Source organism: Candidatus Goldiibacteriota bacterium HGW-Goldbacteria-1 (assembly GCA_002839855.1).
GTDB lineage: Bacteria > Oederibacteriota > PGYV01 > PGYV01 > PGYV01 > PGYV01.
In genome coordinates this window covers 302,533-343,569 of the sequence record PGYV01000002.1, presented here as the reverse complement: position 1 = coordinate 343,569, position 41,037 = coordinate 302,533, and the positions used below count along the sequence as shown (strand labels likewise).

At 42.5% G+C, this 41,037-nt stretch carries 39 protein-coding genes and 1 tRNA gene (1 of these 40 only partly in view); 1 reads left to right on the top strand and 39 read right to left on the bottom strand.

The annotated features are described in order from the left end of the window. The 12 genes from CVV21_03015 to CVV21_02960 form a co-directional block, all read right to left on the bottom strand. Positions 1 to 1,069, bottom strand: a 1,069-nt coding sequence (locus CVV21_03015) for a hypothetical protein (GenBank protein ID PKL92742.1), incomplete at its 3' end; no start/stop codon positions are given. Positions 1,070 to 1,432: 363 nt separating this feature from the next. After that, positions 1,433 to 3,661, bottom strand: coding sequence for a hypothetical protein (locus CVV21_03010; GenBank protein ID PKL92741.1), 2,229 nt, complete (start codon positions 3,659 to 3,661; stop codon positions 1,433 to 1,435). Between the two features lie 132 nt (positions 3,662 to 3,793). Next, positions 3,794 to 4,429: a methionine synthase gene (locus tag CVV21_03005; protein PKL92740.1), complete on the bottom strand. Its 636-nt coding sequence runs from the start codon at positions 4,427 to 4,429 to the stop codon at positions 3,794 to 3,796. 41 nt (positions 4,430 to 4,470) lie between these two features. After that, a complete protein-coding gene (locus tag CVV21_03000) occupies positions 4,471 to 5,358 on the bottom strand; it encodes a drug/metabolite exporter YedA (GenBank protein ID PKL92739.1) in 888 nt (295 codons plus the stop codon). A 242-nt stretch (positions 5,359 to 5,600) separates the two neighbouring features. Beyond that, positions 5,601 to 6,623, bottom strand: a complete 1,023-nt coding sequence (locus CVV21_02995) for a [FeFe] hydrogenase H-cluster radical SAM maturase HydE (protein ID PKL92738.1) — start codon at positions 6,621 to 6,623, stop codon at positions 5,601 to 5,603. A gap of 189 nt (positions 6,624 to 6,812) precedes the next feature. Next, positions 6,813 to 8,012, bottom strand: coding sequence for a [FeFe] hydrogenase H-cluster maturation GTPase HydF (hydF, locus tag CVV21_02990; protein PKL92737.1), 1,200 nt, complete (start codon positions 8,010 to 8,012; stop codon positions 6,813 to 6,815). After that, the gene (locus CVV21_02985; GenBank protein PKL92736.1) at positions 8,009 to 9,406 is read right to left on the bottom strand and encodes an aspartate ammonia-lyase; all 1,398 of its coding nucleotides are present in this window, start codon (positions 9,404 to 9,406) and stop codon (positions 8,009 to 8,011) included. The genes hydF and CVV21_02985 overlap by 4 nt, the downstream gene beginning before the upstream one ends. A 381-nt stretch (positions 9,407 to 9,787) precedes the next feature. Next, positions 9,788 to 10,264 carry a hypothetical protein gene (locus CVV21_02980; GenBank protein PKL92735.1) on the bottom strand — a complete coding sequence of 159 codons (477 nt, stop codon included), beginning with the start codon at positions 10,262 to 10,264 and terminating at the stop codon, positions 9,788 to 9,790. A gap of 140 nt (positions 10,265 to 10,404) precedes the next feature. Next, positions 10,405 to 12,177 (bottom strand): ferredoxin, encoded by a 1,773-nt coding sequence (locus tag CVV21_02975; GenBank protein ID PKL92734.1) that lies wholly within the window; start codon positions 12,175 to 12,177, stop codon positions 10,405 to 10,407. Positions 12,178 to 12,189: 12 nt separating this feature from the next. Further along, a complete protein-coding gene (locus CVV21_02970; GenBank protein ID PKL92733.1) occupies positions 12,190 to 13,953 on the bottom strand; it encodes an NADH-quinone oxidoreductase subunit NuoF in 1,764 nt (587 codons plus the stop codon). Then, entirely contained in the window at positions 13,950 to 14,345 is a 396-nt protein-coding gene (locus tag CVV21_02965) for a 2Fe-2S ferredoxin (GenBank protein ID PKL92732.1), read from the bottom strand. The genes CVV21_02970 and CVV21_02965 overlap by 4 nt, the downstream gene beginning before the upstream one ends. After that, a complete protein-coding gene (locus CVV21_02960; protein ID PKL92731.1) occupies positions 14,345 to 14,836 on the bottom strand; it encodes an NAD(P)H-dependent oxidoreductase subunit E in 492 nt (163 codons plus the stop codon). Before CVV21_02960 ends, CVV21_02965 begins: the two co-directional genes overlap by 1 nt. Positions 14,837 to 15,140: 304 nt before the next feature. Here CVV21_02960 and CVV21_02955 point away from each other — a divergent pair, with 304 nt between their 5' ends. After that, complete coding sequence (locus tag CVV21_02955; protein PKL92730.1) at positions 15,141 to 15,785, top strand: hypothetical protein; 645 nt, start codon at positions 15,141 to 15,143, stop codon at positions 15,783 to 15,785. A 96-nt stretch (positions 15,786 to 15,881) separates the two neighbouring features. On the opposite strand, the gene CVV21_02950 is transcribed toward CVV21_02955, so the two are convergent. The 27 genes from CVV21_02950 to CVV21_02820 form a co-directional block, all read right to left on the bottom strand. Further along, positions 15,882 to 16,244 (bottom strand): hypothetical protein, encoded by a 363-nt coding sequence (locus tag CVV21_02950; protein ID PKL92729.1) that lies wholly within the window; start codon positions 16,242 to 16,244, stop codon positions 15,882 to 15,884. 152 nt (positions 16,245 to 16,396) lie between these two features. Further along, positions 16,397 to 18,175, bottom strand: coding sequence for a ferredoxin (locus CVV21_02945; GenBank protein PKL92728.1), 1,779 nt, complete (start codon positions 18,173 to 18,175; stop codon positions 16,397 to 16,399). An 11-nt stretch (positions 18,176 to 18,186) separates the two neighbouring features. Next, a complete protein-coding gene (locus CVV21_02940) occupies positions 18,187 to 21,342 on the bottom strand; it encodes a proton-conducting membrane transporter (protein ID PKL92727.1) in 3,156 nt (1,051 codons plus the stop codon). After that, the gene (locus CVV21_02935) at positions 21,339 to 21,884 is read right to left on the bottom strand and encodes an NAD(P)H-dependent oxidoreductase subunit E (protein ID PKL92726.1); all 546 of its coding nucleotides are present in this window, start codon (positions 21,882 to 21,884) and stop codon (positions 21,339 to 21,341) included. Before CVV21_02935 ends, CVV21_02940 begins: the two co-directional genes overlap by 4 nt. 386 nt (positions 21,885 to 22,270) lie before the next feature. Continuing rightward, the gene (locus CVV21_02930; protein ID PKL92725.1) at positions 22,271 to 23,101 is read right to left on the bottom strand and encodes a hypothetical protein; all 831 of its coding nucleotides are present in this window, start codon (positions 23,099 to 23,101) and stop codon (positions 22,271 to 22,273) included. Between the two features lie 30 nt (positions 23,102 to 23,131). Further along, positions 23,132 to 24,571 carry a glutamate synthase (NADPH), homotetrameric gene (gltA, locus tag CVV21_02925; GenBank protein ID PKL92724.1) on the bottom strand — a complete coding sequence of 480 codons (1,440 nt, stop codon included), beginning with the start codon at positions 24,569 to 24,571 and terminating at the stop codon, positions 23,132 to 23,134. Next, entirely contained in the window at positions 24,558 to 25,418 is an 861-nt protein-coding gene (locus CVV21_02920) for a ferredoxin-NADP reductase (GenBank protein PKL92723.1), read from the bottom strand. Before CVV21_02920 ends, gltA begins: the two co-directional genes overlap by 14 nt. Before the next feature lie 94 nt (positions 25,419 to 25,512). Beyond that, positions 25,513 to 26,850, bottom strand: a complete 1,338-nt coding sequence (locus CVV21_02915) for an NADP-specific glutamate dehydrogenase (protein PKL92722.1) — start codon at positions 26,848 to 26,850, stop codon at positions 25,513 to 25,515. Between the two features lie 640 nt (positions 26,851 to 27,490). Next, positions 27,491 to 28,168, bottom strand: a complete 678-nt coding sequence (locus tag CVV21_02910) for a histidine kinase (GenBank protein ID PKL92749.1) — start codon at positions 28,166 to 28,168, stop codon at positions 27,491 to 27,493. A gap of 228 nt (positions 28,169 to 28,396) precedes the next feature. Next, positions 28,397 to 28,768: a thioredoxin gene (locus CVV21_02905; protein PKL92721.1), complete on the bottom strand. Its 372-nt coding sequence runs from the start codon at positions 28,766 to 28,768 to the stop codon at positions 28,397 to 28,399. Further along, complete coding sequence (locus CVV21_02900) at positions 28,768 to 29,955, bottom strand: hypothetical protein (protein PKL92720.1); 1,188 nt, start codon at positions 29,953 to 29,955, stop codon at positions 28,768 to 28,770. Before CVV21_02900 ends, CVV21_02905 begins: the two co-directional genes overlap by 1 nt. A 62-nt stretch (positions 29,956 to 30,017) precedes the next feature. Next, entirely contained in the window at positions 30,018 to 31,214 is a 1,197-nt protein-coding gene (locus tag CVV21_02895) for a glycosyl transferase family 1 (protein ID PKL92719.1), read from the bottom strand. Positions 31,215 to 31,248: 34 nt separating this feature from the next. Then, positions 31,249 to 31,944, bottom strand: a complete 696-nt coding sequence (locus CVV21_02890) for a hypothetical protein (GenBank protein ID PKL92718.1) — start codon at positions 31,942 to 31,944, stop codon at positions 31,249 to 31,251. Between the two features lie 2 nt (positions 31,945 to 31,946). Next, complete coding sequence (locus CVV21_02885) at positions 31,947 to 33,134, bottom strand: aspartate aminotransferase (GenBank protein PKL92717.1); 1,188 nt, start codon at positions 33,132 to 33,134, stop codon at positions 31,947 to 31,949. A gap of 38 nt (positions 33,135 to 33,172) precedes the next feature. After that, positions 33,173 to 34,075, bottom strand: a complete 903-nt coding sequence (locus CVV21_02880) for a sugar kinase (protein PKL92716.1) — start codon at positions 34,073 to 34,075, stop codon at positions 33,173 to 33,175. Positions 34,076 to 34,573: 498 nt separating this feature from the next. After that, positions 34,574 to 34,650, bottom strand: a tRNA-Val gene (locus CVV21_02875). A gap of 173 nt (positions 34,651 to 34,823) precedes the next feature. Continuing rightward, positions 34,824 to 35,123 (bottom strand): hypothetical protein, encoded by a 300-nt coding sequence (locus tag CVV21_02870; GenBank protein PKL92715.1) that lies wholly within the window; start codon positions 35,121 to 35,123, stop codon positions 34,824 to 34,826. An 11-nt stretch (positions 35,124 to 35,134) separates the two neighbouring features. Continuing rightward, positions 35,135 to 35,452, bottom strand: a complete 318-nt coding sequence (locus tag CVV21_02865) for a hypothetical protein (protein ID PKL92714.1) — start codon at positions 35,450 to 35,452, stop codon at positions 35,135 to 35,137. 282 nt (positions 35,453 to 35,734) lie between these two features. Then, positions 35,735 to 36,478 carry a hypothetical protein gene (locus CVV21_02860; GenBank protein ID PKL92713.1) on the bottom strand — a complete coding sequence of 248 codons (744 nt, stop codon included), beginning with the start codon at positions 36,476 to 36,478 and terminating at the stop codon, positions 35,735 to 35,737. A gap of 96 nt (positions 36,479 to 36,574) precedes the next feature. Further along, positions 36,575 to 37,168: an MBL fold metallo-hydrolase gene (locus CVV21_02855; protein ID PKL92712.1), complete on the bottom strand. Its 594-nt coding sequence runs from the start codon at positions 37,166 to 37,168 to the stop codon at positions 36,575 to 36,577. Between the two features lie 2 nt (positions 37,169 to 37,170). After that, entirely contained in the window at positions 37,171 to 38,406 is a 1,236-nt protein-coding gene (locus CVV21_02850) for a hypothetical protein (protein ID PKL92711.1), read from the bottom strand. 21 nt (positions 38,407 to 38,427) lie between these two features. After that, a complete protein-coding gene (locus CVV21_02845) occupies positions 38,428 to 39,003 on the bottom strand; it encodes a hypothetical protein (protein PKL92710.1) in 576 nt (191 codons plus the stop codon). Between the two features lie 11 nt (positions 39,004 to 39,014). Continuing rightward, positions 39,015 to 39,452 carry a peptidase P60 gene (locus CVV21_02840; GenBank protein ID PKL92748.1) on the bottom strand — a complete coding sequence of 146 codons (438 nt, stop codon included), beginning with the start codon at positions 39,450 to 39,452 and terminating at the stop codon, positions 39,015 to 39,017. A gap of 20 nt (positions 39,453 to 39,472) precedes the next feature. Further along, the gene (recO, locus tag CVV21_02835) at positions 39,473 to 40,114 is read right to left on the bottom strand and encodes a DNA repair protein RecO (GenBank protein ID PKL92709.1); all 642 of its coding nucleotides are present in this window, start codon (positions 40,112 to 40,114) and stop codon (positions 39,473 to 39,475) included. A gap of 3 nt (positions 40,115 to 40,117) precedes the next feature. Next, positions 40,118 to 40,519, bottom strand: a complete 402-nt coding sequence (locus CVV21_02830; GenBank protein PKL92708.1) for a hypothetical protein — start codon at positions 40,517 to 40,519, stop codon at positions 40,118 to 40,120. A gap of 2 nt (positions 40,520 to 40,521) precedes the next feature. Next, on the bottom strand, positions 40,522 to 41,013 hold the full coding sequence (locus CVV21_02825; protein ID PKL92707.1) for a 6-O-methylguanine DNA methyltransferase: 492 nt from the start codon (positions 41,011 to 41,013) through the stop codon (positions 40,522 to 40,524). Then, positions 41,013 to 41,037, bottom strand: the end of a protein-coding gene (locus CVV21_02820; protein PKL92706.1) for a LemA family protein. It continues 545 nt past the right edge of the window; only the last 25 of its 570 coding nucleotides appear in the window; its start codon lies beyond the right edge, outside the window; its stop codon occupies positions 41,013 to 41,015. Before CVV21_02820 ends, CVV21_02825 begins: the two co-directional genes overlap by 1 nt.

Here is a 41,037-nt window from a genome sequence, read left to right as displayed (position 1 = left end):
CCGTTTCAGTTATAGTCACCGTGGTCGTTGGAGTTATCGTTTCTGTTACTGTCTCAGTACCTGTCTCGGTTACTGTTTCAGTAGCTGTTTCAGTAGCCGTTTCAGTCACTGTCTCAGTACCTGTCTCAGTTACAGTTGCCGTAATCGTTAGAGTTGCTGTTTCAGTTATCGTTTCAGTCACTGTCTCGGTACATGTTTCAGTTACCGTCTCGGTAGCCGTTTCAGTTACTGTCTCAGTTATCGTTTCAGTGGCAGTTTCAGTTACTGTCGTAGTAGCTGTTCCGGTAACAGTTGCAGTTATTGTTTCTGACACAGTTATAGTAGCTGTAGGTGTCTCTGCGGCTTCACAGACAGGCACCGTAATACTATCAGTATCTAATGTAACAGTTCCGCCAAAAGCCAATGCTCTTCCTGTCCAGGTAACCAGATTCCCTGCCGTAATACCCGCATCATCAATTACCGTCCCTATAAAAGTGCTATTTGCACCAAGGGTTGTAGCCTGAACCGGAACCCAGAACACATCACACGCCTCTGCCCCGCCTGTCAGTACGATTGTTGATCCGGCCGTTGTATTAAAAGCGCCTGAAGACCTGAAAATATAATTTCCTTTTCCATCAAGAATAATAGTTGATCCGCCGCCAATAGTCATTGCTCCGGCAACACAATAGACCCCCGGTGTATAAATCCCGACAGGACCGTGTGTAATATCCGCTGATAAATCAACAGCCCCGGCTGCAAAAGAAAAGGTGCATGCTTCATTATTCAGGTCAGCAAGTGCAGCACCCTGATCTATTCCTGATTGAGGAGGAGCAGGTACATAAGTATCCCCGGTGGCCGTGTGATTTCCCGGTATGGATAAGGTTGTGTAGCCAACATCGCCCGTAATAACTGATACGCCTGCATTACAGGTAAAAGTGCTTGAAAGCACTCCAAAAGTACCGGCGGTTTTAAGGTCTATTATTGTGGCGCTATATGACGCCGCGTTTAAAAATAACGTAAATGAAATCACATATAATAATGTAAGCTGCTTTTTTAATCTGCCAAAGGGCCAATTACATTCATTTAACATGCATTCTCCCGCTATTTTTTTGTTCTATTAAATATCTGTCTTCTGCCAATAATCAGAACACACTAACCATACACAAATTTTTCAAATGTTATAACGCCCCCTTTCGGCTATATATAGACTTATTTCATAGTGGAAAAATGTACACCGGCATAGGGCCGTAAAATTGAATTACAGATGATTTTTTCTGCAGACGTACAGACAAATAACCGCACACCTGCAAATGATTTAAGGTGTCAAATTGGGATGATATGAACATAAATGTTATATTTTCTCGGATTTAATTCTCCGGGCGGCCTAAAAAAAAACAGAGACGCAATATACTGCGTCTCTGTTTTAAAGCTACGGTTTGCGCCTTTAAACGGCCTACTTTTTCGGGTAAAAATTATCCATGGGGACAAGTTCCAAACTGCCGGTATTGGGTTTTACCCACCATAAACAGAACCAAAGGCTGCCATTATTTCTGAAAGACGCGTGAATATCATGCATCCCTTTGGAAAGTACAACTTCCGCCCTTGACTGGTTGCCTGTAAGAATAAGTTTATTATCTATAAACAATTGTTTATTTTCGCCTGTTTTGACGTCAAAAAAGTATCTGCCGGCAGTGTCTATCCTTATCTTTCCATCCCAGCACGCGGTAAAAAATCTTATATTCTTGGGATAAAACGCCCAATCCTGAAATATAATAGGTTCTATTCTTTCATCAAGCAGCTCCCCTGTCCCGCAATCTGCCCCTGTATAATAAGAAACGGTAAGCCCCCTTTCAGGCTTATATGACATGCCTTTAACCGCTTCTTCATATGGAACCTTGTAAGCGATAAAAGAAGTCACATTCTCTTTATTATATTTTTCCTTAAATTCTATGCGCTCTCCCCCGGGATAATACGCCTGAAGCGCGTCAAGCATTGTAAAATAATCCCTTTCAAGAATATAAATATAATTCATACCCGGCTTGGGATTAACCGGAAAATTATGCCCTAATGTAATCTTTTCATAATTATCCTTGCCCTTATTCATAAACACTATCATTACATCCGGTGTTTCTCCCCTCTCACCGTGCATAAAAAACGGGGTCATAATCGCCTGCCAGTTGTCACCTAAATTTACAACATATTCCGCGGCTTCTCTTTTTTCAGCTTCAAAAGAACGGTATGCAAGTTTATGTTTTCCGAATCTTTCAAAGATACGTTCATAATTGTCCACGGCAATTATCAGTAAAAGTATTCCCGCGATCAGCAGAAAAATAAATTTTGATATTTTTCCCGCATTTTCATAGAACACTTTAGAAAGGGCTGCTATTGCCGCTGCCGCGAATATAAATACCATAGGCATGGCCATTACCCCCCTGGTTGCATGCGGGGCTTCTATAAAAAGAGCGGAACCCTGAATAAAGATGAAAAACATGCCCAGGAAAAAGAAAGAACGCGCGTTGCCAAGAAACAGGCCGGTAAGAAGCAGCATAAATCCTGCCGCCGCAAAGATACCCGAAAGAAAATCCACCATGGGAACGCTGTCAAAATTGCCTAATACCATTGATATGCCGCCCCTGTGATTATACATAAACACAGCTCTTTTCAGGCTTTCAAGGTAAGTCAATACCGGATTCACAGAAGTCCAATGCCTGTGATTTTGTTCGGAAAAAAGAAAAAGCCCGCCCGGCCTCATCATGTAAGAATTAAGATTTTCAAATATATAAATAATTAACGGCAAAAGAACCAGCATCAATACAGACAGCGTAATAAGCAATTGTTTGAAATTCGCCTTTATAAAACCCCTGTCTGTAAAAACGCAGACAGCAAGCATAGCCGCATAGGCGAAAGGAATTATTCGCGCCGCCTGATAAGTCTGTATAGCCAATCCCATTGAAAGTCCCAGAAGAATAAAATCCGGCAGTTTTCTTTCGTTATAAACTTTTAGCGCAAAAAACATGGTAAACATGTATGGCAGCATGGCAAAAGAAGCATGATATACAAGCCTGCTGTATATTACGGGATAACTGCCTACCGCGAACAGAAGCCCTCCTAAAACCGCGGCGCGCCATCCAAACATATAACGGATAAGAAAATAAAACGACACGGCCGCAAGAAGGCCGCCGACCGCTGTTGCAGCCCTTGCACCCACTATTCCTTCACCGACTATCGGAAAAAGCGCTCCCATAAAAAAATTATATAAAGCCGGATTGTCAGTTATTGCCCTTATATATATGGGCAGTGTAGAATCAGCCCCGTGCGGTATTACATTTCTTATTATGTCCATTGCATCTTTAGCGGCCTTCCCCTCATCGCGGAAGGATCCCAAAGGCACAGTGTCCAGATTATGGAACCTGAAATAAGCCGCGGCTATAAAAAATATAACAAACCCAATTATTTCATTTCTGACGGGTTTTTCAGAAATATCTTTTAAAAAAGGAAGAGCGCCAATAAGCTCCGCCCCCTTATCAGCTTTTAATACCACAAAAAAAGGTATAAAAGAAAGCAGAAAGAATAAAGCGCCGGGCCAGACGTGTGCTTTTCCGTACATCATTGACTGCCCGATAAAAATTAAAGTAAAACCTGTTATCATAGAAATAATTTTAATAATCCTGTTTTTTTCCAAAATACCCTCCGCCGCTTGTCAAATTATTATAAAACCTAAAATCAATTTTTATATTTTATCAAAAATTTTAAGCCGTGTAAATTTAATATTACGGAATAACCGCTACGAATAACAGCTACGGTCTGCCGGAAACTACTTTACCGGCTGGATACCGGCGATGGCAAGGACGGATTTTTCCGGAACAAGAAGAAACCTGTCCGTGATGGAAACCCCTATCTTTGCAAGCCCAAGAGAATCAAAAATTATTTTCTGCGCTGAAAGCGGTAAATCCCCGTATCCCGGGCTGAAACGCCTTGTTGTAACCCTGCCTTCGCGCTGAAGCTTCTTATTTATAAAATCCTGCATCCAGTCAAGGGCACTGTCCGCGGTTTCTGATGCCGTTGCGTCCAGAATAATGCCTTTTGCCCCGTTACCCGCCTGAATTTCATTTCTTGTAACTTCAACAACTTCCGCGCCGGCAGTTGCCGCCATTAAAACAACCTCTGTGCTGTCCCTTAAAAGTTCCGCAAGCTTGCCGCTTTCAAATAGCGCGCCTGAATCCAGCTGAACCCTTGCAAAATCATTATGGTTTATCAGGTACCTGCCATAGGCGCCTTTTAATTCACACAAACGCCTGCCATGCTCTATTGTTTCGGTTATTTTTATAAGCTCTTCCCCGCCCAATTCCGTAATACCCTTTTTGTAGCCCATGCGGAAAAGAATATGTTCGTCCACCGCGCGCGCGTTTATGTTATCCAGATATGTCACTGTAGAAAAATGTTCAGCCATTTTTATCACCCATTTTTTTATTCTAACACAAAATACGGGGATTATGCCTTTACTTTATCCCTGTCTTTGTGCCCCAAGGTTATAAAGATAACCCCTAAAGTTATAAGCGCCATTGCCGCAAAGCCATGGGCGTTTATAATTTCTTTGCCAAAAACCACCCCGATAATAACAGCCCCTACCGGGTTAACAAAAGAATAGCTTGTGGCAAGCGCGGGGCTGGTATGTTCAAATAAATACATATAAGCGGTAAATCCCACAAGAGAACCAAAAACGACAAGATAAAGAATAGCTGTTACAGACACTGCGGAAGGAACAGCCATAAGCCGTTCACCGGAAATGAATCCAAGCAGTAATGTAAGCGCTCCGCCCGCTGTCATGGCAAGCGCATTACCCATAAGCCCCTTTGGCGCTTCAAGTTTTTTACCCGCAAAAGAACCCATCGCCCATGCAGGGGCGGCAATTAATAAAAATAACGCCCCCATAAAATTCCCCTTAAAATCATTCTCGAAATTCAGCAGAACAATACCTGCCATGCCAAGCGCCACGCCTATCCATTCCACTTTTGATGCTTTCCTTCCAAAATACGGCCCAAAGATACATGCCCAGATTGTGACAGCAGCTATTGCAACCGCGCACAGGCCCGACCCGACAGTCTTCATAGCAAGGGCAACAAAACCGGTACCCATAGCAAACATCAGAAATCCGGAAACAGCACAAGCACCCCAGTCTTTCAAAGACGGATGCTTTTCTCCACGAATGATAAGATAAAGATAGGTTATTAATCCGGCAATTATGAACCTTATGCCGCACATTAAAAGCGGAGGCACTCCGGTAATAGCGTATTTTATGGCTATATAAGTGGTGCTCCAAAGCAAATATATGGAGACCAAACTTATGATAACTTTTATTTTTTTATCCATTGTCCGCATATATTCCTTAATTTTTTTATTCGCCGCAAATACGGATTTGTATTCCGCACCCCGCCGTTAATTTAAATACGATTTTGAATTTTATCGTAGAGGCGTAATATATTACGCCTCGCTTTTAACTACGAGACGTACCATGGTACGTCTCTACATTAGTAACAACCATACCAGACATAAACAATTACTAAAAAGAGACGCAAGTTATTGCGTCTCTTTGTTAAAGGATTCAAACCCCGTATCAAAAGCTAAAAACTCTTATAATCTCCCCTGCCCTGAGCCACAAACTTGCCGGCAGATTTGATGATAGAGCCGGCGCACAGATTACTGCAGTCTTCTTTTACGCATATTTTATTGTCATACAAAAGATAGCTTTCCCTGTAAGGCGCCGGCGTATAGTTTGGCATGAATACATTAGCGCCGTACATCATAGCCATTTTTCTGCCGTCTTTATCAGAAGTGCCCATTGCCGTTGTAGCGGGCAGATTTACATTTTTAAGCATAATCCTTATAAGCGCAAGCGTCTTCAAAGTAAGAAAGACTCCTTTGGACTCTTCGCCGCCAAAGGGAGTGTCCTTATGCGGTAAGAAAGGGCCTATTCCCACCATAGCAGGCTGAAGTTCCTTAAAATACAAAAGGTCATCCGCTATCATTTCCATTGTCTGACCCGGCAAACCAGTCATTATCCCTGTCCCTACCTGATAACCAAGCTCCTTAAGCCAAAGAAGGCACTTTTTTCTATATTCCAGGTCATCATCGGGATGCAGTTCTTTAAAAAGTACGGGATTGGTGGTTTCTATTCTTAAAAGGAACCTGTCCGCGCCGGCTTCTTTAAACTGCTTGTAAACTTCAAACGGACGCTCGCCTATGGAAATTGTGACAGCCATATCATAAGCCGACCGGATTTGTTTTATGACATCAAGCAGCATAGGGTCAGAATCCGCATCTTCGCCGCCCTGCAACACAACCGTCATTACGCCCTGAGTTTTTAACTTTTCCACAACTTTAAATATCTCTTCGGGCTTAATCAGATACCTTAAGACCTTTTCATTGCCGCGCCTTATGCCGCAATAATTGCAGTTCTTCCTGCACTTATTAGAGTATTCAATAATGCCCCTTATAAAGACGCCTTTACCAAAATACTCTTCACATATCTGCTCTGCAAGGTTAAACAAAGGCATAAACTTTTCTTCATCCGCTATATTAAGCGCCGTGACAAGATCCTCTTTTGTGTAAGCGCCGCTTTTCAACCTGTTAATTAACTCTTCCATTTTACCGCTCCTTTATAATGATACTTTCAATTATTACCGGACAGCGTGAATGCCATGGCAACGCCCGCATTCATGCGCTATACCTACAAAAACAAATTCAACTGCCGCGGGCTGAAGACCCGCGTTTACCAGAGATAAATTCAAATGCACCAAGACAATTTTAATACTTCTTTTCCCGCAAAAACAGATTTATAATACTTTAAAAGGTTTTACAACCCGTTCAAACACACCCTGCGTAAATGATATCGCCATCCCGTAATTGGTTATGGGGATTGATACTGTTTTGGATGAATCTATTCTGGACAGCATCTCTTTGCGGTTTATCATGCACGCGCCGCAGGAAATTATAAGGTTATACTTTGACAGGTCTTTATCCATATACGGCCCTGCCACAGTATCAAATTCCAGATTTTTGCCGGTGTACTGCCTTATCCACCGTGGTATCTTTACCCTTCCTATATCATCTGACTGGGCGTGATGCGTGCAGGCTTCCATAATTAATACCCTGTCGCCGTCCTTAAGTTTATCTATATGCCTTGTGCCGTTAACAAATTCCTTAAAGTCCCCCTTTAACCGCGAGAACAGTATGGAGAAGGTGGTAAGTGGAACTGAATCCGGCACATCGCCCGACACTTTAAGTATTACCTGAGAGTCGCAGATGACCAGCGCCGGAGGGTTTTTAAGAACCGACAAAGCATGGGCAAGCTCTCTTTCTTTAACCGTAACTGTAACCGTATCATTATCCAGAAGGTCCCTTATGACCTGAACCTGCGGCAGAATAAGCCTGCCTTTAGGGGCGCCAAGGTCAATTGGCACAACAAGCATTACAACATCGCCCTGCTTTACCAGGTCTCCAATTATGGTGGAGTTTTCCACATGTATTTTTGACCCTGTCTGCACCAATAATTTTCTTAATTCTTCAATATTTTTTCCTGTTGTACAACTTAAAGAAACACAGGATATTTCCTTTTGTTTTATGGTATTTTCTTTTAGTTCATCCTTTACATCAACGTCTATTTTGTTGAAAACTACTATTACATCAGTTGATTTTTTAAGTTCATCTATCAGGTCAAGTTCAAGTTTATCAAATGTGGAAAACGTGGTCACAACAATTGCCAGATTTATTTTGTGGATAACTTCTTTGGTTCTTGCCACCCTCTTTAAACCCAAATCACCTTCATCATCTATCCCTGCGGTGTCGTAAATGAACACAGGGCCTATACCGGCTATTTCCATCGCCTTTCCTACCGGATCAGTGGTAGTACCGGGGGTGGTGTCAACAATGGCTGTATTCTGCCCTGTAAGGGCGTTAATAAGGCTGGATTTACCAGCATTGCGCCTTCCAAAAATGCCTATTTGTAACCTGTTAGCCACCGGTGTCCGGTTCATTTATCGCCGTCCTTTAGACCCGTCATTTTAAACCTGTTGGAATTTACAAGTTCATCGTAGGTATTTGCATCCATTATTCCGGACTCTGTAACCATCTTTTTTATGTCTTTTTCGCCGTTCTTATACCTAAGGTAAAAACCCGCCGCTTTATCATGGCCTATGTACTGGCTAAGGTATGTCAAAACCGCGACCGAAGATGATAAATTTGACGCAATTTTTTCCCTGTTCAGTGTTAACCCTTTGATACAACTCCGGTCAAACACCTTTACCGAATGGGTAAGCATCCGTAAATTTTTTAAACTTAAAGCTGCCACAAGCGGGTAAAACTGGTTAAGTTCAAAGTTGCCCTGTGACGCGGCAGTGGAAATGACTGCGTCATTACCCATAATAAGCATAGAGACCTGCTGGACAAATTCGGGTATTACAGGGTTTACCTTACCCGGCATAATTGATGAACCTTCCTGAACCGCGGGCAGAATGAATTCCCCTATGCCGCCGTCCGGGCCGCCGGACTGCAGCCTTAAATCGCCCGCAATTTTCATAAGGTTGACAGCTGCCGTCTTTATAATAGCCATGGTTTCAACCACGGTGTCAAGATTCTGGGTGGCATCCACAAGATTTTCAGCCCTGCTGATATTAAGCCCGGTAATCTCACGAAGTTTTGTGATGGCCGAGAATATGTATTTCTGCGGCGCGTTAAAACCCGTGCCTATTGCCGTGCCGCCAAGATTTAAAGTTTTTATCCTTTCATTTGCCTTAAACACCCGCCAGCGGTCACGCGCTATGCACTCCGCGTAAGCCGAAAATTGCATACCCACGGTCATAGGCAGCGCGTCCATAAGTTCTGTCCTGCCAAGCTTGACGATGTCGCAATACTCTTTTTCTTTTTCCTGCAAAGATTCCTGCAGGGATGCAAGCGCGGGCTCCAGCTCTTTTAAATAAAACATTACCGCCACTTTAAAAGCGGAAGGATATGTGTCATTAGTGGACTGGTGCAGATTGACATCATCCACCGGGCTTAAGATGTGATAATCCCCCGGCTTATGTCCGGCAAGTACAAGCGCTTTATTTGCTATAAGTTCGTTTATATTCATATTCAAAGGCGTACCCGCACCGCCCGATAAAGGGTTAACAACTACACTGCCGTTATCATCACCGGTTAACAGGAGATCTACAGCATCGGTTATCATTTTGGTTTTTATATCCGACAGGTATCCGTTTTCATTACTTGCAAGCGCGCAAGCCTTTTTAACCATTAAGAATGATTTTATGAATACAGGGTCTGCGCTTTCATCGAAATTACCAAAATTTTCCAGCGCCCTTGCGGCATTAATGCCATAAAGCGCACCATCCGGAATCTGTACTTCCCCTATAAAGTCTTTTTCTTTACGCATTTATCACCGGCCTTAATTTATTTAATCAAACCGTTGAAATTTATAATAATATTATATCACTAATTTAGTAGTATATCACTATTTTTTCTTTTTTACAAAACTTATAAGCACAAAAAAAGAACAAAATTAATAGTAATTTCTATTTCTTAGCCGCTTAGCAGTTGAACCAATAATTTTTGATTGCCTCCGATTTCTTCAAAATTTCATAGAACAGATTCTCCGGTTACAAATAACTTTAAAATTTGGCAACTATATCCGTTAAGTACAAAAATATTATTTGTAGCTGTTTTTTTAGTGCTCCTTGCCATTTTCAGGCGAACTGTTCTCTTAACATATAAAAATATCCGATTTTTTTGTTGAACCATAATTGTTATGTGTTTATTATTTAGCAATTTCTACTTTTGCAATTTTTGATGGATTTGAATAATAAATACGGACCTTTACGCCAGACTTAAGCAATCCTCCGTGCGAAACAGTATTTCGATAACTTGAAGTCATTGAAAAATCTGAAAAATTAAATGTTACTCCTTGTACTGTGATTTCTTCCTGTTGATGACCGTTATAAGGCATTGGTTTGAAATCTGTTATGATACCTTCGACTACTTTACACTTCCCACTAATCAATGCGTTTTTTAAATTGAAATATTCATTAAATAATGAGTAGTATGCTGATATCATCAAAAACAAAGTAAATCCTATATAAGCAAAGTGAAAGATTTTTCTATTTTTTTTGTGCAAAAAAAACGATATAATACCTGCGGAAAATAAAACCAAAGGTATAACCAATGGCATCCAATTATCAAGTAATATTTGACCTAAACTTTTATTACTAATATCAAAAATGGTTTCATAAATCATTTTCACCTCCGCAAATTGTATCTTTAAATATTTTAGATCCTACGTAACGGTTGTTAATTTTGTTTGGATAATATTTATAAAATAATTTATTAGCAAAAAAAAAGGGCGGCTGTTAAGCCGCCCTTTTTATATTACAGAATTTATTTGTAGTAAAGCGGCCTTGGTGTGTACTTTGTGTGCAGCAGTTTGTGTGACTTGTGGCTTAACGGTTTTTCAAGGAATTCGTCATACAGTTTTTTAATATCCGGGTTATCATGCGATACCCTGATTTCTGACTGATTGTCATCCTTGTATATACCGGCTGTCCTCTTTTTCCTTATTTCATTCGTTACCATGTACGGCTGGCCTCCGCCTGCTATACATCCGCCTTCGCACGCCATGACTTCAATGAAGTCATAAGGCATTGGCTTGCCTTCTTTTTTTGCCTTTCTTATTTCATCAAGCACAATCCTTACATTACCTGTTCCGTGTGCCACCGCAACATTTACCTTATTTCCGGCAACATCAACAACACCTGTTTTTACGCCTTTTAATCCGCGCACGGCTTCCACGTCTATATTTCCAAGGTTCTTGCCCGTGACAAAGAAATACGCTGTCCTTAATGCCGCTTCCATAACACCGCCTGTTGCGCCGAATATGGTGCCGGCGCCTGTGTATGTGCCAAGCAGCGAATCAACTTCTTCCGGTTCAAGCGTTTTAAAGTCTATTCCGCTGGATTTTGTCATGCGGACAAATTCCCTTGTGGTAAGCGAAATATCAACGTCCTGGAATCCGCTGGATCTCATCTCTTCGCAGCGCTGAACTTCATACTTTTTGGCTGTGCACGGCATTATTGAAACAACAAATACTTTTGAAGGGTCAACGCCTATTTTCTGCGCGTAATATGTCTTTGCAAGCGCGCCTAACATTTCATGCGGCGATTTGCAGGTGGAGAAATGCTCTATTAAATCCGGATAATACTTTTCAAGGAAATCAACCCACGCAGGGCAGCACGAAGTGATAAGCGGAAGCGCTTTTTTGTCTGTTGTGTATTTCTTTACAAATTCAGACGCTTCTTCCATTATTGTCAAATCGGCCGCGAAGTTGGTGTCAAAAGCAGCTTTGAAGCCAAGTTTTCTTAATAAAGCGTACATCTTTTTTGTCACAATTTCGCCGGGGTCCATTCCAAAACCTTCGCCAAAAGCCACCCTTACAGCGGGCGCTATCTGTGCCACGCAGTGAAGTTCCGGATTCCTTAACGCTTCCCATACTTTAGACACTTCATCAAATTCCACAAGCGCGCCTACCGGGCAGTGAGCGGAACACTGACCGCACTTTATACACGGGCTTTCGGCAAGTTTAATGTCACCTGCCGGCGCCATTCTTGTTTCTATCCCCCTGTCTAAAAATTCAAGCGCGTGCACAGTCTGTATGTTCTGACATACAGATACGCACCTTCCGCAGCCGACGCATTTTCTTGGGTCAAGGACAACCGCTTTTGTGGAAGTATCATGCGGAAGCTCCCTTACCATTGCTTTGTAAGGCTGCTGCCTTATGCCAAACTCTTCCGCAAGGGTCTGAAGTTCACAGTTGCGGTTTCTTAAGCAGGTTAAACATTCATTGGGATGCGTTGACAAGATAAGGTCAAGCACGTTTTTTCTTACTTCAAAAAGTTCGCCGTCATGGGTGGTTATTTCCATGCCGGGCTCCACTTTTGTGCAGCATGCCCTTAAAAGTTTTCTGTTATTCTTTACCTTTACCACGCATATTCCGCATGAAGCTGTGGCTTCAATATCGGGGTGCTTGCAAAGCGTGGGTATCTTAACATTTGCTTTTAACGCGGCTTCAAGTATTGAAACACCTTCAAAAACCTGTATCTTCTGGCCGTTAATTATAACTTCTATCCTTTTTCCCGTCTGAATTTCCTGTATCATGGTGTTTCCTCCTTAGCCTCTGCTCACGGCGCTGAATTTGCATACCGCGAAGCACTCGCCGCACTTTATGCATTTTGACTGGTCTATCAGGTATGGCTTTCTCTTTTCACCGCTTATACAGGTTACAGGGCATTTCTGCGCGCAAAGCCCGCAGCCAATGCACTTATCGCTGATGATGGTGTATTGTACAAGGTCTTTACATTTGCCTGTTGGGCATTTTTTGTCTTTAATATGTGTCATATATTCATCATTGAAATATTTCAGCGAAGACAGCACCGGATTCGGCGTGGTCTGCCCAAGGGCGCATAATGAGGCCTTCTGCATCGCCATGCTTATGCTGTTAATTTTTTCAATATCTTTTACTTCTCCGTTTCCTTTTGTTATCTTTTCCAGAATTTCAAGAATCTGCTTGCCGCCAATTCTGCAGGGCGAACATTTTCCGCAGGATTCATCAACAGAGAACTGAAGATAGAACTTATTTACGTCCACCATACAGTCATCTTCGTCCATTACGATAAGCCCGCCGGAACCCATGATTGAGCCGATTGACTGCAGCGTCTCGTAGTCCACCTGCATGTCAAGGAACTGTTCCGGAATAACGCCGCCGGAAGGCCCGCCGGTCTGAACAGCTTTGTATTTCTTATCGCCGCTTATTCCGCCGCAGATGTCATAAACTATTTCCCTTATGGTTGTGCCCATGGGAACTTCCACAAGCCCCGGGTTTCTTACTTTTCCTGTAACGGCAAATACCTTGGTGCCTTTGGACTTTTCCGTCCCGATAGACGCGAACCAAGCCCCGCCTTTTTCGGCAATAACGGGAATGTTTGCCCATGTTTCAACATTATTTATAAATGTTGGTTTGTTCCAAAGCCCTGAAACTGAAGGAAACGGCGGCCTTGGCCTTGGGTTTCCCCTTTTGCCTTCCACAGATGCGATTAAAGCGGTTTCTTCGCCGCATACAAACGCTCCAGCGCCCCATCTTAATTCAATATCAAAACTGAAGTCAGAACCAAGGATATTATTTCCAAGAAGCCCTTTTTCCCTTGCTGCTGCAAGGGCTTTTTCAAGCCTTTCAATTGCAAGCGGGTATTCCGCCCTGATATAAATGTATCCCTGGCTGCTGCCGATTGCATAGCCGCCAAGTATCATTCCTTCTATAAGATTGTGCGGGTCGCCTTCCATTATGCTTCTATCCATGTACGCGCCCGGGTCACCTTCGTCCGCGTTACAGATTACATACTTAACAGGGTCTTTTTCACGCCTTGTAAGTTCCCACTTTAATCCTGTCGGGAAACCCGCGCCGCCGCGCCCCCTTAAACCGGAAGCCTTAACTTCCGTTATAAGTTTGTCCGGCGTCATTTCAAATATTGCTTTTTCCACGCCGCTGTATCCGCCGCGCCGGATATAATCGTCTATTGATTCAGGGTTAATATAACCCACGTTTCTTAATACTATTTTAAACTGTTTGCTCTGCTGGTCAGCTTCAGGTACGCCGGAATTTTTGTTTCCGCAGTCAAATAAAAAATTACTGGTTTTTCCGTTAAGCGCATTCTCTACAATACCTTCTACATCAGCTTCCGTGAACCCTTTATAAATTGTGCCTTCAGGCATAATTCTTACTATCGGTTTGTCCGCCGTAAGCCCTAAAAACAGGCTTTTTATCACTTCTGTTTTTTCCTGTAATCCTTTTTCATTGATTACCTTTGAAAAAGCGTTATACATCTGATTTTGTTTTGTCTTTTCAGGTTCCCATATAAAAAAATATTTCCTGTTCATTTGTCGGCCTCCGCTGCTTTGAATATATTCTTGCCTGTATCCTTTGTCGGCATGAATATCACGTTGCTTTTCAAAATCTGTTTTTTCATTACATGTTCGGTTATTATTGAATGGGCAACCGTTTCATCCACATTGCCGTAAAATATTTCCGGCATGCCTTCAACCCTTACCGCAAGGTTAGGTTCGCAGAAACACATTCCAAGGCACCCTGTTTTTTCCAGCTTTACATTTGTGATTCCGTTTGCTTTTAATGTCTCTTCCATTTCTTTAAATACATCCGAAGCGCCCGCCGCTATTCCGCAGGTTCCCATAGATATCATTATTTCGCCTTTGCTTTCATTTTTATAAGTGTTCCTGAATTTAGCAAGGTCGCCTTTTTCCATTTTAGCCATTATTTTGCCTCCTCCGGTCTGAATTCCGCGAATATTCCGGCAAGCTGATTCTTCTTAAGATTGCCGTATACTTTCCCGTTTACAAGCATAACAGGCGCAAGCCCGCAGCATCCCACGCAGCGTACCAGTTCAAGCGAAAAAAGCCCGTCCGGGCTGGTGGCGTTAACACCAACATCAAGCAGCTGTTCAAGTTCAGTGATGATGTCATTGCCGCCCTTTAAATAACACGCCGTACCCATGCATACCGAAATCTGATTCTTGCCCGGTTTTTTCAGTTTGAACAGGTGATAAAAAGTTATAATTCCATAAATCTTTGCAAGCGGAATCCCGATTGTTCTGGAAACTTCCATTGCAACTTCCCTGGGGACATAGCCGTAAATCTCCTGAACTTTATGCAGTATCATGATTTCGCTGCCCGGCCTGTCTTTCCATTTTTCAATGAAACTTTGAAGATTTGAATCAAGTTCTATCACTTGTTTCCCTATCGTCATTCTTAATACCTCCATATAATAAAATATATTCTTGTGAAATAATTCACCTTAAAACACTTTAAAAAACCATGTTGTTAGTTTAATCCATTACTTTGTGAAATCGTTCACTTGACCCTGCAAAAAAAAGTTTTCTTTAAGTGAGTTAATATTAGTCTAAAAGAGCAATAAAAAAAATATCAAAAACTTTCGTAAATTGTTATACACCCTGCCCTATTCTTTGTCAATAATAATTTTAATTTGACTTTTTTTTACCGCACAGTTAGTATGCTCCGGTACATGCAATGTATTAAATAAGGAGAAAAAAATGACTGAAATTTTATCCGAAAAAAGCATTACACCCAAAGGACGCGGTACAAAAGAGAGAATATTTGAGACCGCGGTTGAATTATTTTCAAAAGACGGTTTCAGCTGCGTATCCATAAGGGATATCACTTCATCAGCCGGGCTGAAAGAAAGTTCCCTGTACCACCACTTCACAAATAAAGAAGAACTGCTAAGCGAGATATATTTTTATTTTGCCGAAAATATCAACGCGACAAGGCTCTCCGAGACTGACATGACCCGCATCTTAAACGGCGGCAGCGGCTATGACCTGCTTAACAGCTGCCTGCTTGAATTCCGTCAGGTAATGGAACAGCCTTTAATGGCGCGCGTCTGGCGTATAGTCACAATGGAACAGTACCGCGATGTGAAGGCATTTGAAATCCTGTCCATTGATTTTCATAAGATGAGGATAAAATATTATGAAAACATCTTCAGGATGCTTATTAAAAAAAGGCTTATTAAAACCCTTGACCCCAAGCTTCTTGCGTTTGAATACTTCTACACGCTGATAGGCATGCTTACGGAATATAACGTCCTTAAATTTTACAAAAAGAAAACAGATGTAATAGAAAATCTGATGTCAGAACATATTAATTTCTTCTGGAATAAAATTAAGAACAACTAACAGTTAACAACTAACAAGTTACAGGTTGCAAATAGCAAGTATTAAGTTGTCAGTTGAAACTTGTTAGCTGACAGTTGTTAATAACCTGTTACTTATCTATAACCCTTTGCAGTATTTTTTTGCGGCGGCAAGGTCTTTTTTGTTTTTCATAAGGCGCGGCCATAAAGGGAAAGAGGCGCACTGGAATGGCCTTACATTATAGACAGAACATTTGTTATTCTTTAAAAAAACACACGCTCCTGCCTCATCCCATTTTAAAGCCCTGCCCTGCCAGACAAACCATTTTGTATATTTCTCTTTAAATTCTTTTACCTGCATTTTCAGATGTGCGGCTATCTTTTCACTCTCGCCTCTTTTTAAATAAATAAAACCCACGCTGCAGCAGGCGCCGCACTGCCTGCAGGAGAAGTTAATGCTTGTTTTAAGCATGCGTTTTTTAATCAGCTGTTTTTTGTCCATAAACCCTTTTTTATATCTGATTTTTAATCTGTTGTACTGTCAGTTTACATAACCTGCGCAATAAAGAAAACATATTTTTTATATAAAAAAAACAACCGCGGATAATTAAACCCGCGGTTGTTTTAAAACTTATAGTATCTTATCAGAGTAATTTAAACAAATATTCCCCTTTTTACGTAATGGGTGTGAAGCAGTTCATGCGACAGGTGCCCAAGCGGTTCTTTTAGGAACTCGTCATACAGCGCTTTTACTTCGGGGTTATCATGTGATTTTCTTAAACCCTTTTTCCTGTCTTCGGCATAAATTGAATCCGCCCTTTTCTGCCTTATCTCCCAGGTGGTTGGTATCGGCTGTCCGCCGCCGCCCAAGCATCCGCCGGGGCATGTCATAACTTCAATAAACGCGTAAGGCGATTTGCCGTCCTTTATCTGGTCAAGAAGTTTTCTGGCATTTCCAAGCGTATGCGCCACAGCCACTTTAATCTTTGTTCCGTTTAAATCAAGTTCCGCTTCCTTTATACCTTCAAAACCCCTGACAACTTTAAGATCAAGGCTTGGCAGCGGTTTACCCACCACAACTTCATACGCGGTCCTTACTGCCGCTTCCATTACGCCGCCTGTCGCGCCGAATATAACCGCGGCACCTGTTGAAGCGCCAAGGGGCGAATCAAATTCCTCTTCGGGAAGCGTGGAAAAATGCACCCCTGCCTGCTTAAACATTCTTGCAAGCTCCCTTGTGGTAAGGACATAATCGATATCATAAAATTTATCATCTTTTGAAAGTTCCATTTTATCCTTCCAGAAATTAAGCGCGCCTGCCATTTCTTCCCTTTTGGCTTCATACTTCTTGGCCGTGCACGGCATTATTGATACAACCACAACTTTTCTTGGGTCAATCCCCATCTTCTGCGCGTAAAAACTTTTCGCAAGCGCGCCAAACATCTGCTGCGGCGATTTGCATGTTGACAAGTGCGCAAGCTGCTCCGGATAAAAATGTTCAAAGAATTTTATCCATCCCGGCGAGCATGATGTCATCATAGGAAGTGTGCCGCCTTTTGTAAGCCTTTTAATAAGCTCGTGGCCTTCTTCAAGGATGGTTAAATCGGCCGCAAAATCCGTGTCAAATACCTTGCTGAAACCCAGCCTGCGCAATGCGGATACCATCTGTCCCGTTACAAGGGCGCCTTCGCCCATTCCCATTGCCTCGCCGATACCAACCCTGATAGCGGGAGCCGTCTGTACCAGAACAACTTTTTCCGGATCCTGCAGTTCTTTCCATACCGCGCGCGTATCGTCTTTTTCAACAATGGCGCCGGTTGGGCATACAATGGCGCACTGGCCGCAGTTTGTGCATGCTATATTTCCAAGGCCTTTTTCCATATACGTTGAAACTTTTGTTTTTAAGCCCCTCTTTGAAAAATCAATAGCATAAACAGTCTGCATATCCGCGCATACTGTCACACACCTTCCGCAAAGGATGCATTTATTGGGATCCCTGATTAATGACGGAGAAGTCTCGTCAAAAGGTTCGTCATTTTTTGTTTTAACAAACCTGCTTGTGCCGTCTATTCCAAGCGTGTATGACATAGCCTGAAGTTCACAATTCCCATTCCTTGCGCAGTTTAAACAGTCATCCGGATGGTTAGCAAGAATAAGTTCCAGATTTGTCCTGCGCGCTTCCATTACCTTGGGGCTTGATGTCAGAATTTCCATGCCCTGTGTCACTTCGGTAATGCATGACCTGATAAGGGATTTGGCGCCCTTAATTTCTACCACGCAGATTCCGCATGACGCGTTCTTTGAAACATCTTCAAGATAGCATAATGTGGGAATATCAATTCCTATTTTCTTACAGGCTTTAACAATTGTAAGCCCCTTTTCCACAGTATAATCTTTGCCGTTTACTTTAATTGATACTTTGTTGTTTTCCATGGCCGGCCTCCTTATTGTTTCTGGCACGACTTAACGTCGCACCTTAAGCAGCGTACTGCTTCTCGTTTTGCCTGCTCGCCCGAATATCCGGAGAGTATTTCCTGAAAATTCCTTACCCTTTCTTTGGCCGGAACCTTCTTTGTTTTGGTGTTTCTTCCGCCTTCGGGTTTCAGCGGAACTTCATTTTTATATACAAATTCACAGAACAATTTTTCAAACCTGTTCTCGCCCATAAGCGCAAGGTCAATTGCGCCTGCCGCTGTTTTTGCGGTACCCATTGCTTCTGCAGCGGTTGCAGGCCCTGTTACTGCATCGCCGCCGGCAAATACTTTTGTATTTGCGGTTTTATAATTGAAAGGATCAACTTTTAAAGTGCCGTCTTTGTTTGCTTCCACGCCAAATTCCCGCGCGGCTGCGGGGTCAACTTTTTCACCGACTGCAAGTATCACTGTGTCGCATTTTATTGTCTCAAATTCCCCGGTTGGAACCGGCTTGCGGCGTCCGGATTTGTCAATTCCGCCAAGTTTCATCTTTTCGATTTCAAGCCCGGCTACAGTTTTACCCGGCCCCGCTATGATACTTTTGGGCCCTGATAAAAGTTTAAACTTTATATTTTCCGCTTCCGCATCCTCTATTTCATGGATGTTTGCCGGCATTTCATTTCTGTCCCTTCTGTAAACTATGGTTACATCCGCGCCAAGCCTTAACGCTGTCCTTGCCGCGTCAATTGCCACATTGCCCGCGCCTATCACCACAACTTTTTTGCCCACTTTAACCTTTTTACCCTGCGCGAAATCTTCCAGGAAATGATACCCGGCAAGTACGCCGTTCAAATTCGCTCCCGGAATATCAAGTGCTGACTCTTTCTGCGCGCCATAAGCCATGTAAACAATGTCATTTGATTTAAGCAGCGCTTTTGTTGAAATGTCTTTTCCCACCAGCGTATTCATAACAAACTTAACTCCGAATTTTTTAACCATTTCTATTTCTTTCTGCAGTATATCTTTGGGTAATCTATAAGCCGGAATTCCATACTGCAGAATTCCGCCCGGTTCTTTATGCGGGTCATATACGGTAACTGAATGGCCAAGCCTTGCAAGGTAGTAAGCAAGCGTAATACCGGCAGGGCCCGCGCCCGCTATTGCCACTTTTTTGCCGGTTTTTGGCAGCATTTCTTTTACAAGTTTAGCGTAAATCTGTTTTTCTTTTCCCATTTTATACATTGTGTCCGCAAGATAACGGTGTATTTCGCCCTGTGCCACAGATTCATCAACCGAATCCCTGCGGCATCTCATCTTACAGTGGAAATGGCATATTCTGCCCATTGTGCCCGGAAGCGGATTGTCGCGAAGCGTTGATTCAAAAGCTTCTTCCAGCCTTCCTTCTTTTAACATCTGCAGATATGCCGGTATGTTCATGTGAAGCGGGCAGCTGTTCTCGCACAGCGCCATAAATAAATCTTCACATACACCCGCTTTACACCTGTTTTCAAGAATGTGTGATATGTACTCGTTTTTAAAATACTTAAGTGTTGTAAGAACCGGATTCGCGCTTGTCTGCCCAAGCCCGCAAAGCGATGATTCTTTAATAACATAGGCAAGTTTTTCAAGCGTTTCCAAATCTTCCAGTTTACCGCTTCCCCTTGTTATCCTGTTTAAGATATTAAGCGACTGAGACAGCCCTTCCCTGCAGGCGGTGCATTTTCCGCACGATTCAGATGAAGTGAATTCAACAAAATATCTTGCCACGTCAACCATGCAGTTATCCTGGTCCATTACCACCATTCCGCCAGACCCCATAATGGCGCCGATTGAAGCAAGTGATTCATAATCCACGGGCGTGTTAAACAATTCAACAGGAATACATCCGCCGGAAGGCCCGCCGGTCTGTACCGCTTTAATCACTTTATTTTTTCCCGCGCCTTCGCCCATCTGGTAAATTATATTTTCAAGCGGCGTGCCCAGCGGCAGCTCTACAAGGCCTGTGTTATTTATTTTTCCCACAAGCGAAAATACTTTTGTCCCGGAAGATTTGTCAGTGCCGGTCTGCGCGAAGAAATCCCCGCCCCTGTTAATAATAAGCGGGATATTGCACCACGATTCCACGTTGTTGATACTTGTCGGTTTTCCCCAAAGGCCTTTCTGCGCCGGAAATGGCGGCCTTGGTTTGGACCTGCCTGCCTTTCCTTCTATTGATGACATAAGGGCCGTTTCTTCGCCGCATACAAAAGCGCCCGCCCCTTCAACGTATTCAAGGTCAAAAGAAAATTTGGTGCCGAATATGTTTTCTCCCATTATGCCAAGCGCTTTGCACTGCTTTACAGCCGCTTTTAAACGCTCTACAGCCAGCGGATATTCAGCCCTGATATAAACAACGCCTTTGGAAGCGCCCATAACATAAGCGCCTATAATCATGCCTTCAATAAGGGCATGAGGGTCGCTTTCTATTTCGTTTCTGTTCATGTAAGCGCCGGGGTCGCCCTCGTCCGCATTACATATTATAAACTTTTCTTCAGCCTGCACATTCTTCATAATTTCCCATTTTTTGGCAACCGGGAAACCCGCGCCGCCGCGGCCGCGCAGCTTTGACTTTCTTACTTCTTCAAGTACTGTATCAGGTGTCATTTTTGTAAGTGCTTTAAACAAGGCCTGATATCCGCCTACCGCAATGTACTCCTCTATGTCGGTAGGATTAATTATTCCCGCGTCACGAAGGACAAGTTTTTTCTGCCCTTTGAAAAAAGGAATTTCATCCCATGACGGAACTTCCATAAGGTCTTTGCCGTATTCTATTTTTGATGTTAAAAAATCCCACTCTTCCACTTTACACAGCGCTTTTTTCAGGGGCATATTTCCCTTAGCCACACTGTCCACAATTGAAGCCACATCTTTCAAAGTAACTTTGCTTAAAATTACCAGCGGCATTCCCGGTATGTAGACATTTACCAGGGGTTCTGCCGCGCAGAATCCAAAACAGCCTGTCTGGTTAAGTTTAATAGGCGCCTTTTTCTTATTTATAGCGCTTCCAAAAGCTTCAAATAATTTATCGGCACCATTCCCAACACCGCACGTTCCCATTCCCACGGATATCATGGGGGTATTAGGCTGTATCTTTTTCATTCCCGCGGATTTGACAGCGTTAAGCGAATTGATATCGGTTATTTTCATTTTTTGCCCCCTTTAGTAACTTTACCCAGAAGCCTGGAAAGTTCGGAATTTGTGACATTGCTGTAAATTATGCCGTCTATTGATACTACCGGTGCCAGCGCGCACTGTCCAAAACACGCCACTGTCCTCACCGTAAATTTATTATCATCCGTGGTAAAGGAAGGTTCGCCGCCTTCAATTTTATCCTGACAGCCAAAACGCGACGCAAGGTCATCAAGCAGGCTTTTAGACCCTTTGGTATGGCACGCTGTCCCCCTGCAGACAATAATAGTATGGTCGCCCTGCGGTTTCATATTAAAGAACGCGTAAAAGGTTATGACACTATACAGCCTTGATAATGGAACACCTGTTTTTAACGCGATGTAATTTAAAACCTCTTCAGGAAGGTATTTGTATTTTACCGCTTCCTGTGCCTGTTCCAGAATACCAAGCAATTTCCCCTGTTTCCCATCGTAGCTTGCGATGATTGCGTCCAACTTTTTTGTATCAATAAAATCACTGACTTTTTTCTTTTCTTTTAGGACAGTTTTTCCCTGACTCATAATGCCTCCTTGTGCAGAATAGTATGTTGATCAATTTAATTTATAGCATATTGTTAGTAGAAATCAAATCATTGTAATTTATTTCACATAGAATCCCAAAAAACCATTAGACTGTTGAAGAACTGAAATTGTATATCTCAAATAATGAAACTAATTTAACACAGCCAAAAGTGTTTTGTCAATAATTTTATGCGTTCAACTATGTGAAACACTCTTCTTAACTGCAAAACACCCATAAACCAACAATAATGACGTATAAAGTAGTACTATGTGTGATTATTTTTAGTCTGATTTTTTAGATTAATTTCCCCGAACTGCTATGCTCTTCTATTTCCGCGTCGTTGTATTGCCGACCTTCCGACCTTCCAAGCCTCCAAGCCTCTAATTCACGCGCTTTCCCTTTTCACCAGCTCCGGTTTGAATATTTTCTTCTTCGGATTTTTAATTAATTCCTCTGCTTCATCAACCGCCATCATATAGGCATTAACCGCCATTTCTTCAATAGGCTGCCTTATTGTGGTAAGTGCGGGTTTGCAGGTCTTTGCGGCGTCTATATCATCGTAACCCACAAGCGCGATAGTTTCAGGAATTGCCATTTTAAGTTCCCTTATTGATTTCAATATCCCCATTGCACACATATCGCCGGCGGCACAAAAAACCGCGTCGGGCTGAATTCCGTCTTTAATAAATTTCTGCATTGCTTCGGTGCCTTCACTATATGAATAACTTATAACTTCCGCAAGAAATTTCGGGTTAAATTCAACACCGCTTTCTTTTAACGCCTGCAAAAAACCCGCATAACGTTTTTTCGCGTTAAAGCCGCCTTCCACATTCATGCGGCCGGAAACCATTGCAATATTTTTTCTTCCCTGTTTGGCAAGATAAGCGCCCGCTATATATCCGCCCGCCATATTATCGGTTGTCACCGTGGACGCGCCTTCGCATTCTGCGTCAATAAGGATAACAGGAACTTTTTTAGCCCTGTATTCGGCCACTATTGCGGCAGGAACATCAATGCTTACCCCTATTAAAGCGGACGGCTTTATTTTATCAAGCGCCTTTAAAAGTTTGTCATTACCGTCAGCCATTCCGTATGTCTGAAGCCTGGTTATATTCTGCCCCGGCTTCACGCATTTGGTTATATAAGTTAATACCTGTGAAGGAAAAGTATGCGCGAAATTTGCCGCCGCAACCGCAATTACTGAATCTTCTGCCATTTACTCTCCGCCTTCACTGACAAAACTTCATCAGTTTTTTAAAACCGTTTCTTTGATAAAAGCATCTATCCCTTTTGCCGCTTTCTTTCCCGCGCCCATAGCCGCAATTACAGTTGAAGACCCTGTGGAAATATCTCCGCCTGCAAATATTCCGGGAAGCGAAGTAGCGCCCGTTTCCGGATCAGCTTCAATATATCCCCATTTATTAAGTTTAAGCCCCGCAATATCAGAAGTCATAAGTTTATTTGCTTTGGTTCCAAGCGCGGATATTACGGTATCCACTTCTATTTCAAAATCAGAGCCCGCGACAGCAACCGGTTTTCTTCTGCCCGATTCATCCGGTTCGCCAAGCTCCATTTTTATGCATTTTAAGGATTTCACCCAACCCTGTTCATTTTCCATGACAGCTATCGGGTTAGTTAAAAGTTTAAAGATAATGCCTTCCTCTTTTGCGCGTTCTTTTTCTTCTATCCTTGCGGGCATTTCATCTTCTGACCGCCTGTAAACTATGTAAACTTCTTCAACACCGGGCAGCCTTAAAGACCATCTTGCCGCGTCCATTGCCACGTTGCCGGCGCCCACTACCGCCACTTTTTTTCCAAGTTTAACAGGTGTATCATATTCCGGAAACCTGTATGCTTTCATCGCGTTTATTCTTGTTAAAAATTCATTTGCCGAATACACACCTTTTGCCTGTTCGCCGGGAATCCCAAGAAACATGGGTGTTCCTGCGCCTACACCGACAAAAAGAGCTTTGTATCCAAGTTTAAATACATCTTCAACCGTATAAGATTTTCCAACCACCACGTTCAATTTAAATTCAACGCCCAGGCTCTTTAAATAATCCACTTCGCCCTGAACTATTGCCTTTGGCAGGCGGAATTCAGGAATACCATAAATTAAAACACCGCCCGCAAGATGCATGGCTTCAAACACTACAGGAGAATAACCCATTTTTGCAAGGTCCCCTGCTACGGTCAATCCGGCTGGCCCGGCGCCTGCAATGGCTATTTTAATTGGATTGCCGTCTTTATCCTTAATTTTATTAATTGACGCAGGCACAGGTTTTGTATTCTGTGTTTCCCAGTCTGCCGCAAAACGTTCCAGCGCGCCGATATTAATGGGATTTTTGGTCTTAAGCATAACGCAGGCGTGTTCGCACTGTTCTTCCTGCGGGCAAACCCTTCCGCATACAGCAGGCAGGCTGGAATCTAATTTTATGGTATCAATTGCACCCTTAAAATCCTTTATGGTAATCTGCCTGATAAATTCCTTGATATTAATATTTACCGGGCAACCGGAAATACAGGTGGGGTTCTTGCACTGAAGGCAGCGGTTCGCCTCTTCAATTGCTTCTTCTTCGTTATAACCAAAAGGCACTTCGTTAAAATTCTTTATCCTGTCCGCGGATTCCTGCTGCCTTACTTTGATGCGCGGCCTTTTAGCTTTTGGAACATTATTTTCTGCCATCGAAAGCCTCCTTAATACCATTATCAAGCCTGCAGTGGTGATCTGCCGATGTTTTTTCTTCATCTTTATAAGCCGCAAGCCTGCTTGTCAGCTGGTTGAAATCAACTTTATGCCCGTCAAAATCCGGCCCGTCCACACACGCGAATTTAACTTCCCCGCCTACCGTCACCCTGCATCCGCCGCACATTCCGGTTGCATCAACCATCATGGCGTTTAAGCTGACCACAGTGGGAAGATTGTAATTTTTTGTAAGGTCAGACACCGCTTTCATCATGACCACGGGGCCTACTGCCACCACAAGGTCCGGCCTGTTATCGCTTTCAATTAAATTTTTAAGAATATCGGTAACAAAGCCTTTCTGCCCGGCAGAACCGTCATTTGTAGCAAGCAGAAGTTCATCAGAAACCGACTTCATTTCTTCTTCAAGTATCACAAGGTCTTTTGTCCTGTATCCTATAATAGAAGAGACTTTATTGCCGTCCTCTTTTAACTGACGCGCTATCGGAAAAATTGCGGGCACGCCCACCCCTCCGCCTACCACTGCCACTTTTCCGTATTTTTTTGAATGAAAGTGCTTTCCAAACGGCCCGGCCACCGCGTAAATATTATCGCCGACATTTAATTTTCCAAGTTTCACGGTTGATAACCCTATTTCCTGGAAAATCATGTATAAGACCCCTGTTTCTTTATTCCAGTCATAAATTGTAAGCGGAATTCTTTCGCCTTTTTCATCCGGAATAACAACAAAAAAGTTGCCCGCTTTGGCGTTAAAAACCACATCCGGCGCTTCAACCGCCAGCATTTTAATATCTTTAGTCAGTGCTTTTTTTTCAACAATTTTATACATTAAGACCTCCCTGTATATCGGATCAAATTACTGCCTGATTTATATTAAGGGGGGCGCTTAACCGCCCCCCTTAAGTTGATAACAGCCTTTAATACTAAACTACACCCTGCTCTATCATTGAATCCGCCACTTTTACGAATCCGGCTATGTTTGCGCCCATTACGTAGTTACCGGGCTGGCCGTACTGTGTGGAAGCGTCAATGCACTGTTTGTGAATAGCAATCATTATGTTGTGGAGCCTAACGTCTACTTCTTCGCGTGTCCATGAAAGCCTGAGCGAATTCTGGCTCATTTCAAGGCCGGATGTTGCAACTCCGCCCGCGTTTGCGGCTTTTCCCGGCCCGTAAAGAATCTTGTTTGACAGATAAACTTCAATTGCTTCCGGTGTGGAAGGCATGTTCGCGCCTTCGCTTACAAGTTTGCAGCCGTTGGCAATAAGGGCCTTCGCGTCATTTACATCAACTTCGTTCTGTGTCGCGCTTGGGAAAGCACAGTCCGCTTTAATTCCCCACGGCCTTTTGCCCGCGAAAAATTCGCATTTGTACTTATCAGCGTATTCTTTGATACGTCCGCGTTTTACATTCTTAAGTTCCATAACAAACGCAAGTTTTTCCGCCGTGATTCCGTCTTTGTCATAAATTGTGCCGTCCGAATCAGAAAGCGTTACGGCCTTGCCGCCAAGATCATTAATTTTTTCTACTGTGTACTGCGCCACGTTGCCGGAACCGGAAACAAGGCAGGTCTTGCCTTTAATGGAATCATTCTTTGTCTTAAGCATTTCTTCCGCGAAATAAACGCAGCCGTATCCGGTTGCTTCAGGGCGTATTAAAGAGCCGCCCCATTTTAAGTTTTTGCCTGTAAGCACGCCTGTGAATTCATTGGCAAGCCTTTTGTACTGTCCAAACATATAACCAATTTCACGTCCGCCTGTTCCAATGTCGCCTGCGGGAACGTCTGTGTCCGGCCCGATGTGGCGGAAAAGTTCCGTCATAAAGGACTGTACAAAACGCATTACTTCATTATCCGATTTGCCTTTGGGATCAAAATCAGAACCGCCTTTGGCTCCGCCCATCGGCAAAGTGGTAAGCGAGTTTTTGAATACCTGTTCAAAACCTAAAAATTTAAGGATGGAAGCGTTTACTGAAGGATGTAAGCGGATTCCGCCTTTGTATGGCCCAAGAGCGCTGTTAAACTGAAAACGGAAACCGCGGTTAACGCGTACGTTTCCTTTATCATCAACCCATGGCACCCTGAATATTATCTGTCTTTCCGGTTCTACAATTCTTTCAAGTATGTTGTGGTCTTCATATTTCTTGTTCTTTGCAATTACAGGTTCAAGCGATTCAAGAACTTCTGTTACCGCCTGTAAAAATTCCGGTTCGTTGGGATTGCGTTTTTTTACTATTTCAATAACATTCTGTACGTATGACATTTGTTCCTCCTGCTTCATATTAGATTAATTTTCTTCCGCAGCAGCAATGCCGCAGGCACACCGGTGTGCCGACTAAGATATTTTAGTACGCCCGTCTACACCTTTGTATCCGGGAGTTTTTTTCAATCGGTAAATTATAACAAAATATCCAAAACATTCAAGTTGAAGTTTACTGATTAAGACGGCAGCTCGGCAGCTCGGCAGCTCGGCAGCTCGGCAGCTCGGCAGCTCGGCAGCTCGGAGGCTCGGAGGCTCGGAAGGTCGGAAGGTCGGAAGGTCGGACGTTTCGTTTTTACCGCCGCAGGTTTTTGCTTTAATTCTCTCGCTTTGGTAGACGCGGGTCTTTAGCCCGCGCGTTCTTGATACGGTTTGCAAATCATTAAATAATCAAACTAAAAAAAACAACTGCCGCACCTTAAAAGGTGCGCCTACCAAACATTAAATTATCTTTTTTCAAGGGGGATTTTTTTCGTTCTGGTAGCCGCACCCTTTAGGGTGCGTGTATTTGATCCGGTTTGCAAATCATTAAATAATAACACTAAAAAAACAACTACCGTGCCTTAAAAGGTGCGTCTGCCAAACCTTTATATAATATTTCGCTTATGTTTAACTGCTTATCTGCTTATAGTTTATGCCTTAATCACTTCTGCATTTCCGAGGCCAGAAGGATGGCTTCGGCGATTTCTTTCATGCTCTTGCGGGAGTCCATTGACTTTTTATGTATGGCTTTGTGTGCCTGATCTTCCGTTAACTTCCCGTTTTTCATCAGAACACCCTTGGCGCGTTCTATCAGCTTGCGGGTTTCAAGCGCCTCTTTTGCCATTAACGCTTCTTCCTTTAAGTTCATATTATCAATGCTTATAGCCGCCTGGTTGGCAACCGCGCTTAATATGCTTATTTCTTCAGCCGTATATTTGTGTTTAACCACGGTGTAAACATCAATAACCCCTATAACCTTGCCGCGGACTTCCATAGGTACTGCAAGCATTGATTTCATGCCCTCTTTTTTCATTATTTCCTTATAAAAATACCTTGGTTCAACCTGTATATCATACACGGCTATAGGCTTTTTTGTCTGAACAGCGTAGCCGGATATTCCTTCGCCCACTTTAAGCGGATTTTTATCCCTGTACTCTTTGCTAAGCGACTGGGTGGCTATTATCTTAAGCTCCTGTTTTTCTTCATCCACAAGCATTATGGAACAAATCTTGGAATCCGTCATCTGCGCGGTTAATGTGGCCACAAGGTGAAGTATCTCTTCAAGATACTGCCCCGATACTATTGTTTTGCTTATTTTGGTAAGCGTCTCTATTTCCATATTCTTTTCCGCTATAATCTTTTTCAGCTTTGCTATTTCATTGTTTTTCTTTTTATCCGCGGAAGTTTCCTCTAATCCCTCAATTACTTTTTTACCTGCCATAGTTTTGTTTTCCTTTTGTGCTTTTTATAAGATTTTTCGTGCCAAACTTCCTGACCGCAGTACCTGATGCCGCGCCTTTAGGCACGGCCCCTTTAAATTTTGGCTGCCTGGGGGAAGTATTTGCCCTCATTTTACGGTTACACCCTTAAGCTTTAGCTGATTTTCTATCTGAACAAGGTCCATTACCCCGGCATTTCTGAAAAATTCATTGCCATCCTCATCAAGAAATATAAACGCCGGTATCCTGTCAATATTATACTTCTTTGAAGCCTCATAATCTTCGGGGATGCCAAGGTCGTATTTAATAACCTTAACCTGCCCTTTATACTTTTTTTCCACCTGCGCGATTATAGGGTTCATAAGGGTGCACGAGCCGCAGTGCGAATCAAACTTTTCTATTATTGTAACTTTATATTTTTCCGGCGCTTTTGTACACGCAAAGAACATAACCGATAATACCGCCGCCATTAAGCAAAGCAATACTTTTCTATTTTTCATTATAATTCTCCTTTCGTTTTAGGGCTCTTTTTATATTCCGCAATTGTTTCTTTATACAACGATAACATCTTTTTTGCCATCGCGGATGATTCCCATTCTTTCGCGTGAAGCAGTGCTTCCTTTTTCTTCTGTGCGTAAAACTTTTTATCCGTAATCATCTTATTTACGGCGGCTACAAATTTATCAATTGAAAGTTCTGTCAGAATGCCGCCTTTATTGCCTTCCATTACCTCTGCCACGCCCATCCTTTTTACCGCAACTACGGGAACTCCCGCTGACAGCGCTTCCAGTATAACCAGCCCCTGCGTCTCTGTAACGGACGAAAAAACAAAAATATCCGCAAGCGACAGTATATTCGGACGCTGTAGGTTTGTATAAGTTCCAAGAAAAATTACATGTTTTTCTATTCCCATTACTTTAACAAGGTCTTTTAATCGGGCTTCATCATACCCGCTGCCTGCCATTAACAGTTTAATATCCTTATTTGTTTTAACAAGCCGTTTAAGCGCGTAAAAAAGGAAATCTATATTCTTTTCTTTTTCAAGCCGCCCCATGTAAAGCAGGTTAATACCCTTTTTTATCTGCGGATATTTTTCACAGAATATTTTGCATATATTCTTCATGGGTTTGCTCATCTTAATGCCGGTCGGCACCACTTCTATGCGCTCCCTTATCTTATAGCTTTCAAGAAGCGTTTTCATCCTTCTTGTGGGGGCAATTACAAGGTCCATCCTGTTACAGTACCAGCGGCTTATCCTGCGCGCCATGCTTATAGATATCATCTGCGGCACGAATTTAAGGTAATGGACATAAGATTCAAAGAGCGTGTGATACGTGTTAATCACCGGGCAGCCTGTCTGCTTTGCCCAGAAAATAGCGCTTAACCCCAGCGCGAAAGGCGTCTGGGTATGAAAAACATCAAATTTTCTGGCCAGAATCTCTTTTTTTATCTTTCTGCTCATGGACAGGGAAAACGGATTTGAAAGCCTGTCCTGCGGGTCAAAAAATATATGATGCGATTTAATCCTTATCACATATTTATTTTTGTCTTTATACCCCGGAAAAAGCGGCGCGATAATGTAAACTTCATGCCCTAATTTCCTGTACTCTTCCGCGAAATTATCCATTGAAACAGAAACGCCGTTAATGCGCGGAAAATACGTATCAGAAACCAATGCTATTTTCATATTATAATTTTCAACCTCTGTTTAATTAAGCATACAATAACGGGTGTTTGGTAAAGAACCTGTTATTTCTTCTTTTTGTACCCGTCAATTGCCCTCTGATACAGGCCAAGCATATTTTTTGCCATGGCTTCCGCGGACCAGGACTGAGCGTATTCAAACGCTTCTTTCTTCTTTTCCGCGTATAACTGCTTATCATCAAGCATCTTAAAGACTGCTGCCGTAAATTCATCCAGGTCGTGCTTAACAAGAAGCCCGCCTTTGTTTCCGGCCATAACTTCAGCCACACCCATTTCACCTACAGCCACAACCGGAGTGCCTACCGCCATTGCTTCGGTTACCACAAGCCCCTGTGTTTCTGTAATTGACGCGAACGTGAAAAGATCCGCCGCGGCGTAGCAGTTAACCCAGTCCTGCGGTTCAAAATATCCAAGGAATATTACGTTGTCAATTACCCCTTCCGCTTTAGCCGCTTCGTGAACTTCTTCTTCTGCCGGCCCTTTTCCCGCAACTATTAACTTCACATTGGGCTTAACAGCCAATACCCTTTTTAACATTTTAAAAAGGAAAGGAATATTTTTTTCATGACCTATCCTGCCCATAAAAAGGAACAGTATTGTATCCGAGGGAATGTCAAATTTTTTCCTGAAATCATCCCCATGAAATATTTTAAACTTGTCCATCTTAATACCAGTGGGGTTAACTTCCACGGGTTTGGTTACGCCATACTGTAAAAGCAGGTCTTTCATCTGTGTGGAAGGCGTAATATTCAAGTCCATCTTCTGACTGTACCATTTGCTTATTCCCTTTGCCAGCCTTAAGGACATCCATCTTGGCATAAACCTGAAATAGTGAATGTATGATTCAAAAAGGGTGTGATATGTCTGCACAATGGGGCAGTCCATTTTTTTTGCCCATTTTATCGCCTCTATTCCAAGGGCAAAAGGAGTCTGCGTGTGAATTATGTCATATTTTCTCTCAAGTATTTCTTTCTTGATTTTAATCCTTGCTGAAGGCAGGTAAGGGTTCGGCAGCCTGTCTTCCGGGTCAAAGAAAAGGTAATGTGATTTTATCCTTGTGACAAACTTTTCCATTGCTTCCGCATCAGCAAGGTGGTCTGTCTTTCTCTGTGCCGGGAATTCCGGCGCCACAATGTGAGCTTCGTGCCCAAGTTTTCTGAATTCATTTGCAAATGTATCAATTGACGTAACAACCCCGTTTACCCTTGGCCTGTATGTGTCTGTTACCATTAAAATTTTCATGCAATCCTCCTGTTATATCGGGTTTAAGCCCCTATTATTGTTTCCTTTTTTCTTCAGTAATCTTTTCCCACGCATCCCTGATAAGATGTTCAATGTTCGGGAAATTGCTTATATGGTCGTGCCTGACACCCCTTGAAAACCACTGCACGGCTTCGTTATTATTGCCAAGCAGCCTGTTTAATTCGCCTATCAGATAAATTATTCCCGGTTCGCCTATTTTTTCGGGAATAAACGTGCCCTTTTCAAAGGTCTTAATGTAATATTTCAGCGCTTTTATCATATATTCTTTTTCTTTATCCGTATTGCCGTCTTCCCTGTACATCCAGGTGATATGCATGTACAGGCCGGCTATTGTATTCGGATTTTCCGGCTTAAAGTGTTTCGCGTACGTCACCGCAAGAAGGTGTTTTTTTACCGCGTCTTCTGTATTTGTTTCAAACGTTTCCGTAAAACGCACGTTCTTTTTTGCCGCTTTAACCGCAAGCGCTATCTGAATTACTTCTTTCTGATAGTCCAGCATGGCCTTGTCAAAATCGTCATTACGCGCCGCAAAATTGCATTCCGGGCACACGGTAACCGCGTATAACATCGGCTTTACATCTTCGTATGTTTTATGAAAATCCGTATCAATTCCTTTTACTTTAAGCGAAGACGCCTTTACTCTGGCGGTCTTAAACGGCGCTTCACACGCCGGGCATTTAACCTCTTTTAACCATAAATATCCGCTCATCTTTATCCTTTAAAAAACTCTTCTATTCTGTTCAGCCCTTTTTCAATCTTTTCCATTGAAGTCGCGTATGACATTCTGAAATGCACATCGCTTCCAAACGCCACACCCGGAACAACCGCCACCTTGGCGGACGTTAAAAGCGCGTCAGCCAGGTTCATGGAATTTTCTATCTTCACTCCGTTAAAAGTTTTACCTACAAGGCTGCTGAAATTAGGAAACACATAAAAAGCGCCTTCCGGTTCCACGCAGGTAAGCCCCGATATCGCGTTCACCCTCTGCAGAATGTACTTTCTTCTTTTATCAAATTCCGCCACCATTTTATTTACAATCGCGGAATCTGTCTTTAACGCTTCAATTGCCGCCATCTGTGAAATAGTGGTCGGGTTAGAAGTGGAATGCGACTGCATGTTATCCATCGCCTTTACAAGTTCCATATCATCGGCGGCAATGTAACCTATCCTCCACCCTGTCATGGCGTGTGATTTGGAAACGCCGTTTACCACAACTGTTTTTGCCTTTGCCTCTTTTGAAAGCGAAGCGATGGAAATGTGTGTTTTGCCGTTATAAAGGTTTTTTTCATATATTTCATCGGATATCATAAGTATGTTGTTTGCCAGGCAGATTTCCGCCAGTTTCTCAAGCGATGATTTTGAAAGCACACAGCCGGTGGGATTTGACGGCGAATTAATAATCATCATCTTTGTGTTTTTTGTTATCTTTGATTTTAAAAGTTCAAAATCAATTTCAAATTTTTTGGATTCATCAAGCTGTACAAGCACGGGAATTCCCTGCGCCATATTGACCATTTCCACATAGGATACCCAGTAAGGTGAAAATATAATGACTTCATCGCCGGGATTAATTCCCGCCATAAAGATGTTATACAGCGAATGTTTCGCGCCGCATGACACTATTATATTGGAAGGCTTGTATTCAAGTTTGTTATCTTCAAGAAGTTTTTTGGCTATCGGGTTTTTCAGGTCCGGCATACCGGAAGAAGGCGTGTACTTTGTTTTGTTGTCCACAATGGCCTTAATACCCGCCACCTTTATGTTATCAGGGGTGTTAAAATCCGGCTCCCCGGCTCCAAAACCCACCAGGTCAACACCTTCTGCTATCATCTGTTTTGCCTTCGCGTCAATTGCAAGCGTGATTGAAGCCTGTACCTTTTTCATCCTGTCAGCAATCATTTTTACTTCCTCCGGATTTTATATTAAGTTTATAAAACTTAAAAGTCAGTTATTTTTCTTAACTCTTTTATTCTGTCTTCTATTTTATCCATACCTGCTTCCGCAAGGCGGTCTGTTCCAAACCCTTCCACGGCAAAAGAGGCCACTGTGTTGCCGTAAACCATGGCTTTTTTCAGAACAGTTTCATCTGTTTTATCCTGACCCGCAATGTGCCCGATAAAAGCGCCCGCGAATGAATCGCCCGCGCCGGTTGGGTCAATTACATTTTCCACCGGATATGACGGTATTGAAAAATACATTCCTTCGGGGCCAATAATAGATGCGCCATGTTCGCCTTTTTTTATTATTACGTACTTTGGCCCCAGCTTTCTTATTTCCCTTGCAGCCAGTATCAGGTTGGGGGTTTTTGTAAACTGCCTTATCTCTGAATCGTTCAGCACCACGCATGTAACCTTTGAAAATACCTCTGTCACTTCAGCCCTTTTTATGTCTATCCACAGGTTCATGGTGTCGCACACCGAGAACTTTACATTTTTCATCTGTTTTAAGACCTTAAGCTGAAGCGCGGGGTCTATGTTTGCCAAAAAAAGGTACGGCATATCCACATATGAATCCGGCAGCACAGGGTCAAATTTTTCAAACACATTCAATTCCGTGGTTATCGTGTCCCTTGTATTCATGTCAAGATGATAAACGCCTTCCCAGAAGAAAGACTTTCCTTTTTCACGCTTTACTCCCGTTATGTCAACGCCACGATTCTCAAGCATTTTAAGGTGTTTTTCCTGAAAATCATCACCTATTACCCCGACAATACCGGGTTTGGAGAATTTACAGGCAGCCAAAGACGCGTAAGTACACGCCCCGCCCAATACGCGCTCGCGGCGTTCAAAAGGTGTTGCAATTGTGTCATAAGCCATCGAACCTACAATAATCAAAGACATACTTCCTCCGTATAAATAGCGCTATTCAGAGCCATCAGCAAGGCATAAAAACAACCTTATGTTTATACGATTTTATCATTATAAATATAGGAAAACAAGATAATTATCTTAAAAAGCACCTTAACCTATAAGCAGATAAGCATTAGCGGAAGTCAAGTATTTGCGGTTAGCCGTGGTAGACGCGGGTCTTTAGCCCGCGGCAGTTGCTCTTAATAACGCTCTTGTTCCGGTAGGCGCACCTTTTTAATACCTGGCCTATTATGAAATTGCTCGGTATTATGTGCGGCAGTTGGTTTTATAGGTTGTATTTAAATCAAAAAAACACGCGCCTTAAAAGGCGCGGCAATCAGATCTACAAATACAAATTTCAAAATCCGCGGGCTAAAGGCCAGCGTATAAAATACCTTTTAAATACAATTACGAGATAAAAAAAGGGCTGTCAGCAAAAAAAGTTTCGCCTTAAAACTTCCCTTTGCTGACAGCCCGTATGTTTTTTTCTGGTAGGCCGGAACGGATTTGAACCGCCGACTTCCATCGTGTGAGGATGGCACTCTAACCAGCTGAGTTACCGGCCTACCTTGTATAATTTGATTATATCCATAAACAACATTCTGTCAACGCATTAAACGCAAGCATAATTCCGTAAGTGTATTAATAAAGAAGAAATTTTATTATTCAGGATATTTTAATATATATTCCGAAAAACTTAAGGGTACAATTTTTTGGGATTAATGCGGATTAGATACTGTTAAGAATTACTTTCAAAGCCTTTCAAGAACTTCTCTATAAGGCAGGCATTTTCATAAACTTCACCAAGCACTTTTCTGTCGCCTGATTTTGATTTTTCTATAAGCGTGGTTATCACTTCTTTTGCGGGGGTGGCTTCCATTGCTTCCGGCACCCTGAAAGCGGAACATACCCTTAGCATGCCGTTTTCCCAACGTACCTGATCTTCAGTTTTATCATCGTACGGGATATTCACTTTGTCATTATCCCTGTAAATTTCAAGCCATGTCTGAAGGTTTTCCGTGAATTCCTGGGTATCCATAGCCATCTCCGTCAGAATATGAAGTTCTTTTTCTTCAGCCTTTTGCCGGCCGCTGTTTCTTCTATGTATTTTTTTATCTCTTTAATCATCTCAAATACGGCATCAATCCTGGAGCAGTCCTTTAGACCTGAAAAAGAGACCGCTTTATTTAGAAAAGCTTCGGCGGGAGTACCTTTATATTCAGGGCTAATTCTAAGAACAGACACAACTTTCAAGAGGTTCATCCCCTGCTTTTCATCAATATAATTATAACGAAGCGTACGGTTATTAAACTGAATATAAACCGCCTCAAGCAGATTGACAGCTTCGTAGAATTCTTCTTTTGTCATCCAAACCTTCCCTAATACTTATTTTGACCACGATTGTGTTTTTTAAATATTTTGTTATATAAATTATATTAACTAACGTGGAATTTGTCAATATGTTAAAGCGTGTATTCTCATTTAATCATTTGAGTAAATTGATTATATTGTATATTCAGGGTTATGTCAACGGGTAATTATAAGATTTTTCAGGATAAAACTCCTATTCCCTGTTGCAGTTGTCCAAAATAAAATTTTTAGGACATATAATTTTTATAAAACCCCTTTTTGCGGGCGCGCATTAAAAATTCATTTTGGAGGATTATTAAATATCCTGTTATTCGCAGCGTGATAAGTAATAAGCAGGCCAGGTATAAATGAATCCAGTTTCCAGTCAGAAATTTCTTTTCTGTACATTAAACTTATACCTAATAAAATATCATATTTTGTTTCTATTGTTTTCGAAGTTGCTGACGTGTCCGTTTCGTATTTATCCGACATTTCACCCACTTTATGCGTTACTATTATTCCGGCATCAAAATATGCCGCACTTACCGGAAGAAAATATGTCGGCATTCTATCTCCACCGGCATAATTTTTTGAATTAAATCCATTTACAGAACAAATTCCAACTTCAGCAGTTATATTAAAACTGTCAGGTATTTCCAATGTTGAAAGCAATAAAAAACCATATTGAAAATATTGTATATGAAGAATCAGATTAAGATCCACCGATGTATAAAAACCTCCCACATTAAAAAGCTCGCGCTTTATATCACCACCCAAATAAGAAAGCCCAAGCCCTGCAACACCACCAACTTCCCAGTAATCATCTAATCCAATTCTGGGACCTGCTGCAATATCAAAATACCATACCGTTTCATCAATCGGCAACCCCGTTCCTTTACTAAATACTTGTTTACAATACCTTAAAGAATTAATCATTTTAGTTTCATTTGCCTTCATTGAATTGGCACTATCTATAACCGGAGCAGTCTGACATGAAGTTAAAAAAATACAAAGAAACATTATCATCATTAAGTATTTATTCATTTTCCCTCCAACTGCCTGTTATACATATATTTTCCGGAATTATTTATCACGAACGATTTTTTATATTATAAATCAGTATGTTTGGCCGGCAATTTATCACTTTAAAAAATAGTTTATTTTATAAGCATCCCTAAGCGTAAATGGTGTGCCGTGCCCCGGGTAAACAGTTATATCCTTATCAAATTTATCAAATACTTTTAAGCTGTTTTGAAGTTTTTTCGAATCCCCCGACGGCAGGTCTGTCCTTCCCACCGTATCATAGAAAAGCGTATCCCCTGAAAAAAGGATATCCCCGATAAGAATTACCATGCAGCCTAAAGTATGCCCGGGGGTGTGATAGAATTTCATGCCGTTAACCTGTGCTTCATTACCCTCTATATAATTAATGTTTTTTACACTTATTTGCCGTCCTGTATAGGCGGAAAGATTGTATGCAGGAGCTGCCAGCAGGTCTTTTTCTTCGGCGTGAGCGTAAATGATGGCGGAATTGAAATTTTCCGCCGCTATTGTATGGTCGTAATGTCCGTGAGTAAGCAGGACATATTCAACATTAAGTTTGTTTTCCTGTAGCACAGATAAAATCTGCGGATATTCCGCTCCCGGGTCTATTACAACAGCTTTATTATCACCCGTTTCCAGAATATAAGTGTTTTCCCCGTAATCTTCTGATACCAATGTATGAATTTTCATCTTTACCAGGTTTTAACTCCCTGCGGGTCAACTTTCATAAGGAATATATCGCCGCTTAGGTTTCCGGCGGAAGAAGTGGTACCAGCAAGGACATAATCGCCCTTTGAATCTTTAATTATAGAGCTGCAATTATCATCCTTGCTGCCCGCGTAAATCTTATAAGAGAGCGTGTTGCCCTTAAGGTCAATTTTAGCAATGTAAACATTCGCGTCACATATTCCGTAACACCTTTTTGTACCGGCTATCGTATAACCGCCTTTTTCTTCAACGGCGTTGTAGCCCACATCAGACTCTGCTGCAGGCAGAAATGCCGCCCACTGGCTGTTGCCCTTTGCATCCGTCTTAAGCGCTATTATATCCCATCCCATTCCTCTTCCTATATATGACGTGGACTTTCCGGTTATCAGATAACCGCCGTCTTTAGTTTCTATGACATTAGTCCCCACGTCTTTTCTTACGCCTCCGTATGTCCTTGCCCATCTGCAGTTTCCTTCAGCGTCTGTTTTCATCAATATTATATCTGTCTCGCCTTCTTTTTGCTTATCAATATATCCGGTGTAAATCAGCCCGCCGTCTTTTGTTTCAATTATGCTGTACGCCGTGTCCCAGCCGGCTCCGCCGTAAACTGTATCCCATATCTTATTGCCTTTATCATCAAACTTAAAAATGTAAATGTCAGAATTTTTTTCCGTATTAAAAGAACTTGAATACCCCGCCGCCACATAATTACCGTCGCGTGTTTTGGCTACAGAATAAGCAAAGTCATAGTTTTCGCCGCCAAATGTCTTTTCCCAGACTTTTTCCCCGTCGCTGTCCGTCCTTACAATATACGCGTCCATCTCTCCCGCGGTATCAGTACCGGTGCCGCCCGCTATGACATAACCCTGTTTATGCCCTTTTATAACAGCTATCCCATTATCTTTTCCGGCGCCGCCAAAAGTCCTTGTCCATAAAAGGCTGCCGTCATAATCTGTCTTTATAAGATATACATCCGTAAGCCCGGCTCCATATGAAGCCGTGTCGCCCACCGCTACATAACCATTATCTTCAAGAAGTGTCCACGCCCAATCCGCCCTTTCGCCTCCGAAAGATTTAAAAACCACCTCTGTAAGGTTGGCGGCAAGTTCAGGGCTAAGTTTAGGCTTTGAAGTGACCGCAAAAAAGATGGCAACGGCAAAAACCACAAATATCATCAGTTTGATAAAGGTAACCCGGCTCTTTAATTTTTTCAAATCCATTTTAACCCCCGCAGCGTAAATTTATTTTATGTATCTTCCCGCCCCAAAAAATCTGGAACCCCAATAGTTTTTATTTAAATCCGCTGTCTGAATCTGTTTGCCAATACCCGGCGCGTGTACAAACATACCTCCGCCTATATAAACACCCACATGATTCACACCCGTTCCACGCGTGTTAAAAAATACAAGATCCCCTCTTTTTAATTCCCTCTGCAGTATGATATTTGCTTTTCTGTATTGTTCTGTTGATTTCTTTGGAATGGCTATACCCGCTGCCATATAAGCATGCTGTGTTAACCCGGAACAATCGTAGCCATAATCTTCCTCGCTGCCTGTCCCGCCCGGCCAGTAATCCTGGCCTATAAGCGCCATGGCAGCGTTTACAATTTTTTCCCGTTTGGCAGCTTCACCCGTCAATTTAGGTTTCTTTTTCTCTTTTTTCTTTACAGGCTTTTTTGCGGCTTCTTTAAGCTGAGCTTCTTTTTCAATTTCCTGCTGCACTTCAAGATTATATAATTCAGCCCTGCTAATTATACCCGAAGATATAATAAAAACCAGAACCAGAACCCCTGTGACTGCTGTTTTAAATAGTCTCATATTATTACCTCTTAAAAGTAATGTCCGGCGCCCATATAAACTCTTTTCCAATAGACGTTTTCAAGTTCGTCTTTTCTTACAGAGTCGCCTGTTTTGGGGGCGTGAATAAACACACCGCCGCCTATATATACGCCCACGTGCGACACACCGCCGCCGCTTGTATTAAAGAAGACCAGATCCCCTTTTTCAAGGTTTGACCTGCCGATTTTTTTTGACTTTGAATACTGCGATAAAGCTGTCCTTGGAATGCTAATACCGGCCTTAGAATAAGCTTTCTGTGCAAGCCCGGAACAGTCCAGCGATCCATACTGATAGCTTCTGTTAAGCATATCCTTGGCCGCGTTTACCACGGCTTCCCTTGCGTTTGCGTTCGGCCCGGAAGCCCTTGCAGTCTCACCCGAACCTTTTAATGAAGCACACGCCGAAAAAAGAAACAGCACAGCCGCCATAAGATAAATAATCTTCCGGTTCATTTTATGCTCCCGTAAAACTTCATGCTTTCAGGCTCTTCTTCAAGGACTGTCGTAATGTATGAATCCAGTATGTTATTAAGGGCATCCGAATAGCATCCATTATCACCGCTGCCCATCTCTTTTAACTGCTCTCTGACGCAGGTTTCAACACAGCGGGCATCCAGAAATTCCGCGTCATCAGACGGGTTAAACCCCGCGCATTTAAGAAGCTGGGCCTTGAACCTTGCGCCGTGCTCCGCCGCTTCTTTTACCCCGCAGGTTTCAACCGCCAGCAGTGTCTTTAAAACAAGGCCATACATCTCATTATTGACGTCTTCCGGCTGCATAAACTTTTCCACAAGTTCTATGATGTAATAAGCAAGCGCGATTTTTTTTAAACTGCTTCTTATGCCTGCAAAAGAGTTCTGCGGCTTTGCCTGTATAAGGGTAAAATAACGCGAATCAGGATTTTTTCTTGTAAGCATAAAATCGCTTAAACTGAAAAGTTCCAGCGAATTTTTAAAACGGCTGGCAGGTTTTCTGGTGCCTTTGGAAACAACGTATATCTTGCCTGCGCCTTCCGTAAAAACAGAAGTAACATTGTCATTTTCCGCCCTGTCAAACCTTTTTAAAACAATCCCGGAAGTTTTAATTTCCATTATTTAGTAATATCCTTCCTGTATGTATGCCCCGCCTTCAGCGCCGGACATAAAACTACCCGCCGCGGCCATTAAAAAAAGAAAAAACAGGCAGAACACAAGCCCTATCGCCATGATAATATAGCAAACCTTTGCAAAAGCCTTATTTGTTTTATCCGGCTGTGAATGATACAAAGTGCCTATCAGGAAACCGATTACCGGATTAAGGCACAAAATATAAACTATAACTTTTAAAAAACCTTTAGGCGCGTACAAGGAAGGCTGTTTTTCATTGACCGCGCAGGAAACACAATAATGTTTTCCGTCTTTTACGCATACCTGTTCTTCAGGTATAAGCGCGCCGCAGTCCGCACAGGCGGCCTTATAAACCGTTTTCTTCTGAACAGTTTTTACAGTTTTTTTCATTTTTAAATCTCCCGGTTAATTTTCTTTTTTTCAATTTCAAGCAGCCTTAATTTCCATTTAATCCCCGCCGAAAAACCGCCAAGCCCGTTTTTTGCCAGTACCCTGTGGCACGGGATTATTACCGGCACAGGATTGCGTGACAAAGCGCTGCCTGCCGCCCTTGCGGCTTTAATATTGCCTGCCATGGCGGCTGCCTGTTTATAAGTCACCGTTTCACCGCGCGGTATATTTCTTATTGCCTTTAATACCTTAACGGTAAATAACGGCAGCCCTGAAAAATCAATTTTAATGCCTTTAAAACTTTCATCATTACCTGCAAAATAGTTTTCCAGCATCGCGGCTTCTTTAACACTTTTTCTTACAGCACCGGGATACTTCTTATTCAACGTCTTTTCAATACCCGCATCCGGCAAAAACACCTCAACAAGGGCGCCATTTAAAGACAGGACAACTGCTCCCGTGCCGAATTTACTTTTAAATAAGCCGTAAAACATTAATTAAAGTTTACTGCCGGGACT

What these genes read in the sequence shown, in the direction of transcription:
- CVV21_03005 (PKL92740.1), bottom strand. Translation starts at nt 4,429, where the DNA reads ATGGCTGAACATTTTTCTACAGTGACATATCTGGATAACATAAACGCG.
- CVV21_03000 (PKL92739.1), bottom strand. Translation starts at nt 5,358, where the DNA reads ATGCGGACAATGGATAAAAAAATAAAAGTTATCATAAGTTTGGTCTCC.
- CVV21_02995 (PKL92738.1), bottom strand. Translation starts at nt 6,623, where the DNA reads ATGGAAGAGTTAATTAACAGGTTGAAAAGCGGCGCTTACACAAAAGAG.
- hydF (PKL92737.1), bottom strand. Translation starts at nt 8,012, where the DNA reads ATGAACCGGACACCGGTGGCTAACAGGTTACAAATAGGCATTTTTGGA.
- CVV21_02985 (PKL92736.1), bottom strand. Translation starts at nt 9,406, where the DNA reads ATGCGTAAAGAAAAAGACTTTATAGGGGAAGTACAGATTCCGGATGGT.
- CVV21_02980 (PKL92735.1), bottom strand. Translation starts at nt 10,264, where the DNA reads ATGATTTATGAAACCATTTTTGATATTAGTAATAAAAGTTTAGGTCAA.
- CVV21_02975 (PKL92734.1), bottom strand. Translation starts at nt 12,177, where the DNA reads ATGATACAGGAAATTCAGACGGGAAAAAGGATAGAAGTTATAATTAAC.
- CVV21_02970 (PKL92733.1), bottom strand. Translation starts at nt 13,953, where the DNA reads ATGAACAGGAAATATTTTTTTATATGGGAACCTGAAAAGACAAAACAA.
- CVV21_02965 (PKL92732.1), bottom strand. Translation starts at nt 14,345, where the DNA reads ATGGCTAAAATGGAAAAAGGCGACCTTGCTAAATTCAGGAACACTTAT.
- CVV21_02960 (PKL92731.1), bottom strand. Translation starts at nt 14,836, where the DNA reads ATGACGATAGGGAAACAAGTGATAGAACTTGATTCAAATCTTCAAAGT.
- CVV21_02955 (PKL92730.1), top strand. Translation starts at nt 15,141, where the DNA reads ATGACTGAAATTTTATCCGAAAAAAGCATTACACCCAAAGGACGCGGT.
- CVV21_02950 (PKL92729.1), bottom strand. Translation starts at nt 16,244, where the DNA reads ATGGACAAAAAACAGCTGATTAAAAAACGCATGCTTAAAACAAGCATT.
- CVV21_02945 (PKL92728.1), bottom strand. Translation starts at nt 18,175, where the DNA reads ATGGAAAACAACAAAGTATCAATTAAAGTAAACGGCAAAGATTATACT.
- CVV21_02940 (PKL92727.1), bottom strand. Translation starts at nt 21,342, where the DNA reads ATGAAAATAACCGATATCAATTCGCTTAACGCTGTCAAATCCGCGGGA.
- CVV21_02935 (PKL92726.1), bottom strand. Translation starts at nt 21,884, where the DNA reads ATGAGTCAGGGAAAAACTGTCCTAAAAGAAAAGAAAAAAGTCAGTGAT.
- CVV21_02930 (PKL92725.1), bottom strand. Translation starts at nt 23,101, where the DNA reads ATGGCAGAAGATTCAGTAATTGCGGTTGCGGCGGCAAATTTCGCGCAT.
- gltA (PKL92724.1), bottom strand. Translation starts at nt 24,571, where the DNA reads ATGGCAGAAAATAATGTTCCAAAAGCTAAAAGGCCGCGCATCAAAGTA.
- CVV21_02920 (PKL92723.1), bottom strand. Translation starts at nt 25,418, where the DNA reads ATGTATAAAATTGTTGAAAAAAAAGCACTGACTAAAGATATTAAAATG.
- CVV21_02915 (PKL92722.1), bottom strand. Translation starts at nt 26,850, where the DNA reads ATGTCATACGTACAGAATGTTATTGAAATAGTAAAAAAACGCAATCCC.
- CVV21_02910 (PKL92749.1), bottom strand. Translation starts at nt 28,168, where the DNA reads ATGGAAATAGAGACGCTTACCAAAATAAGCAAAACAATAGTATCGGGG.
- CVV21_02905 (PKL92721.1), bottom strand. Translation starts at nt 28,768, where the DNA reads ATGAAAAATAGAAAAGTATTGCTTTGCTTAATGGCGGCGGTATTATCG.
- CVV21_02900 (PKL92720.1), bottom strand. Translation starts at nt 29,955, where the DNA reads ATGAAAATAGCATTGGTTTCTGATACGTATTTTCCGCGCATTAACGGC.
- CVV21_02895 (PKL92719.1), bottom strand. Translation starts at nt 31,214, where the DNA reads ATGAAAATTTTAATGGTAACAGACACATACAGGCCAAGGGTAAACGGG.
- CVV21_02890 (PKL92718.1), bottom strand. Translation starts at nt 31,944, where the DNA reads ATGAGCGGATATTTATGGTTAAAAGAGGTTAAATGCCCGGCGTGTGAA.
- CVV21_02885 (PKL92717.1), bottom strand. Translation starts at nt 33,134, where the DNA reads ATGATTGCTGACAGGATGAAAAAGGTACAGGCTTCAATCACGCTTGCA.
- CVV21_02880 (PKL92716.1), bottom strand. Translation starts at nt 34,075, where the DNA reads ATGTCTTTGATTATTGTAGGTTCGATGGCTTATGACACAATTGCAACA.
- CVV21_02870 (PKL92715.1), bottom strand. Translation starts at nt 35,123, where the DNA reads ATGGATACCCAGGAATTCACGGAAAACCTTCAGACATGGCTTGAAATT.
- CVV21_02865 (PKL92714.1), bottom strand. Translation starts at nt 35,452, where the DNA reads ATGACAAAAGAAGAATTCTACGAAGCTGTCAATCTGCTTGAGGCGGTT.
- CVV21_02860 (PKL92713.1), bottom strand. Translation starts at nt 36,478, where the DNA reads ATGAATAAATACTTAATGATGATAATGTTTCTTTGTATTTTTTTAACT.
- CVV21_02855 (PKL92712.1), bottom strand. Translation starts at nt 37,168, where the DNA reads ATGAAAATTCATACATTGGTATCAGAAGATTACGGGGAAAACACTTAT.
- CVV21_02850 (PKL92711.1), bottom strand. Translation starts at nt 38,406, where the DNA reads ATGGATTTGAAAAAATTAAAGAGCCGGGTTACCTTTATCAAACTGATG.
- CVV21_02845 (PKL92710.1), bottom strand. Translation starts at nt 39,003, where the DNA reads ATGAGACTATTTAAAACAGCAGTCACAGGGGTTCTGGTTCTGGTTTTT.
- CVV21_02840 (PKL92748.1), bottom strand. Translation starts at nt 39,452, where the DNA reads ATGGCGGCTGTGCTGTTTCTTTTTTCGGCGTGTGCTTCATTAAAAGGT.
- recO (PKL92709.1), bottom strand. Translation starts at nt 40,114, where the DNA reads ATGGAAATTAAAACTTCCGGGATTGTTTTAAAAAGGTTTGACAGGGCG.
- CVV21_02830 (PKL92708.1), bottom strand. Translation starts at nt 40,519, where the DNA reads ATGAAAAAAACTGTAAAAACTGTTCAGAAGAAAACGGTTTATAAGGCC.
- CVV21_02825 (PKL92707.1), bottom strand. Translation starts at nt 41,013, where the DNA reads ATGTTTTACGGCTTATTTAAAAGTAAATTCGGCACGGGAGCAGTTGTC.